Below are 57,671 nucleotides of genomic sequence, written 5' to 3'. Positions count from 1 at the left end.
CTCCGTCGGAGCCTGACTAATGTTACGCGGTTATGTGTTGCACACCCGCCCCTTTCGCGATTCAAGTGTCTTAGTCAACTTGTTGGTTGATGGTCGGGGCAGGGTGGATTGTGTCGCCCGCTTAGGAAGTGGCAAGAGTTCCATCAAGAGTATTTTACAACCGTTTCAGCCGCTGATTTTCGAGTTGTCCGGTAGAAGTAGCCTCAAGAACCTTATCCAGGTCGAGGCGGCGAGTCCGGCTATTCCATTGAGTGGTGAGGTGAGCTTCTCGGGTTTCTACCTCAACGAACTGCTCGTTCGCTGCGTCACTGTCGACCATGGTGCGGAGGCGCTTTTCTTTACCTACCACAGCACGCTTATGGCGATGGCGGCAGGTTTCTGTCAGAGTCAGCTGAGGTATTTTGAGCTGGAGTTGTTAAAAGAGATTGGCTTGATGCCAACCCTCACCGTAGATATCAATCAGGATGCCATCGAAGCCGATTATTACTATCGTATGCTGGCCGATGAGGGATTTGTCACTGCCCTCGGGCCTAAGAGCAACCACTTCAGCGGCGAGATGCTGCTGGCCCTCAACGAGCATAAGTTATTGCCGACCCACTTCCAGCAGGCTAAACACCTGATGCGTCTCATGTTGGCCCCCTGCCTGGGAGATAAGCCTCTGAAGTCCAGAGCACTATTTAAGTACAGGCCCTCATCGCCGCTAGCTAAATAGTTTTTCGCTGGTTTTTCCCTGCGACATTAGTACAATAGCTTCACTAATAATCTGACGACGTAAACCAATAACAGCGTCGCCATATCTCCCTATATTCTGAGGAATCTCCATGAGCCGTATTTTACTGGGTGTTAATATCGATCACATCGCGACCTTACGTCAGGCCCGTGGGACGTCGTATCCTGATCCTGTGCACGCCGCAGCCGTCGCCGAACATGCCGGCGCCGAAGGGATCACGGTACATCTTCGCGAAGACAGAAGACACATAGTTGATCGTGATATCTATCTGTTAGCCAAGACACTTAAAACACGCATGAATTTTGAGATGGCTGTGACGGACGAGATGCTCGATATCGCCTGTGAAGTCAAACCTACCTATGTGTGTCTGGTGCCCGAGAAGCGTGAAGAGCTGACCACCGAAGGTGGCTTGGATGTAGCGGGGCAGATGGACAAGGTTGGTGCCGCTGTTAAGCGTCTCGGCGAAGCCGGTATTATGGTCTCTCTGTTTATCGACGCCGATAAGGCTCAAATCGATGCCGCGGTCGAAGTTGGGGCACCGCTTATCGAGATCCATACCGGCTGTTATGCCGATGCCGAGAGTGAAGCCGAAGAGGCCGAAGAGTTGGCGCGTATCACCAAGATGGCTAAATACGCTCACTCCAAGGGGTTAGTCGTCAATGCAGGCCATGGGCTTCACTACCATAACGTTAAGCCAATAGCCGCCATTCCGGAGCTCTATGAGCTAAATATCGGCCATGCCATCATCGCCCGCGCCGCCATCGATGGTTTGGCGACAGCCGTTAAAGATATGAAGCAGCTGATGAACGAAGGTCGCAGAGGCGAATAAGTTATTAGCTACGAGCTACGGGTTACGAGCTTTAAGTTATGAGCTACGGGTTACAAGCCAGGCTTGCTGTTCGCGACTCGTAGCTCGAAACTTTCTTAGCTTTATTACTACTTTAAGGAAACTCATGATTGTTGGTTTGGGTACCGATATCGCCGAGATAGCGCGCATCGAGCAAAAAGTTCCCCAAGAAGGTGGCCGTGAAGCGCTTGCTGAGTGCCGCCTGGCCAAGCGTGTGCTGACAGACGCTGAGATGGCGATATTCGTTGCTTCGTCGAAGCCAGGACGTTATCTAGCTAAACGATTCGCCGCCAAAGAGGCTGCCGCCAAGGCTTTAGGCACAGGCATCGGCCGCGGCGTCTCATTTCAACATATCGAGGTAAGCAATGATGCCAATGGTGCACCTATGGTCAGCTTCACAGGTGGGGCGGCTGAAAGGCTCGCCCTCTTAGGTGGCGTTCGCGGACATATCTCCATTGCCGATGAGAAGCACTATGCGACGGCAACGGTCATTCTTGAATCATAGATAGTTGAACCTTAAGAGTAAGATTCGGTGATTCTTTGACCCACAATTATCTGTTGGTTTATTGAAGAGCGCATTTCATTGTTCCCTATCGCTTCCGGCGAGGTATGTGCAGCTACTTCAGTGACTCGACACCTCTCTTTTAACTGGAAGGCTCTCTGGAGTCTCGGCCGCGACATCTGATGTGAATGGATTCTCAAATGCCATGGTGGCATGGATGCCATAGAACGGCCATGTCACGGACGGTCACAGCCGCATCTACACTAGTTGATTTAGAAGCAAGTGCTCTCTTCTAATTGAGTTTTTCACCAGATAGTGCTGGGAAAGCATAATGATAAGCCGGACTTTAGCGGTCGTTTATACTCTGGAATGTCCCTTGTCTGGTGCGAACGATTGGTATATCGATCTTTAGGCTTTGCCTTACAGGCTCTCTATTCTGTTGCGGCCTTTGCTTTTGGCCTGGTAGAGTGACTCGTCTATGCGTTGAAACAGATCCTCTATGGTGTCCTCATCTGTGCATTCGGTGACGCCGAAGCTGCAGGTGATGAATAAATTGGGCTCAATCTCATACCGGCTGATTGTTGTTCTCAGTTTTTCGGTCGCGATAAGTGCTTTTTCCAGTGTTAGCTCCGGAAATATCAGCACAAACTCTTCGCCTCCCCAACGCGCGAAGCAATCGAGCTCCCTGATATTTGCGGAGATCAACTGACACAATTTTTGCAGAATTAGATCGCCCTTCTTATGGCCATAGCTGTCATTGATATTCTTGAATAGGTCTATGTCGAAGATGGCCAGGGAGAGGGGGTGGTGATATCTTCTTGAGCGTAACACCTCTTTGCTGAGCTCCCTTTCGAAGCTTCTTCGGTTAGCGATAGAGGTAAGCGGGTCGATATCGGAGAGCAGCGCTACCTCTTTAATCTTCTCCTCGAGCTCTTGATTTTTCTTCTCCAACTCCTTCGCATTTATCTTTATCAGGTTGTCCAGTGACATATTGCCCTGCTGCAGGAGCTTATTGAGCTTACTGACCTCCTCCTCGGCCCGCTTTTTATTATCAATATTATGATGTGCGCCAACCATCCTGGATACTGTGCCATCGTCTTTGTAAGCCAGTATTTTGGCCCGGTCGACTATCCACAGGTAGCTGCCGTCAGATTTCCTGCAGCGGTACTCGATAAGGTATTGCGTGGACTTGCCTGTTATGTACTGCTCGAAGTGTGCCATCACCCTTTTGTAGTCATCGGGATGAATGATATTTTCCCAGGTAAACACGTTCTCCTGAAATATCCCCACTTCGTAGCCAAGCATGCGATACCAACCCGGGCTTCGGGTAACATGACCGGTCTCACCGTTCCAGTCCCATGTTCCTTCGACGATGAGATCGAGTATGGCGTTCAGGGTGAAATCTGAATCTGTTACTGAATTGTGGCTGTAAGTGTGCTTCATGTATCACTTGTGCGTTGATTTTGTTTTATTTTGTTTAATATAGATGAGTTTGGCTAACTAAAACAGATTAATCTTTCGGCTTGTCATCTGTTGTTAGCAGGGGAGCTATAGTGTTTTGACTTTTTGATTACCTCAGGTATTTTGCCGAAGAGCCGAGCGTCGGCAAATCTGTGGCTGATATAAATATTGCCCCTGTTAATAGTGTCAGAAATGGATTAAGTTAGTGATAAATGAGACTAACGTCACACTTACACATGGAGAGGAAGAGATGAAATCCGCCGAAGAGCAGTTATCGACCTATAAGAGCGTCCACCTGAACCCGAAGAACATAAGGACTCACTTTGTGGGGATCCCCTTGATCATCTGGTCGCTGTTCCTGCTGCTCAACCTTATCCCTGTGAAGTTTTTTGCCCTGGATGAGCCCGCAATAAGCATCAATGTTGCCGGTGCCTTTACGATTGGGGTACTCATCTATTACTTCCGTTTACATGCCCGCCTGGCGATAGGGCTAACCCTGTTTATCATTCCGGTACTCTATACATCAAATCTGGCGGCCCAGCTGAAGTGGGGGCTCTGGATTGCAATTTCTGTATTTATCATAGGTTGGGTGTTTCAGCTGATAGGCCATAAATATGAGAAGGCTAAGCCTGCCTTCGTGGACGACCTGAACCAGTTACTCATAGGGCCATTCTTCCTGATGGCTGAGGTCTATTTTATGCTGGGGCTCGAAAGGGAACTGGATAAGCAGATCACGCCGATGGCGGTAGATAAACGTCGTGTATTGGAAGCCGAGCGCCGCGAGGCGCGCTCATAAGTAAACTCGTACAGGAGGGAGAAAGCTAAGCGAAGCCTTTACCCTACTCAGGTATCGATGACTAATCGGCCTTCTTAGGTGCCTTATAGTATTGCGGCATGACCCTTACGGTCTTGACCATGTTTTCAGCCACATCGACCACCTCGATTGGGTAGCCGGCGATTCGCATACTGGTGTTGGGGGCCGGGATCTCCTCCAGGTACTCGACGATGAGTCCATTGAGAGTCTTGGGTCCGTCGATGGGGAAGTCCCAGTGCATCTCTTTATTCATCTCACGAATGTTGATGGTCGCTTCGATTAAGAAGCTGCCATCCTGCTGCTTATTGATATCTTCGCTCGGAGTGGTGACCATGGAGGTCGTGAAGTCACCAACTATCTCCTCGAGGATATCCTCCAGAGTAACTAAGCCTTGAATATCCCCGTATTCGTCGACCACTAATCCTATACGCTCTTTATTCTGCTGGAAGTTACCCAGTTGTACGTTGAGCGGCGTACCTTCAGGGATGAAGTAGAGCTCTTTCACGGCGCGAAGCAGCGAGGACTTGCTGAACTGCTCCTTAGATTGTAACCGCAGAGCATCGCGTAGGTGAACGAAACCGACGGCATCATCGATATTGTCCCTGTATAGCAAGACGCGGGTATGAGGGCTCTGAATCACCTGCTTATTGATACTCTTGAACTCGTCATTGACGTTGATGGCATAGAGATCTGAACGGGGAACCATGATGTCTTCGACTGTGACCTTCTCCAGATCCATTATCGACAGTAGCATCTCCTGGTGGCGCGTCGGGATGAGAGCTCCGGCTTCGTGAACGACGGTTCTCAACTCCTCCTGACTCAGTGCATCAGATGTTTTTATCGAGTGAATGCCAATAAGACGCAACACTCCGGAAGTAATAGCATTGACTATTTTTACCAGCGGGGAGAATACGACCAGGAGCCACTTAAGCATAAAGCTGGAGGGGAAGGCTACCCGCTCCGGGTGCAGGGCGGCGACCGTTTTTGGGGTGACTTCTGCAAAAACAAGTACGACTAAGGTAAGAACACCTGTAGCAATAGCTGGTCCTGCGACAGGACCGAAATGGCGAGTGGCCAAGATAGTGGCTAAAGAGGCGGCTAAGATATTGACCAGGTTGTTACCTATTAAGATAAGTCCAATTAATCTATCAGGTCGCTCTAACATCCTGATTGCGCGATTTGCTCCCTTATGCCCCTTAGATGCGAGGTGCTTTAGACGGTAGCGATTTAGGGACATCATCGCGGTTTCTGAGCCGGAGAAGTAGGCTGAAATAATCAGTAATATTACAAGAATAAGCAGGAGTGCGCTTGTCGATATCGCGTCCAAAAAGGGGCTCCGGTGTTGGGTGAGAACATGTTATAAAAACATAAAGTAAGCGTAATAAACCAGTAATTACAGCGAATCGAAGTAAGTGTCAAGTTAGCCTTATTGATTAGGATAGATTCAAGCTGCTGAATATCACTGTTAATAAGGCTAACCAGGGCTATAGTTTCAGGCTAATTCGCGCCATCACTGGGTAAGGATAAGCTCTTTGACTATTCGGGCACCAAAGTAGGCGAGCGATAGCATGGTGGCTCCGGTCAGAGTGTAGAGCACGGCGGTTCTTATTTTACAACCAACCCAATATTGCTGTGCAAGCATGGCAATATAGGTAAACCAGGCGATGATAGAGAGTATCGCCTTGTGTCCTTTTCCTTCAGAGAACATATCATCGAGGAAGATGAATCCGGTAGCTAACGAGAGGCTCAATAGGATCACGCCGACAATGACCAGATGGTAAAGCTGCTTCTCTACTGTCATAAGTGGTGGCATGGAGGGACTCATGATGAGTTTTTTGCTCTTTAACTTATGTTGGATGATTGCAAGCTGAATGGCGTAGAGGGCCGCGATCATCAGGGCGCTGTAGGCCATGAGCGAAAGCACCACATGAGACAACATATCCGGGTTCAGTTCGAAGTGAGTGATATATTCAGGCGGAACCAGCCACAGAAGGGCGACGGAGATGATCGAACAGGCGTAAACGACAGGCACTACGACTATCATCTTCAGCCTGAACAGCAGCACGGTGAAGCTGAAAGCGATGATCCAGTTCACCAGAGAGATAACATTGGTCAGACTAAAGTTTTGACCGTCTCCTGTGAAGATGGCCTGAGAGAGTGCGGCTGCATGAAGTACTACCGCGATTGCGGCAAAGGCGGCAACAATGCGTCGATTAGGGCCGTCGGCATGAAAGAGACGACTAACCACCAGCACTAAGGCAATGCAGTAAAATAACATGGCTGAAGCGGAAAATATGACCATTGAGTATTAACCTATCGTTTGTGTTTGCAGTGTACTGACTGTTGGCGATACAAGTAGCTGCATCTAACAGGTGAAGTTCACATGTAAATCTTATTCCTAGAATAACACGAGCGACAACCAATTGTGCAGTAGCTTAGCGTACAAAAATTAGTTCTTTCTGAGCGTTAGGCCTAAGTTTTACACATTTGTTACCCTCATTATGGGGATTTACACATCAGATGCTCAACTCATAGATGCAATACTGCAACCTCTGGTCTCCATGCCTAAGTGAAACTGAGTGAGTCTGCCGGCCGCTCATTGAGAAGCTCGGCGCTGCAGGGCTTTTTATCGAGTGAAGCTATTAATACTCTTAGCTAAGCGCAGCGGGGACTCAAGGGGGAGGGGGAAGCTGGCATCTTAAGTTGGCTTGGGTATATAATACGCCGCATCAATGTAAATTCTAAACGGTAAAGAACTCGATAATGTTTGAGAACCTAACGGACAGACTGTCACGAACGCTGAAAAATATCAGTGGTCGTGGACGCTTAACTGAAGAAAATGTTAAGGACACCTTGCGAGAAGTGCGCATGGCGTTGCTTGAGGCTGATGTTGCTTTGCCTGTTGTACGAGCCTTCGTCAACGGTGTAAAAGAGCGTGCTGTTGGCTTGGAGGTTTCAAAGAGTCTAAGTCCGGGTCAGGCATTTATTAAGATAGTCCAGAGCGAGTTAGAAAACGCGATGGGCGAGGCGAATGAAGGTCTGGACCTTTCGACTCAGCCACCGGCTGTGATTATGATGGCGGGTTTGCAAGGTGCCGGTAAAACGACCAGTGTCGCTAAACTATCTAAGTTCCTTCGTGAAAGAGACAAAAAATCTGTCCTTGTTGTCAGTGCCGACGTCTACCGCCCTGCGGCGATCAAACAGCTTGAAACGCTGGCCACTGAGGTGGAGGTGGAATTCTTCCCTTCAGATGTTAGCCAGAAGCCTATCGACATTGTTAATGCGGCCATGGCTCACGCTAAACTGAAGTTTATCGATGTGGTGATTGTCGATACCGCCGGCCGCTTGCACGTCGATGAGAGCATGATGGATGAGATCAAGGCATTGCACGCCGCGGTCAATCCTGTTGAGACCCTTTTCGTTGTCGATGCCATGACGGGTCAGGACGCGGCCAATACGGCTAAGGCCTTTAATGAAGCCCTGCCTCTGACCGGTGTGGTATTGACCAAGGTCGACGGTGATGCTCGCGGTGGTGCGGCATTGTCTATTCGTCACATTACCGGAAAACCGATCAAGTTCTTAGGTGTGGGTGAGAAGACCGATGCTCTTGAGCCGTTCCATCCCGATCGTGTCGCATCGCGAATCCTGGGGATGGGCGACGTACTGTCGCTGATTGAGGAGGTAGAGCGCGGGGTCGATAAAGACAAGGCGATGAAGCTTGCTTCCAAGGTTAAAAAGGGCGGCAGTTTCGACCTGGAAGATTTTCGTGAGCAACTGCAGCAGATGAAGAACATGGGCGGCATGATGGGCATGATTGAGAAGCTCCCGGGTGTCGGTCAGTTGCCTCCGGAAGCTTTAGCTCAAGTTCAGAATGGCAAGATGACGAATCAGATGGAAGCGATCATCAACTCCATGACTAAGGGGGAGCGCGCTCGTCCCGATATCATCAAGGGGTCGCGTAAGCGTCGTATCGCTCAGGGGTCAGGCACTCAGATACAAGACGTTAACCGTCTGTTGAAGCAGTTTAGCCAGATGCAGAAGATGATGAAAAAGATGTCTGGTAAAGGTGGAATGAAGAAGATGATGCGTGGCATGAGCGGCATGCTACCTCCGGGAATGAAGATGCCGGGTCGCTAGAACTTACACTTATATCGGTTAATGAGCCCACAGATGCTAATATTGGTGTCTGTGGGCTTTCTATTTATCGTCACTATCGGGTCTGTGCCACCCGTATGAGATGACAGTAAGAAAAGATGGAAAAATTACCAATCCTAAACTGTATTTAATTGCATAGAGTTTAATCAGAATTGGTATATTTGGTTGCATTCGCTGGCGAGTAAGGTAAAATCGTCCGGCTTTCTATCTGGGACTCTTCGCGAACACGGGGTTCCAGTTTTTATTTTTGCTTCAGAAAGAGGCAAATCATTAGAGGATAAAAGACGCATGGTTACCATTCGTTTAGCTCGTGGCGGCGCAAAAAAGCGTCCATTTTACAACATCGTAGTTGCTGATAGCCGTAATGCTCGTGACGGTCGTTTCATCGAACGTGTTGGTTTCTTCAACCCAATGGCTCGTGGCCAGGAAGAGACTCTACGTTTAGACCTTGATCGTGTTGAGCACTGGGTTGCAACTGGTGCTGCTACATCAGATCGCGTAGCAAAGTTGATCAAAGACGCTCGTAAAGCTGCTGCTTAATAGCGTTAAGGTATAGATTGATGAGTAGTAAACAAGAACCTGTCATACTGGGCAAATTAGGTTCCAGTTATGGCATTAAGGGTTGGTTGAAGATCACTACCTATACCGAATCTGTTGAAGGTATTTTTGACTATTCTCCTTGGCTGATTAAAGAGCAGGGTGAATGGCGTGAGGTTAAAGTGCTCCAGTGGCGCTATCAAGGAAAAGCCGTTGTTGCTTCTCTTGAGGGCGTAGATACACGGGAACACGCGCAGATGCTCACTAACTGTGAGATTGCGGTTACTCCAGAGCAGATGGAGATCTTGCCGGAAGATGAATTCTACTGGCGAGACCTTATCGGCTGTGAAGTGGTGAATACCAAAGGCTATAACATGGGGAAGGTGCAGGAGATCGTGGAAACAGGATCGAATGATGTTCTTTTAGTTAAAGCTAACGCAAAAGATGGCTTCGGCAAAGCGGAACGTATGATCCCCTTTGTCACCGAACAGTTCATCGTTGAGGTGAATGTGTCGGAAAAACAGATCACAGTGGATTGGGAACCGGACTTTTAAGTCGAGGTAGAACAGATGCGGTTAGGGGTAGTAACCCTGTTTCCTGAGATGTTTCGCGCCGTAACAGACTTTGGAGTAACGGGTCGAGCCGTTAACAACGGCTTGCTTGAGTTGCAAACGTGGAATCCAAGAGATTTCACCCATGATAAACATAAGACAGTGGATGACCGACCTTACGGTGGTGGCCCTGGCATGTTGATGATGGTGCAGCCCTTACGCGACGCCATCCATGCAGCTAAAGCTGCAACCGGCGACAGCGCAAAGGTGATTTATCTATCTCCTCAGGGACGTAAGCTGACACAGCAAGGCGTCGAAGAGTTAGCTAAATCTGACAGTTTGGTTTTGGTGTGTGGTCGGTATGAAGGTATCGATGAGCGCATCATTCAAACTGAAGTGGATGAGGAGTGGTCAATCGGAGATTACGTGCTTTCGGGCGGTGAACTTCCGGCGATGACTCTGATAGATTCGGTATCGCGGCTGGTTCCCGGTGTTCTGGGAAAAAAAGCCTCGGCGGAGCAGGATTCCTTCTCTGACGGATTACTGGATTGTCCACACTATACGCGTCCCGAAACCTTGGATGGTTTAGATGTACCGGCAGTGTTGTTAAGTGGTAACCACGAACATATTAGACGCTGGCGTCTACAACAGAGTCTCGGTAGAACTTTGTTAAGACGACCAGATTTATTAGAAAATCTAGCTCTGACTGACGAACAAACGAAGCTGTTGAGTGAGTTTGTTGACCAAACGAACCAAAGCGGATAGTTACGGACAGTTATACCTAGTATGGAGTTTATTTCATGAATAACATCATTAAAATGCTCAACGAAGAGCAAATGAAGCAAGATGTACCAGAGTTTGGTGCAGGTGACACAGTAGTTGTTAAAGTACGTGTTGTAGAAGGCGGTAAAGAGCGTCTACAGGCGTTTGAAGGCGTTGTAATCGCTAAGCGTAACCGCGGCGTGCACTCTGCATTCACAGTACGTAAAATCTCTAATGGTGAAGGTGTTGAGCGTGCGTTCCAGACTCACAGCCCAATCATCTCTAGCATCGAAGTTAAGCGTCGCGGCCGTGTTCGTCGTGCTAAGCTTTACTACCTACGTGAGCGTTCAGGTAAGTCTGCACGTATCCGTGAGAAGCTTTCTACTAAGTAATTTAGTAGTACGCAGTAAAAAAAGATGCAGTGTTCGCACAATGACCCGCCTTAAGGCGGGTTTTTGTGTTTCTAAGGGCTGAGAAAGTTTCGAGTTCAAGACAAGGCTGAGAGAGTGACGAGTTACGAGGAAAGAAAAGGCAAAGAAAGATTAGAGCTTCGAGATAAAGCTAGAGTTTGAAACCAGTTCAGGATGACAGCAGCAAGCCTAATACCGATAGGTATACCTCACCTCTAAATGTAGGACCGGCTTCAGCCGGGAAGCTGTTTTCATTTGAGACCTATCGCGTATAAGCTAAAACCCAGGTCCTGGATCCTAGGAGCCAGCCCCTATTCCATGAATTCTCCTCTTGTTGCCGGATCCCCCTTGATCTTATCTGAAAGCACAGGCATAGTTAGCCTTAAGTTGTAATGGTGTACCGTTACACCTTTACGCGTTTTTAATTGAATACAGGTTAGCAATGTAGCGAAGCTCAGTTTTTCATAAGTCATCAGGTGGTTAGCATGCAACAAGATACAATCAACAATGTTCATATCAGTTCAGAGAAAGTATTAGTCACTCCCCAGGAGTTGAAGGTTGAATTTCCTTTGTCTGAGCATGCTTATCACTATGTACTCAATGCCCGTAAGACGGTGGCCGATATCGTGCACAAGCGCGATAACCGCGTACTCATCGTCGCCGGGCCTTGCTCAATTCATGATATCGCCTCGGCGAAAGAGTATGCGTTGAGGCTAAAGAAGCTACACGATGAGCTCAGTGATGAGTTCTACATTCTGATGAGGGTGTACTTTGAGAAGCCCCGTACTACGGTTGGCTGGAAAGGGATGATCAATGATCCGGATATGGATGAGTCTTTCGATGTTGAGAAGGGGTTGCGTCAGGCTCGTGAGTTGATGATCTACTTAGCCGAGCTTGGCCTGCCGGTGGCTACCGAAGCGCTGGATCCAATCAGCCCTCAATACCTGTCCGAGCTGGTTACCTGGTCTGCAATTGGTGCACGTACCACAGAATCTCAAACTCACAGAGAGATGGCCTCGGGCTTATCTATGCCCGTTGGGTTCAAGAACGGCACCGATGGTAAGCTGGGAGTGGCGATTAATGCCCTGGAGTCTGCTGCCAGTGGTCACAGGTTTATGGGCATTAACCAGAAAGGTCAGGTTGCCCTGTTGCAAACCGCCGGTAATCCGGATGGGCATGTGATATTACGGGGCGGCAAGACACCAAACTACGATGCGGCCAGCGTGGCCGAGTGTGAACGCCAGCTGCATAGTGCTAATCTCAATGCCCGACTTGTTGTCGACTGTAGTCATGGCAACTCATCGAAGGATCACCGCAAGCAGAGAGGGGTCTGTGAAGATGTATTTGGCCAGATTTCAGATGGCAATCAATCTATCATAGGTGTCATGCTGGAGAGTCATCTTAAAGAGGGCAATCAGAGCAGTAGCAAGCCGATGAGTGAGCTTACCTACGGGGTCTCAGTTACCGATGCCTGCATTGATTGGGAGACGACCGAGCAGCTCCTTCGTGATGGGGCGGCTTCATTAGCATCGGTTTTACCATCACGATTTGATATGCTCAAGGTTGCTAATGCCTGATAGGCTGCGTTGAGCAGGTATCTTCTCAATGTCTGATGACTTTTTTGTAATGGATAGACGATCGATGAATGAAAAAACAACGGCTGAACTCGAAAACTTAAGGGGCCTGATAGATGGTGTTGATCAGCAGTTGCTTCACCTCTTAAGGAAACGACTGGATCTGGTCGCTCAGGTCGGGGCGGTTAAACATGGAGCGGGTCTGCCTATCTACGCGCCTCAACGAGAAGCTACGATGTTGGCCAAGCGCCGGGGAGAAGCTGAGAAGATGGATATTTCTCCTCAACTGATCGAAGATATATTGCGACGCTTGATGCGTGAATCTTACCTCAACGAGAAGGATGTCGGTTTTAAGCAGGTGAATCCGGAGCTTGGTCATGTCGTACTCGTTGGCGGTGAGGGCAAGTTGGGTGGCTTGTTCGCTCAAATGCTGACCCTGTCCGGCTATCGGGTTAAAGTACTGGATAAGGATGATTGGTGCAGGGCCGCCGAGATCTTCGATGGAGCCGGATTAGTCATAGTGACGGTGCCAATCGCTATCACTTGTGATCTGATAAAAGAGAAGCTTACCGAGCTGCCAAAGAGCTGTATTCTTGCCGATTTGACATCGATAAAGGGTGAGCCGGTATCTGCGATGTTAGAGGCGCACGACGGCCCCGTAGTCGGTTTACACCCTATGTTTGGCCCGGATGTCGGCAGTTTAGCTAAGCAGGTTGTTGTGGTGTGCCATGGACGCGGGAGCGAGGAGTATAAATGGCTGCTGGAGCAGATACAGATATGGGGGGCACGAATCGTAGAGGCGGAGCCCGAGCGTCACGATAAGGCGATGCAGTTGGTTCAGGCCATGCGTCACTTTTCCTCTTTTGTCTATGGATTAAACCTTTATAAAGAGGAGGCCGATATCGAGTCCCTGTTGCAGTTCAGCTCGCCTATCTATCGTCTGGAGCTGGCGATGGTGGGTCGTCTTTTTGCCCAAAGCCCGGAGCTTTATGCAGACATCATCTTCGCCCAAAAAGAGAGTCTTAATGCCATCGGAGATTATTTAGACAATTATTCTCAGGCTCTGTCACTATTGCAAGCGGGTGATCGTGAGGCATTTGTTTCTCAGTTTGAAGAGGTGGCGCAATGGTTCGGTGATTTTGCGCCGCAATTCCAGCGTGAAAGCCGTGCCATGCTGCAATCGGTTAATGATATGAAGACCGGCTAGCGACATGCGTGCTTGTTTGCTGTTAATTGGGAGCTGATGCTCCCATTTTTATTCCTATGACATTGAATTTCAATGGTTGTTTTTTTCTCTTCTCGAATGCTCTGTCTCCCCTCTATATCTGCTTCTTCACCAATTACCCTCCCACTTTATTAGTTATATGAGAAGTTGATCTACCTCATATTTTTCACAATTAGTATAAATATCGCTTCGAAGCTGAAGGCAATAGATTTACAATCATCCAAAACATGCAAATAAAAAGCATGATTAAAATAGGAGCCGTCGTAATGTTTTGTATTCAGTGTGAACAAACAATTAGAACCCCAGCTGGAAATGGTTGTAGCTACTCTCAGGGAATGTGCGGAAAGCTTGCCGAAACTTCCGACCTACAAGATCTACTTATCTACGTACTGCAGGGCGTATCAGCCTATGCGGTCAAAGCTCGTGAGTTCGATATCATAGATCATGAAATCGATACCTTTGTTCCTAAAGCCTTCTTTGCTACTTTGACCAACGTTAACTTCGACGATGCCAGACTCGTCGAATATGTAGAGCAAGCTAATGCCTTCCGTGGTCGTCTGAAAGATGCCTATGAGACCGCTTGTGTTGCTAAGGGAGTTACTCCCGAGCAGATGAGTGCTCCTGCGCAGCTGGTACTGGCGACGTCTAAGCCTGAGATGATTACTCAAGCGGCTCAAGCGGCACCTAACCGTGGCGATGTACATGAAGATATTCTGGGTCTTCGTCTGCTGTGTCTATATGGCCTGAAAGGCGCGGCGGCTTATATGGAGCATGCGCGCGTCCTCAGCCAAACCAGTGATGAAATTGCCGGTCAGTTCCATGAGATCATGGCATTCCTTGGCGAAGACTCGGTTGATGTCGACAAGCTGTTTGCAACGTCTATGGAGATTGGCCAGTTAAACTATAAAGTGATGGCTATGCTCGATGAAGGTGAGACCGCGGCCTTCGGTCATCCTGAGCCGACTCAGGTGAATACCGTTGCCGTAAAAGGCAAGGCTATTCTGGTCTCCGGCCACGATATGGTCGACCTTGAACTTATTCTTAAGCAGACAGAAGGTAAAGGGATCAACGTCTTTACTCATGGTGAGATGCTGCCTGCATTGGCTTACCCTGAGCTTAAGAAGTATCCACACCTGGTAGGTAACTATGGTAGTGCCTGGCAGAACCAACAGAAAGAGTTTGCTAACTTCCCTGGTGCGGTAGTGATGACCTCTAACTGTATTATCGATCCGAACGTAGGTAACTACGCAGATCGTATCTTCACCCGCAGCATCGTGGGCTGGCCTGGAGTGACTCATCTGGTGGGTGATGACTTTACTCCGGTTATTGAAAAAGCATTAGCACTCGATGGCTTCACCTATGATGAGATCCCCCATCTAATCACCATAGGTTTTGCACGCAATGCGTTGATGGCTGCCGCTCCGGCTGTAGTTGAAAATGTGAAGAATGGTTCTATCAAGCATTTCTTCCTTGTTGGTGGCTGTGATGGTGATAAAGCTGAGCGTAGCTACTTTACCGATATTGCGACTCAGGCGCCGGATGATTCCGTGATTCTGACTCTGGGCTGTGGTAAATATAAGTTCAACAAGCTTGAGTTTGGTGATATTAACGGCATTCCACGCCTGCTCGATATCGGTCAGTGTAATGACTCCTACTCGGCAATTCAGCTTGCTATCGCGCTATCTGAAGCATTTGAGTGTGAGCTCAATGAGCTGCCATTGAGTCTTGTACTTTCATGGTTTGAGCAGAAGGCGATTGTGGTCCTGCTGACACTCTTATCATTAGGTGTTAAGAATATTCGTACCGGTCCTACTCCTCCGGCGTTCTTAACTCCTAACCTGCTTAAAATATTGGAAGATAAGTTTGGTCTTCGTAACACAACGACCGTAGAAGAAGATCTTAAGACAATTTTAAACGTCGCTTAAACTGGCACTGAAATAACTGACCGCGCTTTCTCAGGTGGTCAGTTTGTTTTTTCTATCGATAAGGTTACCCATGAGCATAGATCTAATCTCTCCGACTCATTGTGATGAGCAACAGTTAAACTCTCCTACATGGCAACATGGGGAGGTCACCTTATTATGTGTTGAGAAGTGGCAGGAAACCCATGATGTGTTCAGTTTTCGCTTTCAGGGCACCGAACCGGTAAAGTTTCAGTTTAAACCGGGGCAATTTCTTACCTTTAAGTCTGAGATTGACGGAAAACAGGTATATCGTAGCTACACCATCTCATCTTCTCCTTCGCGTCCTTATTCAATTGTTGTAACGGTTAAGCAAATAGAGGGAGGCCTTTTCTCAAACCATCTGGTTCAATCCTTGGATGTTGGCGGTACCATAACTGCAAGTGGGCCCGACGGGGTCTTTAATCTTATCGATATTAAAGCAGACAAGTATCTGTTTTTAAGTGCGGGAAGTGGGGTAACCCCTATGTACTCCATGTCACGTTGGCTTACCGATACCCAAGTCGGTGCCGATATCGCTTTTCTTCACTGCGCTAAGAGCCCTGAAGATCTGATTTTTAGAACTGAATTGGACACGATAAATTATAACAATCAGTCGTTTAAGTTGAGTTATATTCTCGAGTCTGGCGTTGAAAATATGCCAGAATCTTTCGAAGGCGCCACAGGACGCATCAGTGCCGACAGCCTTAAAAAGTTAGTTGCCGATTATCACGATAGAACCATTTTTGTCTGTGGGCCAGAGCCCTTTATGGTTGGGGTCAAGTCTCTGCTGGAATCACTGGATTTCGACATGCAAAGGTATCATCAAGAGAGCTTTGGCGGAGCTTCAGTCACCACACCGGAAAACGTCACAGCCTCCGATGGCGGGCAGGGTAGCTTCATGTTGAAAATCCGTGACAGAGAGCGAGCCATGGAAGCCGATCAAACCTTGCTGGAGGGGATCGAAGCGGAAGGTTTGCCGATTATTGCCGCTTGTCGCTCCGGTGTATGCGGAGCCTGTAAGTGTCAGGTGTTGGAGGGAGAGACAGAGTCCAGCAGCCAAATGACACTAACAGCAGATGAGATTGAGCAAGGTTATGTGTTGGCATGTTCAACAAAATTGAAGTCAGATATCTCTCTGGCGTTGTAAATTTTATATCTATAGATTTGCGCTAAGCCCGGTGACAACGTATTGTTAAAGATGAGTGTTATTTGATCTTTGCATACATTGTCACTTCGGAGCTTATCTATGATATCGACAACTTCTCAAAGACTCACCATAGACGACCCAAGTTTGGCGCACCTGTTATATGCGTTAATGACTGCATTTCCTCTGTTTTTCCTTCCGACTTTATTGGGTCTTATCATTAATCTAGGCCAGAAATCATCATCTTCAGGTGCCATGATTAGCTCTCACCTTCGCTGGCAGAGACATTCAACAATCGGTTTCATGGTCTTGGGAGGGGTCGGTTTTTCTCTGTCACAAATATGGCTGAGCGTGATCATCTACCTGATAGCCACACTCTGGTTTTGCCACAGGATATTGAAGGGGTGGCTGAACCTGACCGACGGCGCAGCCATATAGAGGCCTTAGATGCATTCTTTAATAGGCGTATTCATTTAAAAAGAGGACTAAGCAGTCCTCTTTTTTTGCCTTGAACATTACTGGTAGAGGCTTCTGAGTAGTTCACCATAAGCCGTGAGTTCATCGCTGAAGCTATCTGTGGTCGATGAAAAGTTGAGTATCAAGCCGTCGGCACTGAGCTGCTTCGCCGCTTTGGCATGTGAAGGGAGTGTATCGGCGGTGGAGGCATAGCTCGGGTTAATGAGTATAGGCAGGTGACTCATCGCTTTGATATCTACTAAAGCGGCGAGATCGAGTGACGGCATGACCGAATCATTGAAGGTCCTTACGCCTGACTCACATAAGATCAACTGCTGGTTTCCCTGCTCCAATATGCTTTCGGCTGCCTCAAGGAACTCCTGAACATTAGCCATGGTATTTCGTTCTAAAATCACCGGAATATGTAAAGAGCCGATACGTTTAAGCAGAGCCTTGTTGCTCATCTGTTTACCGGTCACCAGTAGGATACTGGCCTGCTCCTTAGCCAACTTCAGCTCAGTTTCATGCTCGACACTGATGATGCACTCGAGATCAAATTGATGCAGCGCTTTCTTGAACTCAATGATATTGGCAGTTGCATCTTGTTGCCGCGACAGGCCCTCCAGTACGACTGCTTGAAAGCCCGCCTCCTTGAGTAATTTTGCTTTCTGGCTATAGAGACTACTGTCTTGTGGCAGGGAGATGAGTGCAATTGCACCAAAGTGTGCGTCGCCTATCTCCAGTTGCCCGCAGGTTATTCGGGTCGCAGCCTGTTTATACTTCTTGCTATATCTCAACTGCTTGTTTGTCTCTGAGTCGGAGTCCGGTATCGTTTCGCCGAGATGTTCGGCACGGCTGGTATCGGGCTCAATCATCAGTTGACTGTTCGATAGCTGAGTCGGATTAACAGTTTCGCAAGGATAGCAACCTAATACTTTGATAAATCTTGTTATTCTTTCCAACTCTTTCAAGGCCGCCTGCATAGAATCACTGGAAAGGTTAGCATCCAGGTCAAGATAGAACATCTCTTCCCATGGGGTGCCGGGAATTGGCCTGGATTCGAGCTTGCTCATATTCAAATTATGGGCTTTAAGTACCAGTAAGGCTTCGACCAGGGCACCTGGCTTTTGACCCGTTGCCATGATGAGTGTTGATTTGGCAGGAAGCTGCTCGGGAACAGCTATCGCCTTTCTGGCTACGACGATGAAACGGCTTTGATTAACCTTTTGATTAGCAAGCTCTTGTGCAATAGCCTCCAGCTGGTAGAGAGCACCGCCTTCTACACTTCCAATTGCTGCCACAGTGGGATCATCACTTTCAATGACTTTCTCCATGGCTTCTGCACTGCTTGAACAATACTCCAGTTTGAACTCCGGGTGTAGGCTCAAGTAGCGGCTACATTGACTTATTGGCTGAGGATGAGCGTATACCGTTTTGATCTCATTGATAGAGCTGCCCGCCTTGGCCAGCAGACAGTGCCCGACTTCGATGGTGGTTTCCCCGACAATAGCCAAACTTGTATGCTGAAGTACATCATAAACCTCATTGATCGAACCCGAAGAGGTGTTTTCTATCGGCAGAAAGCCATAGTCGGCGTGTCCGGATTCGACCGCCTGAACTATCTCATCGAAGCTTTTACAACCCAGGTCCAGCATATCGACCTGACGGCGATCGCAATAACGATTTGCAGCCAGATATGAGTATGAGCCTCTGGCGCCAAGGTAGGCCACGCAGTATTGCTGTTTTTGAGTGTCAGGGTTTGCCCTGCCCTGAAGGTAAGCCTGTTGGTTAAGTACTGAGTCTTCGATAATACTCTGGTAAAGAGAGATCACATAGTGTGCATCTAGCCCCTGTTCACGCCCTTGTTTGACCAGTCTGGCCAGCAGCTCTTTCTCCCTTTGGGTATCCCGAATCGGGCGGATGTCAACCTCTTTACTACGGGCTACGGCCAGGCTCAGTTCACGTCGCCTAGCCAAAAGAGCCAATAGATCTTTATCTAAAGCGGTTATCTGCTCACGCGTATGGTTCAAAGGCTGTGGTTTGCTCATGCTGTCCTCTATGTCTTAACCAAATTCTGCTACAAAAAAGCCTCCCTAGTGGGAGGCTTTGGAATTTTTACTTTCGTTTTTACACCGAAATTCCGCCTCCCGAGTTGGGTGGAATAAAAAAGAAAGTAAAAAAGTGAACGTTATGTAATGTCATCACTATCAAAGTAAAGCTCGAGCTCTTTAGTGTCAATGAATAATTGATAAGTTTTATATTCCGGTGAGCTTGAAGGGGAGAGGAGCCTATAAAAAAGCGCACCTGAGGTGCGCTTTGGGTGAAACAGATAACAAAATAAAATTGTGAGTTCCTCCTTTATGCGCTTGAAACCCCTACCATAGCTTCATCTACTCTTTAAAAGTGAAACCGGAACTGGAGTTCCAATCAAGTGAAACGTTTATCTTCAGGCGTCATCGCTGTTGTCAGCTCATCTCCAAAGCACCGCTTCTATTAGCTGCTTAATGGTTTCTGGTTCGCCTGTGTTCAAGCTTACTTCCTACTTCTTACTTCCTATCTTTATTTGCTATTTAGTTTATATTTGTTCGTCTTATAGCTAACAGCATTGCATCTATCTACAAAGATGGCTAACTATGGGTGAAACTAAACGATTTTCTGTTTCGCTCCTTTTGGCTTCGAAACCTGTATTGCCGTCTTCAAAGCCTCTCTTGAGGGAAGCGGAATATTAGGTTTTTACTCTATCCTGCGTTATATGTTCAGGCGTGGTAGCTGTTGTCAGCTTAATGTCCTTATGCTTCACTTATCGAAAGTGGCATGAATGGAGTTCAGGTCCGCCTGTATAAAAACTAAAAACTGCACGGTTCTCCTGTGGGATAAATGAATCTTTGAAACTTCACCCTATATATAAGCGTAGCATGGTGAAGCGCTTTGTGTGTGATTTCTCGGCGGAACGCTAAGTTCCGCCGCTTATCAGCTTATTAAGCTGCATATTCCTCTTCTAAATCAGCGTCAGTACTATCCTCCAGTACCTCCTCTTGACGCTTATGTGAAGCTGTTCGTTGTGCTTCTGGCTTATGGGTAAGCTTATTCAATTGTTTCTCTAGTTTTTGACCCATAGCATTAATTGCGCTGTATAGATCTTCATGCTTGGCTTGAGCAAAAAGCTTATTGTTCGGGATGCCGACCGATGTTTCAATTTTAAAAAGTTGCTTCTCTTGAGTTATGATTACATGTGGGTTTATTAACTGCACATCATGTCTGGAAAGCTTCTCAAGACGCGCTTCAATGCGTTCGCGGATAAGGGCAGTGACTTCAAGGTGTTTGCTTGTAATCTTTGTCATATGTCGAACCTTTTGTTGTTTCCTTGAATTCAGACTACCAACTTCCCCTATGAAAGTCGTGATCAAAATCACGTTTTACCGGCTGTTTTAACCCGTTCGCTTTTTATTTGATCACTTAAGCAATTTTAGAAAATAATGGCCAGAAAACGCTTGTAAACACACCGAAACAGGCTCATATTCGAGTAGATAACTTTAGTTACTTTTTTTTATTTGCCTCCCAAATCTGCTTCAAATATCATCAGCGACACTCTTCATTTTAAAATTCAATGCTTTTCAAATCGGGACTGTAAATGCAAACAAAGATTAAAGTCTGGGACCTACCGGTCAGGTTTTTTCACTGGGGGATGATTGCCCTGTTAGGTGGATTGTGGTGGACCGCCGATGCCTCAGAGATGGAGTGGCATCAAATTTTGGCTTACTGTCTGATGGTTCTCATTATATGCCGCTTGGTGTGGGGCATTATAGGAAGTGATACGGCCCGGTTTACCCACTTTATCAAGCACCCTAAAACTGTCCTGGAATATGTTCGCAAGACCAGAGAACAAGGCATTTCGGCTAGCATAGGACATAACCCCTTGGGTGGTTATATGGTGTTGGCGCTCATGACTCTGATCACGTTACAGCTTTCTACGGGGCTGTTTTCTACCGATGAAATCTTTACTGAAGGGCCTTTGTATGCAGCGGTTTCCACTGAAACAGGAAGCCTGATGACTTGGCTTCATAAGAAGATCTTTTATGTCATGCTTGGATTTGCAGCAGCTCATGTGTTAGCTGTCATTGCCCATGGTGTGAAAGGGGATAAACTAGTCGGTCCTATGCTCAGCGGCTATAAGCAGGTGCCGGCTAAGCTTGATGTGCAGTTAACCTTTAAGCCGCTTTTGGTGGCGCTGGTATTACTGCTGGCGGTAGGTGGGGTGGTTACAAACTATTTAATCTGGCCGATAGTCGATATGCTTTAGCTACGAGCTACGAGCTACGAGCTACGAGCTACGAGCTACGAGCTACGAGCTACGAGCTACGAGCTACGAGCTACGAGTAATTGAACTCGTAGCTCACTCTAGGGTATCTTCTGTATAGCGTTTAGTCTTTTTTATACACGTCGTGACAGCCTTTACAGTTTTTGGCTGTTTTCATAAAGGCCTGTTTCAGTGCCTTTCTATCATCGGATTTAGAGGCGATGGCGAGAGCCGCTGAATCTTGTTGTAGTTGCTTCATCTTGGCATCAAAATCAGACTTCTCTGTCCATATTTTTGAAAGTGCACCGGTTTCGCCTTTATCTGAGCCCTCGATAAAGCCTTCTGAGGGCAACTTAGCTAGCGCCGCAACGTTTTCTGCTCGAAGGTTGAAAGTTTTAGCATCGAAAGGTTTCTTCCCTTTCAGCATCGCGCCCATGTCGCCGAAATTATGTGCCATTAAACTGAACGCTGATTGACGGTAATGAATCGCATCATCACTATCTTTAAAGGTGTTTGCTTGTACTGTAGTGGCTAAAACAGTGCCTGCAATACAGGCTAAAAGGCTTCTCTTCAGATCTAATTTCATTTTATTGTTCTCACGTTTTTTTGTGGTTATGTGACATTGCTCCGCTATTGTATTCCTTTTTTATAGCGATATACCATGCAAACTTTCAAGCGTTTACATGTAAAGATGCAACAAATTATGACTGCTTATTGGCCGGTTTTTTGTTTAAAAAAACGAGGGAAGTGACGTAAACAGTTTGGATCTGCTTCGATTATTGCTAGAATTCATGTACTGCTATACCAGTACGTTGGAGTGAGAATGAGAGCCGATTGGGGACTTGTGCTAGAGAAAGTGGTGAATCACCATGATCACAATGCACTATTAGAGTTGTTTGAACTACTGTTGACAGAAGATGAACGCAGTGCAATTGCCGGCCGATTGAAGGTGTTTCAGGCGCTGCTGCTGGGGGAGATGAGCCAACGTCAGATTGCCGGTGAATTTCAGATCAGCATTGCAACCATAACCCGCTGCTCAAACTACCTTAAACATATGTCAGTCGAGCAGCGGGAAAAAATTAAGCATCTGATATTGGAGTGATATCAGTAATAGTTGGGGTATCGCTGCGACTCCGTAAGTGCGTGGCGTCTATAGGATGATCGCTTGATTAAGATATAGAGGGAGTAAGCGATTATGCCTGCTCCTATCATGGCGCCGTATATCGTTGGGTATAGTTTAAATACCAGGGTCGCTGCAAATAGGTAGATAAAAGGGGTAAAATTATAAAGCGAGTCGGGAAGTTTACCTGCCTTACGTTTTTTAAGCGGATCCGTACGCCTGTTCTGTGAGCGCATATCATAGATTTTTGCACCCAGTGCAAAGAGGATGATAGCGAAGAAGATTGCAGCTCTCTGTTCCAACATCAGGATACTGGCACTGCCAATAGTGATATAGCTGATGGGAAGGGCTTCATATAGTGATTTGGCGATCATAAACATTCCTTTGTCTGAATCACGGTTATCCATTGCTAAGTAGCATTAGCGTGTTATTTGAACATTAATGCAGTATAGATGAAAAAAAGCCCACTTCACCAGATATGGTGTCGCGGGCTTAGAACAGTTTAAGATGAGTTTGTGCTAAATTATAACCTACTCACCTAAGCAGCATAGGACTAGTGTCTGCAGCCACAACCGCCATTACCATCACAGCCTTCTTTAGCTGGTTCATCATGTTTGTCACTGCAGCAGCCGCCTTCATGGCCGTGTTCATGGCCAGAACCACCACCACCACAGCAGCCACCTTCATGACTGTGGCCATGTTCGGATCCACAACCACCATGGGCATGGATATGACCGTGGGCAATCTCTTCAGCAGTTGCTTCGCGAACATCGAGAACTTCTACATTAAAAGTCAGAGACTGGCCAGCCAATGGATGGTTACCGTCAACAACGACAACATCATCTTTAACTTCTGTTACTTGAACCGGACGTTGTCCCATCTCCGTTTCAGCGATAAAGCGCATGCCAGGCATGATATCCTGGATATCACCGAAAGCACTTAAAGGTACTTCCTGTTTCAGGCCATCGTGATATGGACCATAGCCATTTTCAGCACTAACAGACACCTCTAGCTTATCACCTGCAACCTTGCCTTCCAGCTCAGACTCCAGGCCTGGGATCATATTTTCAGCCCCGTGCAGGTATAGCATTGGCTCACCTTCGAATGAGTCTTCGATTAGCTCGCCTTTTGCGTTTGATAAACGGTAGTGAATGCTTACAGCACTGTGTTGAGTGATTTTCATGTCGCCTCCAATTCAGAATGTGCGCGCATTCTATCTTGCTTTTTATTCGTTGGCGATGATTTGCATCAGCTTATGCGGTCGACTTCACCTTCAGTCATGCTTTTTCTATGGTTTACAGAAGGGGAGTCGGGTTCAATATACTTAGGGGGGGAGCGAACTATGCATTTTTAGTCATAAAAATGGATATAAAATTCAGTGTTTTTCAGGCGTGTAATTCAATAAAAACCTTTATTTTTGTACCCTGGTTTACACATCTGAGTTAAGCCATGTTTTCTTATGTTTTTCTCGAAAAAGAGATGATGTTAAACTGTAAAGTTTAATTTAAACAGTTGGTTGTGTGGAAGGTTGTGTTTTCGTAATAATCAATTTTGAGAGGTTAACTTTAGCAATATTGATGATATTCCCCGGTATTAACTCTTCACATGCAGTCAAAGCATAAAAATGACTCGAACTGAGTTTTTTTTAAAGAGTTGCTAATAAGGGGTTGACAGCAGCACAAGAAAAAAGCAATTCTGTATTCATCGAATTTAAAACTCTTTTGGATTAAGTCATTTTCAAATGCAAAGCCTGAATACTGTTGTAACCACCATTATTACAACCACCACGATTATTTTCGTGGGGGCAGGCTAAGCACACTCTGAAAGAATGTATATAACAAGCCCGCTCCCATAATAAGGAGCGGGCTTTTTTGTTTCTTAGGTAGCGCGGACAAGGAGATAATATGAAGGTAATGAAGTTTGGCGGTACCTCGCTGGCAAATTGGCAACGTTTTAATGTAGCTGCGGATATCGTAGTTGACAGTGCAGCGAGTGAGTCGGTTGCTGTTGTTTTGTCTGCACCTGCAACTGTCACCAATGGTCTGCTTGAGATGGTTGACGCCGCTGTGAGTGGTGGCGACTTTAAACAGGTTTTATCTGAGGTTGAGCAGGTTTTCAGAACCCTGTATCGAGATGCCTCTTCGGCTCTGCAGCCCGACCAAGTCGCTCCATTGATGGAGCAGTTAGCCGAGCAGTTGAGTTTCTGGGAGGACAAGTTACTCGGTATCAGCCTGTTAAATGAATGTCCCGACTTTGTTCGCGCTGAAATTCTGGTTGGTGGAGAGAAGTTATCGGCGGCTCTGATGGTACAGTTAATGGATGCTAAGGGGCTTAGCGCTAAGAGATTTGAGCCACAATCCCTGTTTCTCGCCTCCGGTGACCCGTTAGAGTCACTGGTTGACATCGAGCCTAGTAAGGCCAGGTTTAATAACTTGTCCCTCGATGAATATCGTGTCTGGGTTATGCCTGGCTTTACTGCCGGTGATAAAGAGGGTCGCACCGTTACACTTGGAAGAAATGGTTCGGATTATTCAGCTGCGGTATTGTCGGCATGCTTAGGTGCAAGTTGTTGTGAGATCTGGACCGATGTTGATGGTGTGTATAACACCGACCCCAGAGTGGTTAGTGACGCAAAGTTACTCTCTCAATTAAGCTATCAGGAGGCGATGGAACTCTCCTATTTTGGTGCTAAGGTACTGCACCCAAAGACCATATCTCCCATCGCTCAATACCATATCCCTTGCTATATCAGAAATAGTTTTAATCCTCAGGCCCGCGGAACACTCGTTTCAAACGAAGCCGATGAAAGTGGTTTGAATGTAAAGGCTATCTCGAACTTAGATGATCAAACTATGTTTGATATTTCGGGGCCGGGTATGAAGGGAATGGTGGGAATGGCGAGCCGAACTCTCGGTGCCATCTCTCGAGCAGGGGTCTCCATCTCGTTAATTACGCAAAGCTCTTCAGAGTATAGTATCAGCTTCTGTGTAGGGACTCAGGATGCGGCTAAGGCAAAGGAGTCTCTGGAACTTGAGTTCGAACTGGAGCTACAGAGCGAGATACTTGAACCCATCGAGATGAGACATGAATTAGCTATCGTTTCGCTCATTGGTGATGGTATGCGCACCCATAAAGGTGTTGCGGGTAAATTTTTCCAGGCTTTGGCTCAGGCGACGGTCAACATCGTTGCGATTGCCCAAGGCTCATCTGAACGTTCAATCTCTACGGTTATCGAACAGCGCAAAACAAAACATGCGATATCGGCTTGTCATCAAAGTTTCTTCGATGTTCAACACTATCTGGATGTGTTTCTGGTGGGCTGTGGAAATGTCGGAGCCGGCCTACTCGAGCAGATCAGGCAGCAGGCAGAGGTATTAAAGGAGCAGCACATCACCATTCGTGTGTGTGGCATAGCTAACTCCAGATATATGTTGCTCGATGCTAAGGGAGTTGATCTTAGTGGCTGGCAGAGCCTGTTATCTGATTGTCAGACTCAGTGTGATCTGAACCAGATGCTTAAGTGGGCTAAGGAGCAGCAACTGCTTAACCCGGTACTCGTCGATTGTACCTCCAGTGAGTATGTCTCTGATAAATATCTGGACGTGATGAATGCTGGCCTGCATGTCGTAACGCCAAATAAGAAAGCCAACACCCGTGACATAGAGTATTACCGAGCCCTGCGTGCAACCGCTTTAAAGCAGCGTAGACAGTTCCTCTATGAGACAACGGTAGGTGCCGGCTTACCCGTGATAGATAACTTGAAAAAGTTGCTGTTTGCCGGCGATAAACTGCTTAAGTTCAATGGCATCTTATCCGGTTCACTCTCCTATATCTTTGGTATGCTCGATGAGGGGATGACACTCTCTCAGGCCACCGCTATTGCCAGGGAGAAGTGTTTTACCGAGCCCGATCCCCGTGATGATCTCAGCGGCATGGATGTGGCAAGAAAGGTGCTTATTCTTGCTCGTGAAGTGGGCCTGGAACTGGAGTTAGATGATATTCATATCGAGTCTGTTTTACCCGACTCGTTCGATGCCGAAGGGGATGTCGAGACCTTTATGAGTAACCTGCCTAAGCTTGACCAGCAGATAGCGTTATGGGTTGAGAGGGCGAAGAGTGAAGGTAAGGTCTTGCGCTATGTTGGTCAAATAGATGATGAGGGGTGCCGGGTTAAGATCGCCGAAGTTGATGCAAGTGATCCCCTATATAGTGTTAAGGGCGGTGAAAATGCTCTGGCATTCTATAGTCGTTACTACCAACCGATTCCATTTGTGTTAAGGGGCTACGGCGCCGGTACGGACGTTACAGCAGCAGGTGCCTTTGCCGATCTACTCAGAACCCTGAACTGGACCCGGGAGATGAGCGCATGAGTTTAACAGTATATGCACCAGCTTCTATGGGAGATGTTTGTGGGTATGGGTTTGATCTGCTCCGAAGCGAAGTTATAGGGGAGTCGTTATGAGTTTAACAGTATACGCACCGGCCTCTATGGGTAACGTTGGCGTAGGCTTCGATCTGCTCGGTGCAGCTTTGGCACCAATCGATGGCAGCCTGTTAGGTGATCGAGTCAGTGTCTGCGCGGCCGATAGGGGGATTAACTTGTCACTCACGGGACGTTGGGCCGATAAGCTTCCCGCTGTTCCGAAAGAGAATATCGTTTATCAATGTGCTGAATTCTTTCTTCAGCAGTTAGGTAAGGATGAAGGGCTTTCACTCACATTAGAAAAAAATCTGCCGGTAGGCAGCGGGTTAGGTTCGAGTGCAAGCTCAGTCGTAGCCGCGCTTTATGCGTTAAACGAATTTTTCGATAACCCCTATGATGAACAACAACTCTTGAGATTGATGGGACAGTTCGAGGGGAAGATAAGCGGTTCTGTTCATTATGATAACGTTGCCCCCTGTTATCTGGGGGGAATGCAGTTGATGCTCGATACCCCTGAGAAGGTATGTGACGCTATTCCGACATTTGAAAACTGGTATTGGGTTGTTGCCTACCCGGGGATATCGCTCTCTACCGCTAAAATGCGTGAGCTGTTACCGAGCCAATACGATAAGTCTGTAGCAATCGACTTTGGTCGTTATCTCAGTGCTTTTGTGCATGCTTCATATCGCCAAGATGCCTCTATGGCGGTTTCGGTATTGAAAGATGTATTGGCAGAGCCCTATCGTGCATCGGCGATACCGGGTTATGAAGCGTCAAGAGCGGCGCTGTCTGAGATAGGCATGTTAACGACGGGAATTTCCGGTAGTGGTCCCACCCTGTTCTCCGTTACTGACAGCCTGGAAACCGCACATAAGGCTCAACAGTGGCTAGAGCAGCATTATCTGCAGCAAGGTGGTTTCTCCCATATCTGTCGGATCGATGCTCAAGGTACCCGGAGAGCGGACGGTATCTAGTCACTGTAAGGCATCAGAATTTTCCTGATACCCGTTACACTCAGAATTGATGAATAAATTAGAAAAGGTATTTAAATCATGGAACTGTATAACCTAAAGCACCCGCAGCAGGTGGTGAGTTTTGCCGAGGCCTTGAAGTTAGGTTTAGGTAAGGACAGAGGGCTCTTTTTTCCGAAACAGATCCCGGTTTTAGAAGATGTCGAAGCACTGCTGGCATTGCCTTTCGTTGAGCGTTGTAAAAGGGTACTCGGTGCCTGGCTATCATCTGAGCTTGGGCAGGAGAGGGTAGATGCCTTAGTTGAGAAGGCCTTCAACTTTGAACTCCCACTCGTTAAAGCCGACGACAAACGCTCCTGTCTTGAACTGTTTCATGGCCCTACATTAGCGTTTAAAGACTTCGGTGCGCGCTTTATGGCGCAGTGCCTCAATGAGCTCGCTTCAGATGAAAAGATAAATATTTTAACCGCAACCTCGGGTGATACCGGAGCGGCCGTTGCCGATGCCTTCTTTGGTCTGGATAACATTCAAGTCGTGGTGCTCTATCCCAAGGGAAAGATCAGTTTATTGCAGGAGAAGATGTTTACCACACTGGGTGACAACATTCACACTGTGTCGGTTGAGTCTGACTTCGACGCCTGCCAGGACCTGGTTAAGCGAGCCTTCGAAGACAGCGATGTGCGGGACGGGTTGCACCTCAACTCTGCAAACTCCATCAATATTAGTCGTTTGTTGGCTCAAATCTGTTACTACTTCGAAGCCGTAGCACAATTTAAGCGAGAATATAGACAAGATCCTGTGATTGCAGTCCCCAGTGGTAATTTTGGTAACTTAACGGCGGGACTTTTCGCCAAGGCGATGGGCTTGCCCGTTAAACGTTTCGTTGCCGCGACGAACAGCAATGATACTGTCCCACGCTACCTGGAACAGGGCGATTGGCTTCCCCACGCAACGGTAGCAACTATGTCCAACGCGATGGATGTCGCTGAGCCCAGTAACTGGCCAAGAGTAGAAGCGATAGTGGATGCCATGGGGTGGTCATTATCAGATATATCTGGTGTCGCACTGTCTGAGTCAGATACCTCTCAGGCGCTTTCAGAGTTAAATCGCGGAGGCTACCTCTCTGAGCCTCATGCAGCGATTGCAGCCCAGGCCTTAACCTTGAGCATGTCAGATGATGAGAGGGGGATATTCCTGGGGACCGCACATCCTGCGAAGTTTAAAGAGGTGGTTGAAAGTGAGTTAAATATCGAGCTCCCGCTTCCTTCGGCGCTGGCCGCCGTTGCAGGTAAAGAGATCTTGTCACAATCGTTACAGGCTGACTTTGCAGAACTGAAATCGCATCTGTTCAAGGTGTTATAAGCTTCTTTTCCGGACGATATAAAGAGCTGTGGCTCTTTTTATCGTCCAGCTTCCAGTTACTCAAGCTGAAACTTGTGTTGTCTTATTGTTGTTATTCCGGGCGGGGTTGCAGGCTTGTTAACTCTTCTTATCGGTTGCTTACCCGGGCGATTTTTTTCTTAATCCTGGTATCTGAATGTAACGTCCTGCGGCCGCTTGCTGTGACGTGTGTCGCAAAATCAAATTGTTAATTTTTATATCTTTCATCCCGGTTTTTCAGACGGGTTTTACAAGTGTGGTTAGATTTTTAATACCTTTACTTTGCTGTTGCTTGCTAACTGCTTGCGTATCGAGTGATGAGCCTCAACTCTACCATAGAATAAATGAAGCTTATGATTTCGAGGTAACACATTGTGATAGCTTTGCCATGGTTACCGGCATAGGTCGGGGAGAGCTGGCGCTGAGGGATGCTAAGCTCAATGCAAAGAAACATGGTGAGGAGCTCGGCGGCACGCACATTGTCTGGTCGCAAATCGATCGTGGTGTTCCGACTAAGGTGGTTGCGGTGATCTATAAATGTCTGCAATAGTGTTTTACCACCGCGCCGAGTAAACCGGGGTGACTCGTAGCACACCTCTTAATTGTTATGAGTCAGGCTGCGTAACCAGTTTATTTCATCCTGCCAGATATCTGAGTTAATTGTCTCTAATACCATGGGAATATTTTTTGTCGCTTCAAGATTCATTATGAAGCTGAATGCTTCCTTCCCTATATGGCCCAGCCCGAGAGATTCATGTCTGTCTACCCGACTGTTGAGCGGGGTTTTGCTGTCGTTCAGGTGCATGGCTCTTAGGTATTGATACCCAACTATATGGTCGAACAGCTTAAAGCTTTCGCGGCATGCTTCAGTCGAACTCAAATCATACCCGGCTGCAAACATATGGCAGGTATCTATGCAGATACCGACACGGGATCTGTCTTCTACCCCATCGATAATTTGCGCCAGCTGCTCGAAACTATGGCCCAAATTTGATCCCTGTCCGGCCGTATTTTCAATGACGGCGGTGACATTTGATGAACGCTCCAGCGCCATATTTATCGACTGACTGATTCTGGAAAGACAGTCATCGATGGGGAGCTTCCTCAGATGGCTGCCAGGGTGGAAGTTGAGCAGGGATAGCCCCATCTGCTCACAGCGTTGCATCTCATCGAAAAAGGCTGTTCTGGACTTTTCCAGTTGAAGATTATCGGGGTGGCCCAGGTTTATCAGGTAACTGTCATGGGGCAAAATGGCACTGCTGGCAATATTGGCCTCTTTACAGTTTTCCTTAAATTTTTCGATACTTTCCTGAGCCAGTGGTGCAGCTTGCCAGCGACGTTGATTTTTAGTGAAAAGTGCGAAGGCGTTTGCCCCAATCGCCTTTGCATTGATTGGTGCGTTTTCAATTCCGCCGGCTGCACTGACGTGAGCCCCTATCCACCTCGAAGATCTCATCTTCAACAGCTCCTCTCGTTTGTTTTTAAAATTAGTTACAACCTTTATCGCGAATAAAGGTGCGAAATATCCAAGCTTAACTATGCTAATAACAGCCATTTAATTAATAGGGTTAATGAATAAGCAATGGGCGCAAGGACAGCTGGAACGGACTCTACAGTGTTTAATGAATTCTCTCAAACTGATTTCAATAGCATTTGGCCAAGGCTACTCGCAGAGCTTGGTAAGCTGCAAGCCAGCTTTATTAACGGTGAAGATATTTTACTGCCGCTATGCAGAATTTTGGCGGATGTCAGCCAGTCTCAGGCGGTACTCATTGTACCTAAGGATTGTCTCGATTTTGAAGATATGCCGGCCTCCTCTACCTGTTGGTGTCGTGATCCCGTTCGTTATCTGACCTTATGGAAAGAGGCGAAAGATTGGCCCTTTGCCAGTCAGAACTCTATCGTTCACAGGTGGCAGTCATTTATCGTTTGGCCTGCCAAGGATGTCAATATTCAGATCTTCTTTCACTCATCGAGTGAGCACTGGCTCTCCTTCCTTATCGACTCCAGTGATCTTCTGTCCGATATTATTATGGGAATGCTTGTTCAGCAAACAGTGGACTGGCAGGAGAGGGCCAAGAGTCGAGTCGTACAATCGATTGACAGCGAGATGTTTCAATCGATTGTTAGCAACAGTGAAGACCTAATTCTGGTTGCCAATCGACCCACCTTCGGTGTTCCCAGTATTATGTATGCTAATGCCGCTGCAACAAGTATCAGTCATTATCCGCGTACTCAACTCATAGGTAAGCCGATCACCTTGTTATTTAAAGAGCAGAAGTTCAGAGATGATATGTCTGCCGGGTATAGAGAGAGTGAACTACTGGAGGCGATCAGTACGAGAAGTGAGTTTGATGGAGAGCTGATATGTACCAAGGCCGATAAAGATACCGCTTTACTGCATATGCATCTTGTAGCGCTCGAGGAGCGAAGTGAGCAGGGGAGTTTAGTTGCTTTGGTCGGGCGGGATATTACAGAGCAAAAACAGTTACAACAGATGATGGCAAGAACCCAGAAGATGCAGGCAATGGGACAGCTGGTTGGTGGCATCGCCCATGACTTTAATAATATTTTAGGGGTGTTAAAGGGGAACCTTGAGTTGATGTCACTTAAGAATAGTGAGGAGAAAGTTTCCCGCTATCTTGCCACGGCATTTAAAGCTTGCCAAAGGGGAACGGATCTTACCCGGCGGCTGCTGCAGTTTTCGAGGCAGGAGCAGTTTAGTGCACACCCCTGTGATGTGAATGATGTTATCGAGGGGCTCGAAGAGCTGCTGGGTAAGTCGCTCACCACACAAATTGAACTGCTGACTGAGATCAAACCCAATCTTGGTAATGTCTGTGTCGACAGGGGAGATCTGGAAGACGCCCTGATTAACTTAGTACTTAATGCTAAAGACTCTATGTCGGGAGAGGGACAGATCACCATCAGAACAGATAGAACTTACCTCTGTGGTTTACTTCCGGGGATAACCGGAAGGCCACAAGTAGAACCGGGTGAATATATCACTATCTCAGTTATCGATTCCGGCTGCGGTATAGCCTCTGGGATACTTGAGAAGATCTTCGAGCCATTTTTTACGACCAAGGATAAGAGTAAGGGTACCGGGTTGGGACTCTCAATGGTCTATGGATTCGTTAAGCGCTCTAAAGGCTACATGAGTGTGATTAGGTCTGACTTGAAGGGGACAGAGTTCAGGTTGTGGTTCCCTGTTGCTAAGGAGCGGTTGAGTGAGGAGCAGTTGTCTGATGAGCGTGGAAGGATGCCCAGAGTCGCGAAGAAGTTGAAGGTATTGATTGTCGACGATGAAGTGGAGTTATTGACAGTCCTTACCGATTACTGCGAGCTGCTTGGAATGGAGGTCGAAGCTTACTCCGATCCTGTGACGGTAAGGGAAAAGTATAAAGAGAGATTAAATGGCATTGAGTTGCTTATTACTGATGTCTTGATGCCCGGAGGGATAAATGGTTACGAGTTAGCCAAAGAGCTCTCCTCTAAGGCTCCTCTCAGCGTGCTGTTAATCTCGGGATTCATCGGAGATATTGGCATAACGAACAATGAACAGATGCCCTATAAAGTATTACATAAACCATTTGAGTTGGATGAGCTGGTAGAGGCTCTGGAGCAGCTCGGGATCCGTTTCTCTCCTAGAGAAATATAGCAATATTATTGTGGCTTAACGCTTTGTTAGTAAGCGAGAAATATATAGCTTTGGGTGCCAGCCAAATCATGAAAAGGAGAGGCCTCGCATGGAAGATATATTAGTTTGGGTTGTGGATGATGATAAAGATTATTGCGATCTTATTCGGGAAGTGATTGTAGATGAGTATCGGGTAGAGGTGTTTAATGATGCTGACTCCTACCGTACAGCCTTAGCGTCGAGCACACCGGATCTTGTGTTGATGGACATCAACCTTCCCGATATTAGTGGTATAGAACTGTGTCAGGAGCTGGCCACTTCGGGGAAAGATACGGCGGTAATATTCGTCTCGGGCATGAATACATTGGAGGAGCGCCTGCGGGCCTACGATGCGAGTGCGGTGGATTTTATTGCCAAGCCCTTCGAGTTAAAGGAGCTGGTGGCTAAGGTTCAGTCTGTCGCATCATATCAGGCTAAGAAACGTTCACTGATGCAGGCTGAAACCATGTCTCGAAATATGGCATTTCAATCGATGACAGAGTCCTCTCAATATGGTGCGGTCCTGCAGTTCTTCAGGCAGTGTTTCCTGTGTCACGACTATCAGAGCCTAGCCGATGCCTTTTTCGATTTAATGCAGCAGTTGAACCTCAGCTCCTGTCTTGAGATCAGAGATGATGAGGTGCATTACTTTGCTCCCGAACATGGGGAGATAAGCCCCATAGAGGCCAATATCCTCGAACTTTTGGATAAGCATGGTCGCCTGTATGATTTTGGTTGCAGGACAATCTGTAATGATAAACATGTCTCTTTTCTGATAAAAAATATGCCTTTGGATGATGAGGTGTTATATGGAAGGTTGAGGGATATTATTGCTGTGATCGTTGAGGGGCTTGAGGCGAGGGTGTTGGATATTGGCCGCCAGCAGACATTGAAGCATGTCTTTATGGAGATCCAGGGCTTGTTAGGCAATATTAGCGGTGCAATTCTGGAGCATGATGAAAAGTTCAGCGCTGCTCTGACCGGAATGACTGCGGAGATCCGTTCCAGTTTCCATGTGTTGGATATGACCGAGGAGCAGGAAGATTATTTTGCATCTATGGTGGAGAGAAACTTAAAAGAGGCCAACTCGGCCGGTGAGGCATTTTATCGTTTGCAGGGCTCATTAAATACGGTGAAAAATGTTGTTGAATCCAGTGTTTCTTAGCAGCTGTTGACGCGATTTAGTTTTATTTGAATTGATCTCAGTCACATCAATTTAACAATAGCCTTTGATATATTGGGTATTATTTCATCTATTTACTAATATTGTATGTAACGATGTTCTTGATTTGGAGACAACTATGCTTGCCAGGCTGAACAGTGATCATAAGCACATTGCCATTTTGCTCAACGTCCTGAAAGTTAAATATAGGAAGCTAGCCGAAGGTGAGGCTGTGAATTTTAACCTCATCAGGGATGTTGTGGAGTATATGCAAAGTTACGCAGAGCATAGTCATCACCCTCTGGAAGATATTATCTATAAGTACTACCTTGAAAAGGTCTCTGAAGAGGATAACCCTAACAAGTTGGCCGAAGAGCATCATCAATTGATCGATGCCTCGGCGTCTCTCATGTCGACACTGAACTTAATTTTAAGTGATGTCGTTGTGTCGAGAGAGCAGTTGGTGGTCGATTTAAAAGAGTATGTCGCTCTGCAGGAGAGGCATATGAAGTATGAAGATGAGGTCATTTTCCCGCTCCTTGCTAAGGAGATGGATAAGCAAGACTGGGGAAATGTACAGGAACTGTGCTCATTAAAGCTTATCGACGATCCGCTGTTCAGCGATGACGATAATGCCTTGTTTGAAGAGCTCAGAGAGTACATTGCGTGTGATGAGACCTTTTAAAAGAGGTGGCTCTTCGAGGCAGTGAGAGGGTTTCAGACATAAAGTAAAAATGGGAATTTTACATATGTCTTAGTTACTAGAAGTCCAGACACAAAGTAAATTTCTATCCATGACCTTCAGGGTCTAACGCGTTCCATACGCTTTAAAGACATTTCCCATATCCATATGGGTCAGATGTAGGGAATGTCATGAAGATGTCTGGAACATCTTTGACCCGTGGGAAATTTACATAAGTGTTCCAGACACAAAGTAAAATTCTACCCATCCATGGGAATTTTACATAAGTGTTCCAGACACAAAAAAGAGCGCTATAGGCGCTCTTTTTTATTGAGAAATTTTTACATCAGGAGATTGTCGAGTTCACAATCGAAGCTGGTATCTATGTCTTGAAGTTCCTTAAGTAAGCGATGCTTCTCTTTCAGTGCTTCGATTTCACGCCATTTACGCTTCTTGTTGGAGCTTTTCGAGCGAGTCGGTCTTTCTACGACGGTATCTAGCGCACTACCATAATCTAAGCGATTCATGGCAACCTCCTGTTGTTTTATTTTTTGTTCAACAATTAAATACCACACTTTTAAAATAGTGTGCAAGAATAATGTTTCAAAAATGTTAAGGTGGCGTGATGGTTTTATGACGTCAGCGGCGTGTTTTCAGAGCTAACTATAAATAAAGTTTGAAATTTTGGCGGTATAGGCTAGCGGATTAAAAAAAGCCAGTGAAAACTGGCTTTTTTTACTTGATGACTTTAGGTTAGATATTTTGTTGTCTGAACATATTGATCAAGCCGTTACTTGAGCTGTCTAACTCAGTTGCATCACTGTCTGCGCTGAGTCTATCCAGAACATCATTGCCCAATGTTTTACCCAGCTCGACTCCCCATTGATCAAATGAGTTGATCTGCCAGATGGCGCCTTGAACAAAAGTTCTGTGTTCGTATAGGGCGATTAATGCACCAAGAGTCGTCGGCGTTAACTTATCCATCAAAATGGTGTTGCTGGGCTTGTTACCCGGCATCACCTTATGCTTGGCGATCAGGCTCTTTTCATCGTCGGCTAACTTGCTACCGCTAAGTTCCTGGAGCGCTTCTTCATAGGAGCGTCCCTGCATCAGTGCCTGAGTCTGTCCGAAACAGTTAGACGCAAGTTGCACATGGTGCTCGCCCAGCGGGTTATGGCTTTGAAGAGGCATGATGAAATCGGCAGGAATTAAGGCCGTACCTTGATGCAATAACTGATGATAAGCGTGTTGGCCGTTTGTTCCTTCGCCGCCCCAGATGACTGGCCCGGTGCTGTAATCGATCTCGCTGCCGTCCAGGGTGACAGATTTACCGTTACTTTCCATATCGAGTTGTTGGAAGTATGCGGGCAACCCTCTTAGATAGTGATCGTAGGTAAGCACTACATGTGACTGAGCGTTATGAAAATTACCATAAAGCAGTGAAAATAGTCCCATGATAACAGGCATGTTTTCAGCCAGTGGAGTCTGCGCGAAATGTTGATCCATCTCGTGTGCACCATCCAGCAGCGCCTTGAAATTTTCCATACCTATCAATAGAGCGATGGGAAGCCCGATAGCCGACCAAAGAGAGTACCGACCTCCGACCCAATCCCACATAGGGAAGATATTACCTGCATCGATACCAAATTCGGTCGCTTTTTCAACATTTGAGGTGACGGCAACGAAATGCTTGGCTACATCTGATTGAGAGCCACCCTGCTCTATAAACCAGGCTTTCGCACTCAAGGTATTCGTCAATGTCTCCTGAGTTCCAAAAGACTTAGAGGACATGATAAAGAGAGTCGTTTCTGCGTTGAGTGGCTTTAGCTTCTCAACGATAGAGCTCGCATCGACATTAGCGACAAAATGGCAGTTGAGTTGCTTGCTCCAATAGGGCCTTAATGCTTGAGAGACTATCTTTGGCCCAAGAAAGGAGCCGCCGATTCCGATACTGACAATGTCGGTTATCCTCTTGCCCGTGTATCCCTTCCAGTCTCCGCTGCTGACAGCTTCAACAAACTGTTCCATCTGCTGCTGAGTGTCCTGAACCTCCTGAACAATATTAATGCCGTTAACCATTATCTCTTGTTCAGGCTTGGCACGCAGAGCCGTATGCAGTACGGCACGCTTTTCAGTCGTATTGATCGGCTTGCCATCGAACATAGCTTTGATTTTAGTTTCAAGCTGTGCATCTTCGGCTACCTTAAACAGAAGAGACAATGTCTCTTCTGTCGCTCTGTTTTTTGAGTAATCTAAAAACAGACCACAAGCAGAGGTGGACATTTTTTCGAAACGTTTAGGATCTGCTTCGAAAAGTGTTCTCATATGAGGTAAACCTTGGGTATGAGCCTCTAACGTTTTCCAGGCTTTACCCTGAGTCAGTTCGGTCATTGTGTTGATCTCCCTAGCAGGTCAATTTCTCTTTCAGCATCATTTCCAGCTTACCCTGATCGATAGCGAAGTTTCTGATCCCTTCGGCTAGCTTCTCAACTGCCATAGGGTCTTCGTTGAACTCCCAGCGGAATTGAGTTTCAGTCAGCGGCTCAGCCGTTTCGCTGATGGTCTGTGCCGGGATTAGCTTACGCTCGATCTCTGCTGTTGAGTTTGCTAACTCTTCGAGAAGCGCCGGGCCTATAGTCAGGCGATCACAACCGGCAAGTTCAATGATCTCACCCGTATTGCGGAAGCTTGCGCCCATAACAACAGTGTTAAAGCCGTGACGCTTATAGTAATTGTAGATCTCTGTGACCGAGATAACGCCCGGATCTTCGCTAGGCGAGTATTCGAGGCCGGTATCTTTCTTGTACCAGTCGAGTATGCGGCCAACGAAAGGAGAGATAAGGTAAACGCCGGCTTCTGCACAAGCACGGGCTTGGGCGAAGCTGAACAGCAGGGTCAGGTTACAGTTGATACCCTCTTGCTCTAACTGTTTGGCGGCGCAGATCCCTTCCCAGGTTGAAGCCAATTTTATCAGGATGCGAGATTTATCAATGCCTGCTTCTTCATATAGCTTTATCAGCTTATGAGCCTTGGTGATAGAGCCTGCTTTATCGAAAGATAGTCTGGCATCGACTTCGGTAGAGATCCTGCCCGGAACAATCTTTAATATCTCAACACCGATATTGACTGCAAGCTTATCTCCTGCGTCCTCTATCTGCTGCTCCAGGGAGTCACTCTGTGATTTTGCCCACTCGATAGCGTTTTCAATAAGGTGAGCATACTCCGGGATCTGAGCTGCTTTTAATATCAACGATGGGTTGGTCGTTGCATCTTCTGGGTGGTAACGCTTGATGGCCTCAATGTCACCGGTATCGGCAACAATAGTCGTAATTGATTTGAGTTGTTCGAGTGTATTAGGCATAAAAATAACATCCTTCTTAAGAAGCAGCTTAAGGTTCGTGATTTGCAACAGGTATTAGAAGCGATCTTGATGATATTTCCAACCATAATTGAAAAAAAATTACAGGAAAGTTGTAAAATATCAGTAAAAAGGGCTTTTAAGCGTAAGATTGCTAAATAATACTAGCCAGAAATGAGTATTTCAGAGTATAGCTCTTAGGTCGCAATGGATACAGATAAAAAAACCGCTACACAGAAGTAGCGGTTTTTCAGTAAATGTGAGCCCTGTTATTTGATAAGGGCCTCTCGTTTGACACCTGTCACATGAGCTTCGATACGGCGGTTAGCCTTATTAGCTTCACTGCTTCTGCCGGGGATGACCGGTTGGGTAATACCAAAACCTTGCGCCTTAACACGCTCTGCGCCGATACCGAATTGATTAATGAGTATCTTTGCAACCGCATGTGCCCGTTTATCTGAAAGCTGCATGTTGTAATCGGCGCGGCCGACATCCGATGCATGACCTGAGATCATCACAGTCGATTGAGGGTTTTTATTCATGTAGTTAGCGAGCTTTTCAATTCGTGCTATAGACTCGCTCTTTACTACCGATGAGTCATTGTCAAACAGAATAGAGCCCAGATCACGCTGCTCGGTGATCTCCTTATAGATAGTACATCCATTGCTGTCTACCCTGTGAGTCGCCGGAGTGTCCGGACACTTATCCTGTGGGTCGGTAACGCCATCGTTATCCGAGTCGATAGCGGCTGGGGTCACCGGGGCTATGGCGGCTGGAACCGTATTGCCGAATCGATAGCTCAACTCCAGTCCCCAGTAGTTACTCTCCATCTCCAGGGTATTCCACCTATCTTCGTCAAGGTTTTCGTAACGGCGATATTTTGCTAAAAGCTTAAGGTTTTCAGTGATGTTAAAACCTATCCCCATACCTATATAGGGGGCAACACCGCTGTCGCTGTAGTACTCACTGCCCGACTGCTTATTGTTTGACAGAAGGTAATTCATTGCACCGGCTTCAGCCGTCAGGCTCCAATATTCAGATATTGGCCAGAAGCTGACAACGCCTAGTGTCATCCCTTTAGCGCCAACATCGTTTAGCTTATTTGAGTAGTCGACCCATTCGGCACGGCCAAGATCCCGATAGCCCAGCTCAATGCCAAAATAGTCATTGAACAGGTAACCACCGAATAGATCCCATGCGTAGGGATCATCTTTGCCACAGACTTTCATGCTCTTCATATCACAGCTGGGCTCGTAGTTATTGACACCAAGGCCTGCCCCAACATACCAAGGGGTAAGTTCTTGAGTGGCGTTGGCAGCGAATGGAAGCATTGAAGTTAGCAGAAGGGCTTTTACTGTGTTGTTCATCATCTTAATTCCTTTTATGTTTACCGTTCCCCATGCTGTTTTACCGTAGGATAAAACACGACCAGCACTTGGGTAGGGGATCCTTTGGTAATTTTGCCGGTTGGTAATATTATCCATCGTCCTTGCGCTGCTGTTCAAGCTTATTGTTGGTTATTCACTTGTTTTTCAGCATTAATTCTGAGGTTTCAGGCAAAAAAAAGTGCACTCAAATGAGTGCACTTAGTCGTATCAAGTTATGATTCTAGCTTGGTCTCTATCGAGTCCATACCCAGTTTTCAATGCTAACAGGGTCTACACCGTTAGCCTTGATGTAGTTTCTGTGGTCTACCAGACGCTGCAGCATATCTGTTGTGATTGCAACGTGCTGAGTCTCATCGATAACACCTTGTTGGAACAGCTTGTAAGCCATATCGATAACTAAGTGGTAACGTGAAGTACCGTTACGAACACCCATGTCGAATGGAGTCGTAGTAGAACCTTCCTCTTCGTAACCCTTAATTCTGAAGCGCTCGCTGCCCTTGTAATCGAATACCAGCTTCTTGATGGTGTTCGGGTAACCGTGGTAGTTGAAGACAACACCCTTATCGGCTGTGAATACTTCATCCATCAACCAAGGCTTGCTTTGGAACTCAAGGCTACCAAGACCGCTGCTGGTTAATTCAGTAACACTGACGAAACGGATACGAACGCGAGGTAGTAACTCTCTGATTAGTACCAGAGAAGCCATAGCTTCCTGAGTCACGTAATCACCACAACCTACAAGTACAACGTCTGGGTTTTCATCTGAAGCGAAGTCCCAAACCATGACACCGTCTTTAGCTTGCTTACGCGCTTCATCCAGTGTCAACCACTGTGGCAGCTCTTTCTTACCGGCTACCAGGATGTTTAACTTATCACGGTCTGCGTAGGCACGCTCGGTGTAAACCAGAGTGCTGTTACCGTCTGCAGGTAGGTATGCTGAGATAATCTTAGGATGTTTCTCAAGCATAGCGCCCAGGAATGATGGGTTCTGATGCGAGTAACCGTTGTGATCCTGACGTTCAAGCAGCGACGACAGGACTACGTTGCAAGATGGTACAGGCTTACGGAAGTGTACACCCTGGCTCGCATATACATACTTACAGTATTGGTCAGCCATCGAAGAAACAACTTGAGAGAATGACTCATAAGTTGGGAACATCGCGTGACGACCCGTTACCGTGTAGCCATGCATCATACCGAACAGCAAGTTCTCAGATAGTAGCTCGATGACGCGACCGTCACGGGCCATATCATCGTCCCACTCTTCGATTGGCCATGTCCATGCTCTGTCAGTCTCTTCAAACACGGCTTGAAGCTGGTTAGAGTATGTTTCATCCGGGCTGAAGATACGCAGGTTACGCTGGTCACGGTTGAGTTTCATTGCATCGCGCATCCACTCACCCATCTTGTACATAGACAGGCCGCGTGTACCGCGAGGGGTTTCTGCACCATAAGCGAGTTTAGACAGATCCGGGTTTGCAAGAGCACGAACCACTTCACCACCGTAGCTCAGGTGTTGACGACCACAGCATAGATCTTTTGGAGGAAGCAGAGACTGGATCTCTTCATCGAAGATCAGCTCACCTTTGTCATTGATTGTGTATAGTTCATCGAACTTATAGCTTGCTAACCAGTCATTTAGGGCTTTCAGGTGCCCCTTGTCGGTAGCACACTTGTTTACGATAACCTGGTGAGAGTCACAGTTGCCTTCAAGCTTCTTACCATCGTATTCGGCGGTACCGGTCCAACCTTTAGCGGTACGCATCAGGATGACAGGCCAGCGTGGCTTAACAATATCTTCACCGGCACGTGCACGTGTCTGGATATCGGTGATCATCTCATAAGATTTGTCCATGGCATTTGCCATCTGAACGTATACATCTTCTTCCAGCTCATCATCGACGATGATTGGGTGGTAGCCAAGACCACGGAATTCAAGGTCAAGTTCTTCGTGGCTCATACGACCCATGCGAGTCGGACCAGAGATCTTATAACCGTTGATATGAACGATAGGCAGTACTGCACCGTTAGTTGCCGGATCGACTAAACGGTTAGCGTACCAGGAAGCGGCAAGTGGACCTGTTTCAGACTCACCGTCACCGACTAAACAAGCAGCGATCAGATCAGGATTATCCAGTACCGCACCCCAGGCAACTGAAAGTGAGTAACCGAGCTCACCACCTTCTAGAATCTGTCCAGGTGCTTCAGGGTTAGCATGTGAAGGGTAACCGTAGGCTGCAGAGAACTTCTGACAGATATCCGTGATACCATCTTCATTGTATGGAATAACATCTGGGTAGTAGTGACTTAGAGAGCCTTCCATGAATAGGTTAGCTTGTACTGCAGGGAAACCGTGACCTGGGCCTACAAGGTAGACGAATGAACGGTTGTTTTTGACAATTAGACGGTTGACGTGAGCGTAGACAAAGTTGATACCAGGGCAGGTACCCCAGTGACCCAGTAGTCTAGGCTTAATGTCTGAGTGCGAAAGTGCACGCTTGTGCAGTACGTTATTCTTTAGATAGATTTGCGAAGTTGCTAAGAAGTTAGTTGCTCTTACCAATTTCTTTAGTGCGCTGATCTCTTGCTGTTGTGACATAAATAACCCCATTTATAGTAAGCAAAAAGTTAACCAAGCTCATATTCGGTACTATATTTGTAATTTTATTACAAAAATGTGTTCTATATCTTATTTCAGTAAAGTTATTAAATTTCTTAAATTTTGCCAGAAAGCGAGTAAATCCTTTGTTGAATCAGTTACAACAGTAATTTAGTATTGTTTATCTCTGTGATTCTAGTGTTATCTAAATGCTTAAATGTGATCTATGTCACATGGCTATTTTTTGGGGCTGTGCTATTTTGCTGCATCGAATTCGGCGGGCATGGTGTAAAAATCATGAAAGGACAATTCTAAAAGATAATCTCGCCGATATTCTTTGATCAAATTGGGAAGGAAATTTAAAGTCAAACCCGGTCTGGGCAGTTTTTGCCAGTCCGCTTTTGTCATGGGGATAACAATTAAATTATGTTTGAGACTCTGCTTAACGCTATTGAATCTGCGGTAGATGCCATAAATGGCTTACTGTGGGGCAGCGTACTTATATATGTACTGGTAGCTGCCGGTATACTATTCACACTTCGTCTCGGCTTCATCCAGTTCCGCCTTTTTGGCCATGGCGCCAAACTTGTCGTTAAGGGGCGCAATAAAACTGATGGAATATCTTCATTCCAGGTTTTTTGTACCTCTATGGCCGCACGCGTCGGCACGGGTAACATGGCCGGTGTTGCCGTAGCTATTACAGTAGGTGGTGCAGGTGCCATCTTCTGGATGTGGTTGATTGCACTTTTAGGGATGGCGACCGCATTTATAGAGTCGACTCTGGCCCAGGTTTATAAGGTTAAAGATAGTGAGGGACAGTATCGTGGCGGTCCCGCTTACTATATGGAACGAGGTCTGGGTAAGCGTTGGATGGGGACTATCTTCTCTATCTTACTTATTATCGCATTTGGTTTCGCATTTAATGCGGCGCAAGCCAATACCATGACCGATGCCCTTAATAATGCTTTCGGTTTCGATAAGGCTGCTATCGGTATCGTCATTATGCTGACTTCTGCATACATCATCTGTGGTGGTTTGAAGAAGGTGGCCAGAGCGTCGGAGCTTATTGTACCTATTATGGCTGTTGCTTATCTGCTTATTGCTGTTGTGGTACTGGTGATAAACATAGATCAGGTGCCGGCGGCAATTTCGCTGATTGTAAAGAGTGCTTTGGGATGGGAAGAGGCTGCCGGTGGCGCAATGGGAGCCATGATGGCCGGTATTGCCCGTGGTCTGTTTTCAAATGAAGCGGGTATGGGGAGCGCGGCTAATATTGCTGCATCGGCGACGCCTAATCCGAACCATCCGGCATCACAAGGCTTTGTACAGATGATAGGTGTATTTGTCGATACATTGGTTATCTGTACTGCTTCGGCTGCGATTATTATGCTATCCGGAGTGCTGAATAACCCAGATGGCCAACAGGGGATTGGTCTTCTGCAACTGGCTTTGACTAATGAGTTGGGAGGATGGTCTGCCTATTTTATTGCCTTTGCGATCATCCTGTTCTGCTTCTCATCAATCATTGCTAATTATAGCTATGCAGAAAGTAACGTTATGTTCCTGACTCAGAGCAAGAAGGTGATGTATGTTTTCCGTGCATTGGTACTTGCTATGGTCATGGCCGGGTCTGTTGCTTCATTGAATCTGGTTTGGAATTTTGCCGATGTCTCTATGGGGCTGATGGCTCTGGTTAATATCATCGCTATTGTGATGTTATCTAAAGTGGCTTTTGCGGTGATAAAAGATTATGAACGCCAGTTGAAGGCGGGATTAACCCCTACCTTTGATAGTGCTCAATTCCCTGAGATTGATGAGCTTGAGGAGGGGATATGGGTGATGAAGGAAAACAGTTCGGCTGAGTCTTCGCCTGAGCGTAACTGAGTATAAGGTTATTGAGCTGATGTTCGACAGAACGGATTAGCACAATCTAAAAAACCACGCGAATTTGCGTGGTTTTTTTATGGGGCGCTGCGTATCATAGATAGAGATGAACCAATAGAGGATAAGGGATGTTAGTTTTAGTTTCACCAGCAAAAACATTAGATTATGAGAATGAAGCGGGCACAAGCGAGCATACTTTACCTAGGTTAGTTCAACACAGTGAGCAGCTGATAGAGGAGTGTCGTAAGCTAACTCCGTCAGATATCGCATCCCTGATGAAGGTGAGTGACAAGATTGCCGGCTTGAATGCGGCGCGTTTCGCAAGCTGGAGCCCACAGTTTTCTACCGATAATGCTAAGCAGGCCATGTATGCTTTTCGTGGTGATGTTTATACGGGGCTGGATGCCGACTCCATGTCGCCGCAGACCATAGCGCGTGCGCAGAAGCATCTAAGAATACTATCGGGATTATATGGTTTACTCAGACCCTTAGATCTGATGCAGCCCTATCGTCTCGAGATGGGAACACGTTTATCCAACGCAAGAGGGAGTAACCTGTATCAGTTTTGGGGGGATACGATCACCGAAGAGGTGAATCTGGCTCTGGCAGAGCAGGGTGATCAAATTGTTGTGAACCTTGCATCCAATGAGTATTTTAAGGCTGTAAAACCTAAACAGATAAAGGGAGATTTGATCACCCCGGTATTTAAAGACAGGAAGAACGGCCAGTATAAGGTGATCAGTTTCTTCGCTAAACGTGCCAGGGGCATGATGGTGAGATACATTCTTGATAATAATATTTCGACTCTTGCCGGGCTTAATGAGTTTGATGCTGCCGGGTATTACTATTGTGAGGCCGAGTCGACTGAGCTGGCTCCTGTTTTCAAACGGGAAGAGCAGTAGTCTCTCTCCTGGTCGGAAAAATTAAAAAAGCAGCCAAAGGCTGCTTTTTTTATGAGAAAAGTTACTTGTCTATTTGGCTTCAATAATAACCGGCTTGGCCTTAGAGCCGGTTGTTATGGGCCTTAGTTCAACTTCTGACTGAGCCATCAGGTAAGCAAATTGTGCATAGGCCGCAACGTTTTGTTGTAATGCCTTAGGGTCTATTTTGTCCAGAGTGTCATTTGGAGTATGGTGGTAATCAAAGTAATCATGACCATCCTGTCTTAATGAAGCTACTGGCACCCCCTGTTTTGGTAGCATAGAGACATCAGGACCGCCTGAGGCCGTATTACTTCCCAGCGTAACCCCATTGCTAATCATTGGTCTGGTCACCTCCTGGATAGCCTCTAATGCGCTCTGGTTTACCCGGTAATCTATCTGGTAGATTCGTCCGGCACCAAAGTCTGATTCGGCAGCGATATAGTGTTTGTCTAACTCGGCCCTGTGAGCCTTAGCGTAAGCTTTTCCGCCAACGAGGCCGACCTCTTCGGCAGCAAACAGTACCACCCGAACCGTCCTGGCGGGCTTAACTGGCAGATCTTGAATCAACTTCCCTGCTGCGGTCACTATAGCTACACCGGCGCCGTCATCGATAGCGCCGGTACCTTCATCCCATGAGTCTAAATGGGCGCCAATCAGTACTATCTCATCGGGTTTGCTACTACCGGTTACTTCGGCAATAACATTGTAAGAGGTCGCAAAACCATGGCTCTGCGGTGTCATGAAAAGATCGAGTATTACGTCAGGATCTCGTTTCAGCATCTGATTAATGAGGTCGGCATCGGGATTTGACATTGCCGCGGCCGGGATCTTTGCCACACCCTCCTTATACCTCATCATTCCGGTATGAGCCATCCTGTCATGGTCGGTCCCGATCGAGCGGATCACTATAGCTACGGCGCCTTTCTCTGATGCCGTAATCGCCCCTCTGGAGCGGCCGCCTACGGTTTTCCCATAACCTTTTCCCGTCTTATGGCGCTCGGTGATATGATCGATAAATACTATTTTGCCCTGGATATCCCTCTTATTGGCCTGTTTTAGTGCATCTAGCGTGTCAAACCTTATAATTGGTGCTCTTATTCCTCCTTCCGGGGTTGCTATGCTTCCTCCGAGCGCTGTGATAACCAGAGGCTGGGAAAAAGGTGACACAACCCTGGCTTTGGCTTCCCCCCTTGACCACACTGGAACCTGGACGGGTTCCTTGTAAACTCTATCGAACCCCAGTTTAATTAATCTGTTTTCAGCCCAGCGAACGGCCATAAGGTCTTTATTGCTGCCGGCGAGTCTGGGGCCGACTTCAACGGTGAGTGATTCGACAAGATCATAGGCGAGAGGGGAGCTTAGTGCGTCTTGCTGTAACTGTTTGGTTATTTTTATATTTGGTTCTTCTAACCGGGTATTTTGGCAACCCATCAACCCTGAAAAAATTAGGCCTATGAGCAGGGTACGACGATAGTTTTTCATAAGTTTCCTTTGTTTTTATTACTTATGTCCCATTTTTGAAAACAATCTAGCAAAAAGTGTGCTTTATGTCCCGACTATATCTGTAAGGCAACGCTATATTAGTGGCGGGGATTGTTTTAGGAGAATTTGCGAGTAATGAATATTGAATTAATGCAGCAGCGGGCAGACCATGCCGTTGTGATGTTAAAAGCTTTGGCGAATGAACGCCGTCTCTTTATCCTATGTTACCTTCTTAGTGAAGGAGAGATGTGTGTTGGTGAAATGAATAAGAAATTGGGACTAAGCCAGTCTGCCCTGTCTCAACATTTAGCCTGGCTACGGAAAGATAATTTAGTAGAGACCCGTAAGGAAGCTCAAACGGTTTTTTACTCTTTGAAGAGTAAAGAGGTGTCTGAAATTATCAAGCTGCTGAATAATATCTACTGCCACTAGGGATATTGTTGCATTCAACTGACAAAGTTAACTGATTTTGTCAGTTTTTTTACCTGAGTTTTATAATACCAACTCTACTGAGTAGTTGCGCCTGTCAGCCTTCCACTTCCGTTTTGCATTGACTCGAGAGTGAATCGCCATTCATTTATCAATGGGTCATAATTTAAATAAGCAACAATGGTTCAAAACTGATCAGCTAATTAGCCAGATAGGTATCGTAAAGGTAAAAAGCAGACATAAAAAAACCGGCCTGAGCCGGTTTTTTAATCGTTAAACTAAGAATTAAGCAGCAAGTGCCTTGATTCTGGTGTTTAAACGAGCCTTATGACGGGCAGCTTTATTCTTGTGAATAAGGCCTTTAGTCGCCATACGGTCAAGGATTGGTTGTGCAGCATTAAATGCTTCAGTCGCCGCTGCGTGATCGCCAGCATGGATAGCTACGATAACTTTCTTTACGTATGAACGTAACATTGAGCGACGGCTAGCGTTATGCTGACGACGCTTTTCAGATTGAAGCGCGCGCTTCTTTGCAGACTTGCTATTAGCCAAGGTGCAACTCCTAAAAGGGTTAGATATTTTAAAGGTCGGGAATATGCCCTATTTTTGTCACTTTGTCAATGACAATAATTGAATCTTTATCTTAAAGACAAATTAATCCAATCAACTTGGCTATCTTCAACCTAACTCGTGTAATATGGTGCGCAATTCTAGCAGTTATTGCTGGAAGGTGACAGGGGGAAAATCAATTTTTTGAGACTACTCACCTGAACTGTTTTGCTCGATTCAGGGGGTTTTTTGAGTAAAAAATTAGTTAAGTCAGGCATTATCGTTAGTGCTATGACCTTAGTTTCCCGTATCTTAGGTTTGGTTAGGGATGTCGTTATTGCCAACTTGATGGGGGCCGGTAGCGGCGCCGATGTGTTCATCCTGGCGAATAAAATTCCGAACTTCTTAAGACGCTTGTTTGCCGAAGGGGCCTTTGCTCAGGCATTTGTGCCTGTGTTCACCGAGTATCAGCAAAAGGAGTCCGATGAACAGGTTCGGCAGCTGATCGCTAAAGTCTCAGGGACATTAGGCGTACTCGTTAGTATTGTGACTCTGGTTGGTGTTCTTGCCTCACCGGTTTTGATTGCTCTGTTTGGTAATGGGTGGTTTGTTGCCTGGATAAACGATGAGCCAAGTGGTGAAAAGTTTGAGTTAGCTTCACTGCTGTTAAAAATCACCTTCCCATATCTGTGGTTTATCACCTTCACTGCGTTGGCTGGCTCCATTCTGAATACCCGAGGCCGATTTGCGGTTTCGGCTTTTACGCCTGTATTTTTAAATATCGCCATTATCAGTGCTGCGCTGTTCATTGCGCCACAGCTTGAACAGCCTGAGATAGGTTTGGCGCTGGGGGTATTCTTCGGTGGTTTAATACAGTTTCTGTTTCAACTCCCCTTTCTGTTTAAAGAGAAAGCCTTAGTTAAACCATCCTGGGGGTGGACTCATCCCGGAGTCATCAGAATCAGGACCCTGATGTTACCGGCAATCTTTGGGGTCTCTGTTTCTCAGATCAACTTGTTATTTGACACCTTTATTGCCAGTTACCTGATGACGGGATCGATAAGTTGGCTCTACTATTCTGACCGTTTGCTCGAGTTTCCTCTGGGCCTGTTCGGTATTGCTATTGCGACTGTGATCTTACCCGCCTTATCTAAAAAGCATGTTAATGATGAAGGGAAGGGCTTTGAAACAACCATGGATTGGGGAGTAAAAGCGATTCTGTTACTGGGTATGCCTGCGATGTGTGGCTTGATCTTATTGGCTAAGCCGATGCTGATGGTCTTGTTTATGCGCGGCGCATTCACCGTCGATGATGTAAATATGGCATCGTATAGCCTGATGGCTTACGGTAGTGGTTTGCTCAGCTTTATGTTGATAAAGGTACTGGCTCCGGGTTATTACTCAAGACAAGACACCAAGACACCTGTCCGTTATGGCATCATTGCCATGGTAAGCAATATGGTGTTTAACGTTATTTTCGCCATACCGTTTGGCTATGTTGGTTTAGCTATTGCGACCTCTCTCTCTGCGCTGCTTAATGCAAGCCTGCTCTATCGTGGATTACATAGAGCCGGAGTCTACAGCTTAACAAGGCAGACAGGCTTATTCTTTTTCAAAACCTTGCTCTCCTGTTTGGTGATGGTCTTGGTCTTAATGCAGTTTCTACCGAGCCAGGAGCTGTGGTTACAGCAGGCATTTACCCAAAGAGCGATATGGCTGTTAGGGTATATAGGTTTAGGAGGTGCCAGCTATTTAATAAGCATGATAATGCTGGGAATTCGCCCCTGGAAGTTAAAAACGGGACTTTAAATTGGGCTTCTATGTAAGAGCAGGCAAGATCATTGCTGATTATCGATGTCAGCTGGTATATAATCCGCCCACTTAAGCAAGCCAGTTATTTAATGTAATGGAACTAATTCGCGGTATACATAATATTTTACCAGCACATCATGGTTGTGTTCTTACTATTGGTAATTTTGATGGGGTTCATCGTGGTCATGCTGAAGTTATCTCGAAGCTAGTAAAGAAGGCTCGTCAACTCAAGGTCCCTGCGACCCTGATGACATTTGAGCCTCAACCACAAGAGATGTTTAAGGGTGAAAATGCGCCTGCCAGACTCAGCATTCTTCGGGATAAGATATTCTTGCTCGAAGAACTCGGCATTGACAGGTTAGTATGTATTAACTTTAATGCTAAGTTCGCCAATTTACCTGCTGAAGATTTTATCGATAAGCTACTGGTCGAATCCCTCGGGGTGAAGTATCTGGTTGTCGGTGATGACTTCTGCTTTGGAAAGCAGCGCAAGGGCAACTTCGAAATGCTCAAGTCTGCCGGAGAGAAACATAGCTTCGCCGTGGTGAGTACACAAAGTTTTCTACTCGGTGATAAGAGAGTGAGCTCTACAGAGATCAGGCAATTGCTTGCAAAAGGTAAGATGGAGCAAGCCAGGCGTTTACTCGGCCATCCTTTTACACTTTGTGGAAAGGTGGCTCACGGTGAAAAAATTGGCCGAACATTGGGTTTCCCGACGGCTAATATCGCCTTGAAACGTCAAGTATCTCCGGTTAGGGGCGTCTTTGCGGTTAAGTTATATTGGGATAACAGTGATACCTATGAAGGTGTTGCCAACGTAGGGTTTAGGCCTACGGTTAATGGCCAGGTGTGCCAATTAGAAGTACACCTTTTTGATTTTGACGGTGACCTATATGGCAGGACTGTTGAAGTCGAACTGGTAGCAAAGATTAGAGATGAACAGCCATTCCAGTCACTGGAAGCGCTGAAGAGACAAATTAACAATGACGCTGACAAAGCCAAAGCTCTGCTTGGCTGCGATGCAGGCTAAGCCTTTTGGCTAAATTAACGGTATAGGATCAATGAGCGACTATAAATCTAGTTTGAATTTGCCGGAAACTGAGTTTCCGATGCGTGGTAATCTGGCTAATCGTGAGCCAGAGATGTTGAAGTCCTGGACAAAAGATGGGCTGTACCAACAGATCCGTGATAGCCGTATTGGCCGTAAGCCTTTTATTTTACATGATGGCCCTCCATATGCGAACGGCAGTATTCATATTGGCCACTCAGTCAACAAGATCCTAAAAGACATTATTGTAAAATCTAAGACTCTGTCAGGCTTCGACGCACCTTATATCCCGGGGTGGGATTGCCATGGCTTGCCAATTGAGCTGAAGGTTGAGCAGAAAGTCGGTAAACCGGGACACAAGGTTTCAGCTGCTGAGTTTCGTGAGAAGTGTCGTGAATATGCGGCCAAGCAGGTCGATGGCCAGCGTGATGACTTTATTCGCCTGGGCGTGTTTGCTGATTGGAACAAGCCCTATCTGACGATGGATTTCGATACAGAAGCCAATATCGTTCGCTCACTGGCAAAAGTTATCGATAGTGGTCACCTGCATAAAGGCGTTAAACCTGTTCATTGGTGTACAGATTGTGGTTCGGCATTGGCCGAAGCCGAAGTCGAATATGAAGATAAGAAGTCACCGGCTATCGATGTTGCTTTTGCGGCGACTGATAAGGCGGCGCTACTTGCCAAGTTTGGCATTCAAGAGTGTAACGGCTCTGCGTCTATGGTTATCTGGACGACTACGCCGTGGACATTGCCGGCTAACCGTGCGCTCTCAATTTCGGCCGATCTTGAATATGTTCTGGTAGAGTTCGTAAAAGATGGCGTGACTTCCACAGTGATCCTTGCCGATGCGCTTGTCGAGTCGTGCATGGAGCGTTATGAAGTCGAGTCCCATAAGGCGCTGGCTAAGGTTAAGGGGCAAGAGCTTGAGCTGTTGCGATTTAACCACCCGTTCTACGATTTTGATGTGCCGGTTATCTTAGGTGACCATGTTACAGTTGATTCGGGTACCGGTGTGGTTCATACCGCTCCTGGCCATGGTCAGGATGACTTTGTCATCGGACAAAAGTATGGCCTGGAGGTAGCTAACCCGGTTGGTGACAATGGTGTTTATAAGGCTGATACCGAAATCTTCGCCGGTCAGCATGTGTTTAAGGCTAACGATAACGTTGTCGCGCTTCTCGAAGAGAAAGGCGCGTTAATTAAGTGTGAAAATATTCTTCACAGCTACCCCCATTGCTGGCGCCATAAGACTCCAATCATCTTCAGAGCGACACCTCAGTGGTTTATCTCTATGGACCAGAAGGGTCTCAGAAAACAGGCTCTGAGTGAAATTGAGCAGACACAGTGGATCCCTGATTGGGGTCAGAGTCGAATCGAAAAGATGGTCGAGAACCGTCCCGATTGGTGTATCTCTCGTCAACGTACCTGGGGTGTACCTATCACCTTGTTTGTTCACCGTGAAACTGAAGAGTTACACCCGGATAGCACCTCTTTGATGGAGCGAGTCGCTAACAAGATAGAGCAAGAGGGTATTCAGGCTTGGTGGGATCTCGATGCTAAGGAGCTTCTGGGTGACGAAGCAGATCAGTACCGTAAGGTCACCGACACCTTAGATGTATGGTATGACTCAGGCTCCTCTTTCTCATCGGTTGTCGCCTCACGCCCCGAGTATCAGGGCAATGGCATCGACCTGTATCTGGAAGGTAGTGACCAGCATCGTGGTTGGTTTATGTCCTCACTGATGATCTCGACCGCCATGAATGGGAAAGCGCCATATAAGCAGGTGCTTACTCACGGCTTTACCGTAGATGGTAAGGGTCGTAAGATGTCAAAATCTATCGGTAACGTTATCGCACCACAGACGGTGACGAATAAGTTAGGTGCCGATATCCTGCGTTTGTGGGTTGCTGCCACCGATTACAGCGGCGAGATGACGGTATCTGATGAGATTCTTAAGCGTAGTGCCGATGCTTATCGTCGTATTCGTAATACGGCTCGATTCCTGCTTGCCAATATCAATGGTTTCGATCCCGTTAAGGATCATGTTGCCGTTGAAGATATGGTTGCGCTGGATCGCTGGGTTGTACGCCGCGCCGCAGCACTGCAAGAGGAACTGCTGGAGGCTTATGAGCAGTATAACTTCCATGTAGTAACACAGAAGTTAATGCAATTCTGTTCTGTTGAGCTGGGTAGTTTCTATCTCGATATCATTAAAGACAGACAGTACACAGCAAAAGGCGATAGCCTTGCCCGCCGCAGTTGTCAGAGTGCCCTGTATTTGATTGCCGAAGCTATGGTTCGCTGGATTGCTCCAATTTTAAGCTTCACTGCCGACGAAGTATGGAAGTTGCTACCGGGTGAGCGTGAGAAGTATGTCTTCACACAAGAGTGGTACCAGGGACTTAAGTCGGTAACACTCGAGTCAGACTTAAGCGATGACTATTGGGAGCAGCTGTTAACCGTTCGTGGTGAAGTCAATAAGGTTATTGAGCAGGCTCGACGTGAGAAACAGATTGGTGGTTCTCTGGAAGCTGAAGTGACCTTGTATGCCGATGAGGCGTTAGCTCAAGCACTCGCTACACTGGGTGATGAGCTTAGATTTGTTCTGCTGACCTCGAAAACTGAGATTGTTGCACTTTCATCAGCACCCGCCGATGCTATTGAGACCGAACTGGGCTCACTGAAACTCGGACTCCTTAAGACTGAGGCCGAGAAGTGTGAGCGCTGCTGGCATCACAGAGACGAAGTTGGTCAGGTTGAACAGCACCCGACGCTTTGTACCCGCTGTGTGACCAATATCGAAGGTGACGGTGAAGTTCGTCAGTTTGCTTAGTCATTAACATTAAAGCTAATTGAGCCGGAAAGTCAGTTTCCGGCTCAAATGGTTTTGATAAGGTTTAACTCGTCTGTATCAGGTATTGAGAGCCGACAATGACGAAGTGCAACAGATTGCATAGAAGGAAACGTTTTAATGCCAACTAACTGGAAAGACAGTGGCTTGCGTTGGTATTGGGTGGTTGTATTGGTGTTTATCGCCGACCAGATATCGAAGCAATGGATCATAACCAACTTTGAGCTGTATGAGTCGGTAAAGTTATTACCTTTCTTTAATTTCACCTATGTGCGCAACTATGGTGCGGCGTTCAGCTTTTTAAGTGATGCCGGTGGCTGGCAAAAATGGTTATTTACCTTCATTGCTGTTGCATTCAGCACCATACTGACAATCTGGCTCAGAAAGCAGCCGACGACCATGTGGAGGCTTAATTTAGCCTATACATTAGTGATCGGTGGTGCTTTAGGTAATTTAATCGATCGCCTGCAACATGGTTATGTCGTCGACTTTCTGGATTTTTTCTGGAATACGAGCCATTTTGCGGCTTTCAATATCGCCGACTCGGCTATCTGCATTGGCGCCGGTCTGATTATTCTCGACTCTTTTATCGGTGACGATAAGGAGAAGAGTAAGAAAGAGCAGAGTAATAAGGCGACTTAGGAGTAACACACTTGTCTGATCAACGTTCGATTTTATGTCATATGAATATTGTGCTTGAAGATGGCTCTACAGCCGATAGCACAAAGGCTTCAGGTAAGCCTGCCAGATTGAATATCGGCGACGATACTCTGAGCCCGGCTTTCGAAGCCCAAATTGCTCATCTGGCCGAAGGTGATAAGCACAGTTTCACCTTAGAAGCGGCCGATGCTTTTGGTGAGTCGAATCCCGATGCCATTCATCATATGGACAGAAGTAAGTTTCCGGCAGATATGTCACTCGAGCCAGGTGTTATCGTCAGTTTCGGTGGCCCGGGTGGTAGCGAGATCCCCGGTATCGTTCGTGAGCTGGCAGGAGATTCGGTTACCGTGGATCTGAATCATCCTTTAGCGGGACGAACCGTAACATTTGAACTTGAAGTGGTACAGGTACTTTAGAGTATGCAAGAAGCTAAGAGTCTGGAGATAAAACTGGCAAACCCCAGGGGGTTCTGTGCCGGTGTCGATAGAGCCATCAGCATCGTAGAACGTGCGTTAGAGCTCTTCTCTCCTCCAATTTATGTGCGTCATGAAGTGGTACATAACCGCTACGTTGTTCAGAATCTAAAAGAGCGTGGAGCCGTTTTCGTCGAGGAACTCGATCAGGTTCCCGATGACAGCATAGTTATTTTCAGTGCTCATGGTGTGTCGCAAGCCGTTAGAGCCGAGGCAAAGCGCCGTGGCTTAAAGGTGTTCGATGCGACCTGTCCCTTAGTGACTAAGGTTCATCTGCAGGTGACTCGTGCAAGCCGTAAAGGGATCGAGTGTATTCTGATCGGGCATGCGGGGCACCCCGAGGTCGAGGGCACCATGGGGCAGTATAATAATCCCGATGGTGGCGTACTTCTGGTTGAGTCTCCGGATGATGTCGAATCTTTAGTGGTGAAGGATGAGGAGAACTTGTGCTTTGTTACTCAGACAACGCTTTCTATGGATGATACCAAGGATGTTATCGAGGCGCTTCAGAAGCGCTTTCCGGCGATTCAGGGGCCGAGAAAGGATGATATCTGCTACGCGACTCAAAACAGACAAGATGCCGTGCGTAACGTCGCCGATGATGTGGATCTATTCCTGGTTGTTGGTTCGAAGAACAGCTCCAACTCCAATCGCCTGCGCGAGCTGGCACAGAAGAAAGGCACGCAAGCTTACCTGGTAGATAACTCAGAGGATATTGATGCTGTCTGGTTTGACGGTGTGACCAAGGTAGCCGTGACAGCGGGGGCCTCGGCACCGGAAGTCCTTGTTAAACAAGTTATTGATGCCGTTGCAAAGCTGGCTCCCAGTGTGATCACAGAAGTCGAAGGGCGAAAAGAGGATACCGTGTTTGCCGTACCGGCCGAACTCAGGTGATTCTTTGCTAAGTATATGGTATTAATGGAAAAAGGAGGCTCAGGCCTCCTTTTTTATTGCCTGTATTTCATACTGGATCTAATAGAGTGGATTTTTAGACTCTAATATTACTAGCGTCTAACATTCGACTAAACTATCATTAACCATTATTATGGTGGTTTCGCCTAACTTGCAGATTTTAAAAGGGTAAATGGCCATTTTTACCGTCAATATTGTGGCGAAGGAAGGGGATTTGACACAGATGAATGATAGAGCTAAAGGCTTCTCCTTAATCGAGGTACTCGTCTCTTTGGTGATTTTAGTGGTTGGCCTGATCGGGATATTTAACCTGCATATTGTCGCCAAGAGGGGCAGCTTCGAGTCCTTTCAGCAGACTCAGGCGTCTTACTTTGTTAACGATATCATTAATCGTATGAAACTTAATCGCTCAGAGGTTATCAGGTATGCAGGCACCTATAGCGGTAACCTGTCCAAGCCCTCGCCCGAATGTGATACCGGGGTTGGCGGAGGGGCTGCCGTCTGCACAACGGTACAGACTCGTGTTTGGGATCTGTATCAATGGGAGCAGCTCTTCGGTGGTGCTTCAGAGACTGTTGGCGGACGAGATGTCGGTGGCTTAGATACCCCGACCGCTTGTATACAAGTTCAGGCTACCGGCGCCGTATTGGTGGTCATGACCTGGAGAGGCATTCGCAGTAGCTCAGATGGTGCCCTGGGGAAAGGTAGCTTTATTGAGGGGTGCGGCACCAGCAGTGACAGGCGCAGGGTTTACTCAATCAATACTGTGATTATTTAATGGGAGAGCAGATGCAGGTATATTTTAAAAAGCAGAGCGGCCTCTCCTTAGTCGAGTTGATGGTCGCTTTGGTGATTAGCTTATTTCTCTCGGCTGGCATATTTTCTATGTTCAGCATGTCTGCGACGAATGTGACGACGACAAGTCAGTTTAATCAGCTGCAGGAGAACGGTCGCATTGCTCTGGCGCTTATGGAGCGGGACATTAGCCAGCTGGGCTTCATGGGGGATATGACCGGTACGCCATTTAATCTGGGAACCAATGTTTCCATCACCGCAGGTGCGGTGGCAAATGATTGTGTCGGCGGTGGGCTTAATAATGCGACGCTTCCCAACAATCAGCCATCTGATTTCAGGCTTATCTGGGGATATGAGAGTGGTGTGAGTACAGACTCTATTGACTGTCTGGCAAATGTTAACAGTGGCACCGATGTCATTCAGTTAAAACGCCTCATCGGCCCGCCGACTTTAAATCCGAATGTGAATACACGCTATTATATGGCGACCCGTTCTGATCAGGCGGTGATCTTCACCGGCGATCAGGCGACACCGGCACTGGATAACGGACGGTTCTGGGAGTTTCAACACCATATCTACTATATTGCTAACGATGGAGATATTCCTGTACTGAGAAGGCGAACCTTGAGCGCGACCACAGGTATGCGCAATGAGGATCAGTTGGTGGAGGGGGTGGAGAATATGAGAATCCTCTATGGATTCGATAACGACGGCGATAGCACCGCAGATGGCTTTATGCCTGTACAGAACGTCACCGAGGTCATGTGGAGCAACCTGAGACCTCAACGTTTAGTTGCGCTGCGAATATTTCTTCTGATCCGTTCGATCGAGGAAGATCCCAGCTATACCAATAACGTGGCTTACGTGTTGGGTGATAAGAACATCGCCCCGCAAAACGATCATTTCAGGCGTAAAGTCGTGTCTACGACTGTGGTACTGGAAAATCCGGTACTGATGAATTGAGAAGTGGGTTTAATATGAAGAAACAGAAGGGAATAGTGCTTTTCCTGTCACTCATAGTACTGATTATTATGACAGTGATAGGCATAGCCCTGGCCGTTAACTCCAATCAGTCGATGCGTATGGCCGGAGCCGGCTCCGAAAGGGTAGAGGCTATGGCTTCCGCTCACGGTGCACAGGATAGTGTGATTGACACCAATAAAGGGGCGGTTCTGGCCAATCTGAATGCGGTAATGGATGCGGGGACTATGCTTGGAGTAACCAGTACCATCACGCCAACCCCATTCGTCGACATAGCATGCCAGAGAAAACCCGATGCGAGTGGAGCGGCTTTAATCAGCTGTCGCCGGGCAGAAATTTCGAGTGTTGCAACATTCGGGCGGAATAATATGGGGCAGCTGACGGTAGTTGCCGGCGTAGAGCAAGAAGTGCTTACCGGAAGTGGGGGCTAGAGATGATAGTTAAACGTTTTGCCGTGGCCGGCTTATTTGCATTGATAGGCATCTCGGGAGTCACATTTGCTGATGATACCGAGCTGTATGTATTTGAGTCGTCGAGTCGTACCGGTGCCAGACCTAAAGTGCTTATCATCTTTGATAACTCCGGCAGTATGTCGACCATCGAAGAGGACGAGGTTGGCGGATACGATCCTAACTACGTTCAGGATGATGGTACCCCTGGTTATCCTGCCGTGGGCAGTGCCAACGCTTATCAGGGACG

52 protein-coding genes and 1 other annotated feature (1 of these 53 only partly in view) are annotated in these 57,671 nt (G+C 46.9%); of the genes, 36 read left to right on the top strand and 16 right to left on the bottom strand.

Features of this window, described 5'->3' with window-relative positions:
• Positions 1 to 19: 19 nt before the first annotated feature.
• From recO to acpS, 3 genes are all read left to right on the top strand, one after another.
• A complete protein-coding gene (gene recO, locus Q1B47_RS12565) occupies positions 20 to 712 on the top strand; it encodes a DNA repair protein RecO (protein WP_299794072.1) in 693 nt (230 codons plus the stop codon).
• Between the two features lie 109 nt (positions 713 to 821).
• Positions 822 to 1,559, top strand: a complete 738-nt coding sequence (gene pdxJ / locus Q1B47_RS12560; RefSeq protein WP_299794069.1) for a pyridoxine 5'-phosphate synthase — start codon at positions 822 to 824, stop codon at positions 1,557 to 1,559.
• A 124-nt stretch (positions 1,560 to 1,683) separates the two neighbouring features.
• On the top strand, positions 1,684 to 2,082 hold the full coding sequence (gene acpS / locus Q1B47_RS12555) for a holo-ACP synthase (RefSeq protein ID WP_299794066.1): 399 nt from the start codon (positions 1,684 to 1,686) through the stop codon (positions 2,080 to 2,082).
• A gap of 417 nt (positions 2,083 to 2,499) precedes the next feature.
• Here acpS and Q1B47_RS12550 read toward each other — a convergent pair whose 3' ends face one another.
• Entirely contained in the window at positions 2,500 to 3,522 is a 1,023-nt protein-coding gene (locus tag Q1B47_RS12550; RefSeq protein ID WP_299794064.1) for a sensor domain-containing diguanylate cyclase, read from the bottom strand.
• 268 nt (positions 3,523 to 3,790) lie between these two features.
• Here Q1B47_RS12550 and Q1B47_RS12545 point away from each other — a divergent pair, with 268 nt between their 5' ends.
• Positions 3,791 to 4,336 carry an Mpo1-like protein gene (locus tag Q1B47_RS12545; protein ID WP_299794061.1) on the top strand — a complete coding sequence of 182 codons (546 nt, stop codon included), beginning with the start codon at positions 3,791 to 3,793 and terminating at the stop codon, positions 4,334 to 4,336.
• 61 nt (positions 4,337 to 4,397) lie between these two features.
• Here the strand turns inward: Q1B47_RS12545 and Q1B47_RS12540 are convergent, their stop codons facing one another.
• Both Q1B47_RS12540 and ccsA read right to left on the bottom strand, forming a co-directional pair.
• Entirely contained in the window at positions 4,398 to 5,681 is a 1,284-nt protein-coding gene (locus tag Q1B47_RS12540) for a CNNM domain-containing protein (protein ID WP_299794057.1), read from the bottom strand.
• Between the two features lie 183 nt (positions 5,682 to 5,864).
• Positions 5,865 to 6,656 carry a cytochrome c biogenesis protein CcsA gene (ccsA, locus tag Q1B47_RS12535; protein WP_299794054.1) on the bottom strand — a complete coding sequence of 264 codons (792 nt, stop codon included), beginning with the start codon at positions 6,654 to 6,656 and terminating at the stop codon, positions 5,865 to 5,867.
• 461 nt (positions 6,657 to 7,117) lie between these two features.
• Here ccsA and ffh point away from each other — a divergent pair, with 461 nt between their 5' ends.
• From ffh to Q1B47_RS12485, 10 genes are all read left to right on the top strand, one after another.
• Positions 7,118 to 8,491, top strand: coding sequence for a signal recognition particle protein (ffh, locus tag Q1B47_RS12530; RefSeq protein ID WP_299794051.1), 1,374 nt, complete (start codon positions 7,118 to 7,120; stop codon positions 8,489 to 8,491).
• A gap of 306 nt (positions 8,492 to 8,797) precedes the next feature.
• Positions 8,798 to 9,049 (top strand): 30S ribosomal protein S16, encoded by a 252-nt coding sequence (rpsP, locus tag Q1B47_RS12525; RefSeq protein ID WP_076407737.1) that lies wholly within the window; start codon positions 8,798 to 8,800, stop codon positions 9,047 to 9,049.
• A gap of 20 nt (positions 9,050 to 9,069) precedes the next feature.
• Positions 9,070 to 9,600: a ribosome maturation factor RimM gene (rimM, locus tag Q1B47_RS12520; RefSeq protein ID WP_299794045.1), complete on the top strand. Its 531-nt coding sequence runs from the start codon at positions 9,070 to 9,072 to the stop codon at positions 9,598 to 9,600.
• Between the two features lie 15 nt (positions 9,601 to 9,615).
• Positions 9,616 to 10,362 carry a tRNA (guanosine(37)-N1)-methyltransferase TrmD gene (gene trmD, locus Q1B47_RS12515; protein WP_299794042.1) on the top strand — a complete coding sequence of 249 codons (747 nt, stop codon included), beginning with the start codon at positions 9,616 to 9,618 and terminating at the stop codon, positions 10,360 to 10,362.
• Positions 10,363 to 10,397: 35 nt separating this feature from the next.
• Positions 10,398 to 10,751 carry a 50S ribosomal protein L19 gene (gene rplS / locus Q1B47_RS12510; protein ID WP_076407746.1) on the top strand — a complete coding sequence of 118 codons (354 nt, stop codon included), beginning with the start codon at positions 10,398 to 10,400 and terminating at the stop codon, positions 10,749 to 10,751.
• 503 nt (positions 10,752 to 11,254) lie between these two features.
• The gene (locus tag Q1B47_RS12505) at positions 11,255 to 12,346 is read left to right on the top strand and encodes a 3-deoxy-7-phosphoheptulonate synthase (protein ID WP_299794033.1); all 1,092 of its coding nucleotides are present in this window, start codon (positions 11,255 to 11,257) and stop codon (positions 12,344 to 12,346) included.
• Positions 12,347 to 12,410: 64 nt separating this feature from the next.
• Positions 12,411 to 13,550, top strand: coding sequence for a bifunctional chorismate mutase/prephenate dehydrogenase (gene tyrA / locus Q1B47_RS12500; protein ID WP_299794030.1), 1,140 nt, complete (start codon positions 12,411 to 12,413; stop codon positions 13,548 to 13,550).
• 284 nt (positions 13,551 to 13,834) lie between these two features.
• The gene (hcp, locus tag Q1B47_RS12495; RefSeq protein ID WP_299794027.1) at positions 13,835 to 15,493 is read left to right on the top strand and encodes a hydroxylamine reductase; all 1,659 of its coding nucleotides are present in this window, start codon (positions 13,835 to 13,837) and stop codon (positions 15,491 to 15,493) included.
• A gap of 70 nt (positions 15,494 to 15,563) precedes the next feature.
• Positions 15,564 to 16,658, top strand: coding sequence for a hybrid-cluster NAD(P)-dependent oxidoreductase (locus Q1B47_RS12490; protein WP_299794024.1), 1,095 nt, complete (start codon positions 15,564 to 15,566; stop codon positions 16,656 to 16,658).
• A 99-nt stretch (positions 16,659 to 16,757) separates the two neighbouring features.
• Positions 16,758 to 17,093: a hypothetical protein gene (locus tag Q1B47_RS12485; RefSeq protein ID WP_299794021.1), complete on the top strand. Its 336-nt coding sequence runs from the start codon at positions 16,758 to 16,760 to the stop codon at positions 17,091 to 17,093.
• A gap of 77 nt (positions 17,094 to 17,170) precedes the next feature.
• On the opposite strand, the gene Q1B47_RS12480 is transcribed toward Q1B47_RS12485, so the two are convergent.
• Positions 17,171 to 19,159 carry a chorismate mutase gene (locus Q1B47_RS12480; RefSeq protein ID WP_299794018.1) on the bottom strand — a complete coding sequence of 663 codons (1,989 nt, stop codon included), beginning with the start codon at positions 19,157 to 19,159 and terminating at the stop codon, positions 17,171 to 17,173.
• A gap of 30 nt (positions 19,160 to 19,189) precedes the next feature.
• Positions 19,190 to 19,311 (bottom strand) — a sequence feature (Phe leader region).
• Positions 19,312 to 20,089: 778 nt separating this feature from the next.
• The gene (raiA, locus tag Q1B47_RS12475) at positions 20,090 to 20,452 is read right to left on the bottom strand and encodes a ribosome-associated translation inhibitor RaiA (protein ID WP_299794015.1); all 363 of its coding nucleotides are present in this window, start codon (positions 20,450 to 20,452) and stop codon (positions 20,090 to 20,092) included.
• A 290-nt stretch (positions 20,453 to 20,742) separates the two neighbouring features.
• Here raiA and Q1B47_RS12470 point away from each other — a divergent pair, with 290 nt between their 5' ends.
• Entirely contained in the window at positions 20,743 to 21,411 is a 669-nt protein-coding gene (locus Q1B47_RS12470) for a cytochrome b/b6 domain-containing protein (protein ID WP_299794012.1), read from the top strand.
• Between the two features lie 121 nt (positions 21,412 to 21,532).
• Here Q1B47_RS12470 and Q1B47_RS12465 read toward each other — a convergent pair whose 3' ends face one another.
• Positions 21,533 to 21,982 carry a cytochrome c gene (locus Q1B47_RS12465; RefSeq protein ID WP_299794165.1) on the bottom strand — a complete coding sequence of 150 codons (450 nt, stop codon included), beginning with the start codon at positions 21,980 to 21,982 and terminating at the stop codon, positions 21,533 to 21,535.
• 249 nt (positions 21,983 to 22,231) lie between these two features.
• Here Q1B47_RS12465 and trpR point away from each other — a divergent pair, with 249 nt between their 5' ends.
• Positions 22,232 to 22,510 carry a trp operon repressor gene (gene trpR, locus Q1B47_RS12460; RefSeq protein WP_299794009.1) on the top strand — a complete coding sequence of 93 codons (279 nt, stop codon included), beginning with the start codon at positions 22,232 to 22,234 and terminating at the stop codon, positions 22,508 to 22,510.
• 2 nt (positions 22,511 to 22,512) lie between these two features.
• Here trpR and Q1B47_RS12455 read toward each other — a convergent pair whose 3' ends face one another.
• Both Q1B47_RS12455 and slyD read right to left on the bottom strand, forming a co-directional pair.
• Positions 22,513 to 22,902 carry a hypothetical protein gene (locus Q1B47_RS12455; RefSeq protein WP_299794006.1) on the bottom strand — a complete coding sequence of 130 codons (390 nt, stop codon included), beginning with the start codon at positions 22,900 to 22,902 and terminating at the stop codon, positions 22,513 to 22,515.
• 179 nt (positions 22,903 to 23,081) lie between these two features.
• Positions 23,082 to 23,711, bottom strand: coding sequence for a peptidylprolyl isomerase (gene slyD / locus Q1B47_RS12450; RefSeq protein WP_299794003.1), 630 nt, complete (start codon positions 23,709 to 23,711; stop codon positions 23,082 to 23,084).
• A gap of 721 nt (positions 23,712 to 24,432) precedes the next feature.
• Between slyD and thrA the strand changes: the two genes are divergently transcribed.
• The 4 genes from thrA (at position 24,433) to Q1B47_RS12430 (ending at position 29,852) form a co-directional block, all read left to right on the top strand.
• Positions 24,433 to 26,898: a bifunctional aspartate kinase/homoserine dehydrogenase I gene (thrA, locus tag Q1B47_RS12445; protein ID WP_299794000.1), complete on the top strand. Its 2,466-nt coding sequence runs from the start codon at positions 24,433 to 24,435 to the stop codon at positions 26,896 to 26,898.
• Positions 26,899 to 26,986: 88 nt separating this feature from the next.
• Positions 26,987 to 27,925 (top strand): homoserine kinase, encoded by a 939-nt coding sequence (gene thrB / locus Q1B47_RS12440; RefSeq protein WP_299793997.1) that lies wholly within the window; start codon positions 26,987 to 26,989, stop codon positions 27,923 to 27,925.
• Positions 27,926 to 28,003: 78 nt separating this feature from the next.
• Entirely contained in the window at positions 28,004 to 29,284 is a 1,281-nt protein-coding gene (gene thrC / locus Q1B47_RS12435; protein WP_299793994.1) for a threonine synthase, read from the top strand.
• A 274-nt stretch (positions 29,285 to 29,558) separates the two neighbouring features.
• Positions 29,559 to 29,852 (top strand): hypothetical protein, encoded by a 294-nt coding sequence (locus Q1B47_RS12430; protein ID WP_299793990.1) that lies wholly within the window; start codon positions 29,559 to 29,561, stop codon positions 29,850 to 29,852.
• 48 nt (positions 29,853 to 29,900) lie between these two features.
• Here Q1B47_RS12430 and nfo read toward each other — a convergent pair whose 3' ends face one another.
• A complete protein-coding gene (nfo, locus tag Q1B47_RS12425) occupies positions 29,901 to 30,758 on the bottom strand; it encodes a deoxyribonuclease IV (protein ID WP_299793987.1) in 858 nt (285 codons plus the stop codon).
• A 159-nt stretch (positions 30,759 to 30,917) separates the two neighbouring features.
• On the opposite strand from nfo, the gene Q1B47_RS12420 reads away from it, so the two are divergent.
• From Q1B47_RS12420 to Q1B47_RS12410, 3 genes are all read left to right on the top strand, one after another.
• The gene (locus Q1B47_RS12420; RefSeq protein WP_299793984.1) at positions 30,918 to 32,963 is read left to right on the top strand and encodes an ATP-binding protein; all 2,046 of its coding nucleotides are present in this window, start codon (positions 30,918 to 30,920) and stop codon (positions 32,961 to 32,963) included.
• An 88-nt stretch (positions 32,964 to 33,051) separates the two neighbouring features.
• Complete coding sequence (locus Q1B47_RS12415; protein WP_299793982.1) at positions 33,052 to 34,146, top strand: response regulator; 1,095 nt, start codon at positions 33,052 to 33,054, stop codon at positions 34,144 to 34,146.
• Between the two features lie 136 nt (positions 34,147 to 34,282).
• On the top strand, positions 34,283 to 34,828 hold the full coding sequence (locus Q1B47_RS12410) for a hemerythrin domain-containing protein (RefSeq protein ID WP_299793979.1): 546 nt from the start codon (positions 34,283 to 34,285) through the stop codon (positions 34,826 to 34,828).
• Positions 34,829 to 35,166: 338 nt separating this feature from the next.
• Here the strand turns inward: Q1B47_RS12410 and Q1B47_RS12405 are convergent, their stop codons facing one another.
• The 5 genes from Q1B47_RS12405 to Q1B47_RS12385 form a co-directional block, all read right to left on the bottom strand.
• Complete coding sequence (locus Q1B47_RS12405; RefSeq protein ID WP_299793976.1) at positions 35,167 to 35,352, bottom strand: DUF3545 family protein; 186 nt, start codon at positions 35,350 to 35,352, stop codon at positions 35,167 to 35,169.
• Between the two features lie 226 nt (positions 35,353 to 35,578).
• On the bottom strand, positions 35,579 to 37,216 hold the full coding sequence (pgi, locus tag Q1B47_RS12400) for a glucose-6-phosphate isomerase (RefSeq protein WP_299793973.1): 1,638 nt from the start codon (positions 37,214 to 37,216) through the stop codon (positions 35,579 to 35,581).
• Positions 37,217 to 37,229: 13 nt separating this feature from the next.
• Positions 37,230 to 38,186: a transaldolase gene (gene tal, locus Q1B47_RS12395; RefSeq protein ID WP_299793970.1), complete on the bottom strand. Its 957-nt coding sequence runs from the start codon at positions 38,184 to 38,186 to the stop codon at positions 37,230 to 37,232.
• Between the two features lie 266 nt (positions 38,187 to 38,452).
• On the bottom strand, positions 38,453 to 39,553 hold the full coding sequence (locus Q1B47_RS12390) for an OmpA family protein (RefSeq protein ID WP_299793967.1): 1,101 nt from the start codon (positions 39,551 to 39,553) through the stop codon (positions 38,453 to 38,455).
• A gap of 250 nt (positions 39,554 to 39,803) precedes the next feature.
• Positions 39,804 to 42,170, bottom strand: a complete 2,367-nt coding sequence (locus tag Q1B47_RS12385; protein WP_299793964.1) for a phosphoketolase family protein — start codon at positions 42,168 to 42,170, stop codon at positions 39,804 to 39,806.
• Between the two features lie 426 nt (positions 42,171 to 42,596).
• Between Q1B47_RS12385 and Q1B47_RS12380 the strand changes: the two genes are divergently transcribed.
• Both Q1B47_RS12380 and yaaA read left to right on the top strand, forming a co-directional pair.
• Entirely contained in the window at positions 42,597 to 44,054 is a 1,458-nt protein-coding gene (locus Q1B47_RS12380; protein WP_299793961.1) for an alanine/glycine:cation symporter family protein, read from the top strand.
• Positions 44,055 to 44,182: 128 nt separating this feature from the next.
• Positions 44,183 to 44,956, top strand: a complete 774-nt coding sequence (gene yaaA, locus Q1B47_RS12375) for a peroxide stress protein YaaA (RefSeq protein ID WP_299793958.1) — start codon at positions 44,183 to 44,185, stop codon at positions 44,954 to 44,956.
• Between the two features lie 69 nt (positions 44,957 to 45,025).
• On the opposite strand, the gene Q1B47_RS12370 is transcribed toward yaaA, so the two are convergent.
• Positions 45,026 to 46,459: a M28 family metallopeptidase gene (locus tag Q1B47_RS12370; protein WP_299793955.1), complete on the bottom strand. Its 1,434-nt coding sequence runs from the start codon at positions 46,457 to 46,459 to the stop codon at positions 45,026 to 45,028.
• Between the two features lie 135 nt (positions 46,460 to 46,594).
• Here Q1B47_RS12370 and Q1B47_RS12365 point away from each other — a divergent pair, with 135 nt between their 5' ends.
• Positions 46,595 to 46,891, top strand: a complete 297-nt coding sequence (locus Q1B47_RS12365) for a metalloregulator ArsR/SmtB family transcription factor (protein WP_012141537.1) — start codon at positions 46,595 to 46,597, stop codon at positions 46,889 to 46,891.
• Between the two features lie 282 nt (positions 46,892 to 47,173).
• Here Q1B47_RS12365 and rpsT read toward each other — a convergent pair whose 3' ends face one another.
• Positions 47,174 to 47,440 carry a 30S ribosomal protein S20 gene (rpsT, locus tag Q1B47_RS12360; protein ID WP_299793942.1) on the bottom strand — a complete coding sequence of 89 codons (267 nt, stop codon included), beginning with the start codon at positions 47,438 to 47,440 and terminating at the stop codon, positions 47,174 to 47,176.
• Between the two features lie 246 nt (positions 47,441 to 47,686).
• Between rpsT and murJ the strand changes: the two genes are divergently transcribed.
• From murJ to Q1B47_RS12310, 10 genes are all read left to right on the top strand, one after another.
• Entirely contained in the window at positions 47,687 to 49,246 is a 1,560-nt protein-coding gene (gene murJ / locus Q1B47_RS12355) for a murein biosynthesis integral membrane protein MurJ (protein WP_299793939.1), read from the top strand.
• 97 nt (positions 49,247 to 49,343) lie between these two features.
• Entirely contained in the window at positions 49,344 to 50,279 is a 936-nt protein-coding gene (gene ribF, locus Q1B47_RS12350; protein WP_299793937.1) for a bifunctional riboflavin kinase/FAD synthetase, read from the top strand.
• Positions 50,280 to 50,310: 31 nt separating this feature from the next.
• Complete coding sequence (ileS, locus tag Q1B47_RS12345) at positions 50,311 to 53,133, top strand: isoleucine--tRNA ligase (protein ID WP_299793934.1); 2,823 nt, start codon at positions 50,311 to 50,313, stop codon at positions 53,131 to 53,133.
• A 138-nt stretch (positions 53,134 to 53,271) separates the two neighbouring features.
• Positions 53,272 to 53,793, top strand: coding sequence for a signal peptidase II (gene lspA, locus Q1B47_RS12340; protein ID WP_299793931.1), 522 nt, complete (start codon positions 53,272 to 53,274; stop codon positions 53,791 to 53,793).
• Positions 53,794 to 53,804: 11 nt separating this feature from the next.
• A complete protein-coding gene (fkpB, locus tag Q1B47_RS12335; RefSeq protein WP_299793928.1) occupies positions 53,805 to 54,227 on the top strand; it encodes an FKBP-type peptidyl-prolyl cis-trans isomerase in 423 nt (140 codons plus the stop codon).
• Positions 54,228 to 54,230: 3 nt separating this feature from the next.
• Positions 54,231 to 55,178 carry a 4-hydroxy-3-methylbut-2-enyl diphosphate reductase gene (gene ispH / locus Q1B47_RS12330; protein ID WP_299793925.1) on the top strand — a complete coding sequence of 316 codons (948 nt, stop codon included), beginning with the start codon at positions 54,231 to 54,233 and terminating at the stop codon, positions 55,176 to 55,178.
• Between the two features lie 241 nt (positions 55,179 to 55,419).
• Positions 55,420 to 55,974 carry a prepilin-type N-terminal cleavage/methylation domain-containing protein gene (locus Q1B47_RS12325; protein ID WP_299794162.1) on the top strand — a complete coding sequence of 185 codons (555 nt, stop codon included), beginning with the start codon at positions 55,420 to 55,422 and terminating at the stop codon, positions 55,972 to 55,974.
• An 11-nt stretch (positions 55,975 to 55,985) separates the two neighbouring features.
• The gene (locus tag Q1B47_RS12320) at positions 55,986 to 56,954 is read left to right on the top strand and encodes a PilW family protein (protein WP_299793922.1); all 969 of its coding nucleotides are present in this window, start codon (positions 55,986 to 55,988) and stop codon (positions 56,952 to 56,954) included.
• Between the two features lie 14 nt (positions 56,955 to 56,968).
• Positions 56,969 to 57,403, top strand: coding sequence for a pilus assembly PilX N-terminal domain-containing protein (locus Q1B47_RS12315; RefSeq protein ID WP_299793919.1), 435 nt, complete (start codon positions 56,969 to 56,971; stop codon positions 57,401 to 57,403).
• 2 nt (positions 57,404 to 57,405) lie between these two features.
• Positions 57,406 to 57,671, top strand: partial view of a PilC/PilY family type IV pilus protein gene (locus Q1B47_RS12310; RefSeq protein ID WP_299793916.1) — the start only. Its footprint extends 3,304 nt past the window's final position; the window shows 266 of its 3,570 coding nt (coding positions 1-266); the start codon lies at positions 57,406 to 57,408; its stop codon lies beyond the right edge, outside the window.

Source organism: uncultured Shewanella sp., assembly GCF_947501225.1.
In the GTDB taxonomy this organism is placed as follows: domain Bacteria; phylum Pseudomonadota; class Gammaproteobacteria; order Enterobacterales; family Shewanellaceae; genus Shewanella.
This window is presented reverse-complemented; position numbering and strand designations above follow the sequence as displayed.

What these genes read in the sequence shown, in the direction of transcription:
- rplS (WP_076407746.1), top strand. Translation starts at nt 10,398, where the DNA reads ATGAATAACATCATTAAAATGCTCAACGAAGAGCAAATGAAGCAAGAT.
- Q1B47_RS12480 (WP_299794018.1), bottom strand. Translation starts at nt 19,159, where the DNA reads ATGAGCAAACCACAGCCTTTGAACCATACGCGTGAGCAGATAACCGCT.
- Q1B47_RS12405 (WP_299793976.1), bottom strand. Translation starts at nt 35,352, where the DNA reads ATGAATCGCTTAGATTATGGTAGTGCGCTAGATACCGTCGTAGAAAGA.
- ribF (WP_299793937.1), top strand. Translation starts at nt 49,344, where the DNA reads ATGGAACTAATTCGCGGTATACATAATATTTTACCAGCACATCATGGT.
- thrA (WP_299794000.1), top strand. Translation starts at nt 24,433, where the DNA reads ATGAAGGTAATGAAGTTTGGCGGTACCTCGCTGGCAAATTGGCAACGT.
- tal (WP_299793970.1), bottom strand. Translation starts at nt 38,186, where the DNA reads ATGCCTAATACACTCGAACAACTCAAATCAATTACGACTATTGTTGCC.
- Q1B47_RS12550 (WP_299794064.1), bottom strand. Translation starts at nt 3,522, where the DNA reads ATGAAGCACACTTACAGCCACAATTCAGTAACAGATTCAGATTTCACC.
- Q1B47_RS12320 (WP_299793922.1), top strand. Translation starts at nt 55,986, where the DNA reads ATGCAGGTATATTTTAAAAAGCAGAGCGGCCTCTCCTTAGTCGAGTTG.
- Q1B47_RS12490 (WP_299794024.1), top strand. Translation starts at nt 15,564, where the DNA reads ATGAGCATAGATCTAATCTCTCCGACTCATTGTGATGAGCAACAGTTA.
- ccsA (WP_299794054.1), bottom strand. Translation starts at nt 6,656, where the DNA reads ATGGTCATATTTTCCGCTTCAGCCATGTTATTTTACTGCATTGCCTTA.
- Q1B47_RS12410 (WP_299793979.1), top strand. Translation starts at nt 34,283, where the DNA reads ATGCTTGCCAGGCTGAACAGTGATCATAAGCACATTGCCATTTTGCTC.
- Q1B47_RS12365 (WP_012141537.1), top strand. Translation starts at nt 46,595, where the DNA reads ATGAATATTGAATTAATGCAGCAGCGGGCAGACCATGCCGTTGTGATG.
- lspA (WP_299793931.1), top strand. Translation starts at nt 53,272, where the DNA reads ATGCCAACTAACTGGAAAGACAGTGGCTTGCGTTGGTATTGGGTGGTT.
- thrC (WP_299793994.1), top strand. Translation starts at nt 28,004, where the DNA reads ATGGAACTGTATAACCTAAAGCACCCGCAGCAGGTGGTGAGTTTTGCC.
- Q1B47_RS12505 (WP_299794033.1), top strand. Translation starts at nt 11,255, where the DNA reads ATGCAACAAGATACAATCAACAATGTTCATATCAGTTCAGAGAAAGTA.
- acpS (WP_299794066.1), top strand. Translation starts at nt 1,684, where the DNA reads ATGATTGTTGGTTTGGGTACCGATATCGCCGAGATAGCGCGCATCGAG.
- yaaA (WP_299793958.1), top strand. Translation starts at nt 44,183, where the DNA reads ATGTTAGTTTTAGTTTCACCAGCAAAAACATTAGATTATGAGAATGAA.
- thrB (WP_299793997.1), top strand. Translation starts at nt 26,987, where the DNA reads ATGAGTTTAACAGTATACGCACCGGCCTCTATGGGTAACGTTGGCGTA.
- Q1B47_RS12485 (WP_299794021.1), top strand. Translation starts at nt 16,758, where the DNA reads ATGATATCGACAACTTCTCAAAGACTCACCATAGACGACCCAAGTTTG.
- pdxJ (WP_299794069.1), top strand. Translation starts at nt 822, where the DNA reads ATGAGCCGTATTTTACTGGGTGTTAATATCGATCACATCGCGACCTTA.
- Q1B47_RS12370 (WP_299793955.1), bottom strand. Translation starts at nt 46,459, where the DNA reads ATGAAAAACTATCGTCGTACCCTGCTCATAGGCCTAATTTTTTCAGGG.
- slyD (WP_299794003.1), bottom strand. Translation starts at nt 23,711, where the DNA reads ATGAAAATCACTCAACACAGTGCTGTAAGCATTCACTACCGTTTATCA.
- hcp (WP_299794027.1), top strand. Translation starts at nt 13,835, where the DNA reads ATGTTTTGTATTCAGTGTGAACAAACAATTAGAACCCCAGCTGGAAAT.
- Q1B47_RS12390 (WP_299793967.1), bottom strand. Translation starts at nt 39,553, where the DNA reads ATGATGAACAACACAGTAAAAGCCCTTCTGCTAACTTCAATGCTTCCA.
- ispH (WP_299793925.1), top strand. Translation starts at nt 54,231, where the DNA reads ATGCAAGAAGCTAAGAGTCTGGAGATAAAACTGGCAAACCCCAGGGGG.
- trmD (WP_299794042.1), top strand. Translation starts at nt 9,616, where the DNA reads ATGCGGTTAGGGGTAGTAACCCTGTTTCCTGAGATGTTTCGCGCCGTA.
- recO (WP_299794072.1), top strand. Translation starts at nt 20, where the DNA reads ATGTTACGCGGTTATGTGTTGCACACCCGCCCCTTTCGCGATTCAAGT.
- ffh (WP_299794051.1), top strand. Translation starts at nt 7,118, where the DNA reads ATGTTTGAGAACCTAACGGACAGACTGTCACGAACGCTGAAAAATATC.
- trpR (WP_299794009.1), top strand. Translation starts at nt 22,232, where the DNA reads ATGAGAGCCGATTGGGGACTTGTGCTAGAGAAAGTGGTGAATCACCAT.
- Q1B47_RS12470 (WP_299794012.1), top strand. Translation starts at nt 20,743, where the DNA reads ATGCAAACAAAGATTAAAGTCTGGGACCTACCGGTCAGGTTTTTTCAC.
- Q1B47_RS12325 (WP_299794162.1), top strand. Translation starts at nt 55,420, where the DNA reads ATGAATGATAGAGCTAAAGGCTTCTCCTTAATCGAGGTACTCGTCTCT.
- rpsP (WP_076407737.1), top strand. Translation starts at nt 8,798, where the DNA reads ATGGTTACCATTCGTTTAGCTCGTGGCGGCGCAAAAAAGCGTCCATTT.
- Q1B47_RS12380 (WP_299793961.1), top strand. Translation starts at nt 42,597, where the DNA reads ATGTTTGAGACTCTGCTTAACGCTATTGAATCTGCGGTAGATGCCATA.
- nfo (WP_299793987.1), bottom strand. Translation starts at nt 30,758, where the DNA reads ATGAGATCTTCGAGGTGGATAGGGGCTCACGTCAGTGCAGCCGGCGGA.
- Q1B47_RS12385 (WP_299793964.1), bottom strand. Translation starts at nt 42,170, where the DNA reads ATGTCACAACAGCAAGAGATCAGCGCACTAAAGAAATTGGTAAGAGCA.
- rimM (WP_299794045.1), top strand. Translation starts at nt 9,070, where the DNA reads ATGAGTAGTAAACAAGAACCTGTCATACTGGGCAAATTAGGTTCCAGT.
- Q1B47_RS12315 (WP_299793919.1), top strand. Translation starts at nt 56,969, where the DNA reads ATGAAGAAACAGAAGGGAATAGTGCTTTTCCTGTCACTCATAGTACTG.
- raiA (WP_299794015.1), bottom strand. Translation starts at nt 20,452, where the DNA reads ATGACAAAGATTACAAGCAAACACCTTGAAGTCACTGCCCTTATCCGC.
- tyrA (WP_299794030.1), top strand. Translation starts at nt 12,411, where the DNA reads ATGAATGAAAAAACAACGGCTGAACTCGAAAACTTAAGGGGCCTGATA.
- Q1B47_RS12545 (WP_299794061.1), top strand. Translation starts at nt 3,791, where the DNA reads ATGAAATCCGCCGAAGAGCAGTTATCGACCTATAAGAGCGTCCACCTG.
- ileS (WP_299793934.1), top strand. Translation starts at nt 50,311, where the DNA reads ATGAGCGACTATAAATCTAGTTTGAATTTGCCGGAAACTGAGTTTCCG.
- Q1B47_RS12455 (WP_299794006.1), bottom strand. Translation starts at nt 22,902, where the DNA reads ATGATCGCCAAATCACTATATGAAGCCCTTCCCATCAGCTATATCACT.
- pgi (WP_299793973.1), bottom strand. Translation starts at nt 37,216, where the DNA reads ATGACCGAACTGACTCAGGGTAAAGCCTGGAAAACGTTAGAGGCTCAT.
- Q1B47_RS12415 (WP_299793982.1), top strand. Translation starts at nt 33,052, where the DNA reads ATGGAAGATATATTAGTTTGGGTTGTGGATGATGATAAAGATTATTGC.